Origin of the sequence: Nocardioides sp. JQ2195, from assembly GCF_012272695.1 — a bacterium.
Taxonomy (GTDB): Bacteria; Actinomycetota; Actinomycetes; order Propionibacteriales; family Nocardioidaceae; genus Nocardioides.
In genome coordinates this window covers 3,533,590-3,588,488 of sequence record NZ_CP050902.1, presented here as the reverse complement: position 1 = coordinate 3,588,488, position 54,899 = coordinate 3,533,590, and the positions used below count along the sequence as shown (strand labels likewise).

Here is a 54,899-nt window from a genome sequence, read left to right as displayed (position 1 = left end):
TGAGTGGGCGCACGGGCCGACCCGGCCGCGTGCGTCGAGGCGGATCGCCCCACGTCAGGCCCGAGTCAGGAGAGTGACTCCGAGCGCCGCTTGAGCGCCTCGGCGTGACGCCGGAACCCGTCGGCGACGCGGCCCGGGCCGGCGTACTTCGCCATCGGTCCGGAGAACTCCTCGACCGTGTCGTACGTCGTGGGGCCGTCGGGTCGCTGGGTGAGTCGCTGGAAGCGAGTGCCCCTGATCAGGCCGAGCCTGGCGGGCCAGCCCTCGAAGACGTAGGCGAGCGTTGCGCGCGCCACTCCGTCCGCGTCGGTCGCGGGCGGCTCGACCACGCTGATGCGTTCGGGGGAGCGGGTGCCCTTGCCGTCGGCCCAGCGCACGTGCAGCACGATCGGCTCGCCGACGCGGGGCTCGGTGCACTCGGCTCGTACGACGAACGGGTTCCACTCGGCGTACGACGCGGTGTCGAGCATGGTCGCCCAGACCGCGTCGAGCGGGGCGTCGATCTCGACGGAGGCAGAGGGGGGTCGCATCGTGGTGCTCCTCGTGGGTTCCTGGTCAGCCGACGGCCAGATCCTCGCACTCACGAAGATCTCGGCGTGCGCCTCTGCGCCGGACGCGACGTCTCAGCGGTAGTTGGTGAACTGCACCGCGAAGTCGTAGTCCTGCGACTTCACCAGCTGCTGCACCGCCTGCAGGTCGTCACGCTTCTTCGACGACACCCGGAGCTCGTCGCCCTGGATCTGCGCCTTCACGCCCTTGGGGCCCTCGTCGCGGATCAGCTTGGAGATCTTCTTGGCGTTCTCCGAGGAGATGCCCTCCTTGAGGGTGATCGAGATCTTCGAGACCTGGCCCGACTGGCGGACCTCGCCGGTGTCGAGGATCTTCAGCGACTGGTTCCGCTTGACGAGCTTGCCCTGGAAGACGTCGAGCACGGCACTGGCGCGGTCGTCGGCGGAGGCGGTGATCTCGATCGCCTCGTCGCCCTGCCACTCGATGGTGGCACCGGTGCCCTTGAAGTCGAAGCGGGTGGCGACCTCCCGGGCGGTCTGCCCGAGGGCGTTGTCGACCTCCTGGCGGTCGATCTTGCTGACGATGTCGAACGACGAGTCGGCCATGACTTCTCCTCTGCTTGCCCACGGCCTCGGTGGCCGGTGGCGTTTTTCGTCTGGGCTGGGGCTGCGCTATTCTTTCGTCTGCTGTCGCCCGGGCCAAGTCCGGGACAGCATGGCAGATTGCCCGAGCGGCCAATGGGAGCGGACTGTAAATCCGTCGCGAAAGCTTCGAAGGTTCGAATCCTTCATCTGCCACAGCAGGACCGGCACGGCGTGTGTTCAGCGGAGACGCTGCAACACACGCCGTTCCTCGTTCCGGGTGCGGCGCGGCGGCGCGACTGATCCGCGGGCCGGTGGGCGGCGCGGCTGGCCGTGGAGGACGATGAGGCCATGACGGCGTCCCGAGAGCAGCTTCACGACATCGGTCGTCGCCGCGCCTGGGTGATCTGGATCGTCGCCGTGGCCGTCTACATGCTGGCGGTCTTCCACCGCAGCTCGTTGGGCGTGGCCGGGCTGATCGCTGCCGACCGCTTCGACGTGAGCGGCACCGAGCTCGCGTTCTTCACGGTGCTGCAGCTGGTGGTCTACGCCGGCATGCAGATCCCCGTGGGCGTGCTGCTCGACCGCTTCGGGGCCCGGGCCCTCCTGGTCAGCGGATTGGTCACGATGACGCTGGCCCAGCTGGGCTTCGCGTTCAGCACGTCGTTCGGGGCGGCGGTCCTGGCCAGGGCAGCGCTGGGCGCCGGCGACGCGATGGTCTTCGTCAGCGTGCTGCGCCTGGTGACCGCGTGGTTCCTGGTCCGGCAGGGGCCGATGATGGCCCAGCTGACCGGACAGGTCGGCCAGCTCGGGGCGATCATCGCCGCCGCTCCGCTCTCCCTGGCACTGCACGCCCTCGGGTGGACGAAGACCTTCGCACTGGCCTCGTCGCTCGGGGTGCTGCTGCTGGTCGGCGTCCTGCTGGTCGTCAAGGACTCGCCGTACGAACGGGTGGCGCCGGTGCGCATCAAGCTGCGAGCGCTCTCGCGCTCCGTGCAGCTGGTGTGGGGCAACCCGGGCACCCGCCTGGGCATGTGGTCGCACTTCACCTCGCAGTTCTCGCTGACGGTCTTCGCCCTGTTGTGGGGGTTCCCGTTCCTGGTGAAGGGGCAGGGCCTGTCGCCGGAGGCGGCCGGCACCCTGCTGACCGTGATGACCGGCTGGATCCTGGTCAGCGGCATCGTGCTCGGCAAGCTGGTGACCCGGTTCCCGTTCCACCGCTCGTGGATCGTGCTCTCGATCGTCGCCGCGATGGCCGTGCTGTGGACGGTCGTGCTCCTCTGGGGAGGGCCGGCGCCGCTGCCGTTGCTGGTGGTGCTGGTCTGCGTCACCGGATCCGGTGGCCCCGCCTCGATGGTCGGCTTCGACCTGGCCCGGAGCTTCACTCCGGAGGAGTCGCTCGGCCGGGCCAACGGGCTGGTCAACATCGGCGGGTTCTTGGCGTCCCTGCTGACGATGGCGCTGATCGGGGTGATCCTGGACTGGCGGGAGCCCCGGGGGGCTGCGTCCTACGACCTGGCCGACTTCCGCGTTGCCCTGTGCGCGCAGTACGTCTTCTGGGGGATCGGGGCGATCCAGATCCTGCGCTACCGGCGCAAGGCGATCGCCCACCTGCACCGGGTCCATCCTGGCGCCGTGGAGTCGATGCGGCGGGGCGAGCCCTTCGTGCATCCCGGGTTCGCCGACAGCGAAGGCGTCTGACCGCCCCTCGGCCCGGGGCCGAGCGGCGAGGCTCTCGACGAGGGCGGCAGGTTGCTCAGAGATCTTGCGCGTTGAGCGCCGAGTCCTTGCGCGAGACCAGGTCGAACAGCTCGGCCGGGTCCAGTGCCTCGAGCTGCTCCGCGAGGTCGATCGGGTGGCCCACCACCTCGGGTGCGCTGGCCACGGGGACCACGCTGTGCACGATCGCGTCGTCATAGACGTGCAGGACGGTGAACGCCTGCTGCCCGTCGACGCCCGAGGTCAGCCGCGCTTCGGCGGCGATGTCCTCGGTGTAGCAGGTGGAGGACGCCACCGAGACCGGGATGCCGGCGAAGGTCGACCACGAGGAGCAGTGGAAGTGCCCGCCGATGATCGCCCGGACGTCGGTGCCACGCACCACCTCGGCCAGGCCGGCCTGGTCCTGGAGCTCGATGAGAGCGGCCGCCTCCAGCATCGGCACCGGGATCGGTGGGTGGTGGAGGGCGAGCAGGGTGCCGTGCTCGGCGGGGGTGGCCAGCACGTCGGCCAGCCAGTCGAGCTGCTCCGCGGAGATCTCTCCGTGGTGGAAGCCGGGGACGCTGGTGTCGAGCGAGACGATCCGCAGGCCGTTCACGTCGTGCACCTCGTCCTGCGGTGTGTCGCTGGGTGGCGCGTCGCGCAACCCCACGGCGTACGCCGCCCGGTCGTCGTGGTTGCCCATCACCCACACCACCTGGGCTCCGCACTGCCGGGCAACGGGCTCGACCAGGCCGCGCAGGAGGGCGTAGGCCTCGGGCTCGCCGAGGTCGGCCAGGTCGCCGGTGAACACGAGCGCATCAGGCGCCGGGTCGAGCGCGGGCAACCGGGCCAGCGCAGCGCGCATGCGTGCCGCCGTGTCGACCCGGCCGAAGAGGTCACGGCCGGCGAGCATCTGCGGGTCGCTCAGGTGGGCGATCACGTGGCTGGGAGCAGGGTGTTGGCCGAGGGGCTTCACGCCTCGGACCCTACGCCCCTCTGCGCACCCGATACGGTGGCTGAGGGAGGAACCAATGACCGATTCCACGAGCGGTGTCGACGCCAACACCCGAGCCATCGAGGACGGCGTCGTCACCGACTTCAGTGACCGGATGAGCTACGGCGGCTACCTCGACCTGGCCACCCTGCTCTCCGCCCAACGCCCGATCAGCGACCCCGAGCACCACGACGAGCTGCTCTTCATCGTCCAGCACCAGACCACCGAGCTGTGGCTCAAGCTGGTGCTCCACGAGCTCGAGCACGCCTGCGCCCTGCTCCGCGTCGACGACCTGGCGCCGGCGCTGAAGTGCGTGGCCCGGGTCAAGCACATCCAGAAGACGTTGACCGAGCAGTGGTCGGTGCTGGCCACGCTCACACCGAGCGAGTACGCCGAGTTCCGCGGCTCGCTGGGCAGCTCCAGTGGTTTCCAGTCCTGGCAGTACCGCGCGGTCGAGTTCGCGCTCGGCAACAAGAACGCCGCGATGCTGAAGGTCTTCGAGGCGGACCCGCCCGCACTGGAGATCGTCCGGCGGGCCCTGCACGCCCCGTCGCTCTACGACGAGTTCCTGCGCTACCTCGCCCGGCACGACTACCCGGTGCCGATCGAGATCCTCGATCGCGACGTCACCAAGGCCTGGACCTTCCGCGAGGACCTCGTGCCGGTCTTCCAGGGGATCTACGCCGACGCAGGCAACAACTGGGCGGCCTACGAGACGTGCGAGGAGCTGGTCGACCTCGAGGACAACTTCCAGCACTGGCGCTTCCGCCACCTCAAGACCGTCGAGCGCATCATCGGGATGAAGACCGGCACCGGCGGGTCCAGTGGTGCCCCGTTCCTGAAGAAGGCACTCGAGCTGACCTTCTTCCCCGAGCTGTACGCCGTCCGCACGACGCTGGGCGCCTAGCCCCGGAGCCGGCACAGGCCAGTTCGGGGACCTCAATCGAGGCAGAACTCGTTGCCCTCGACGTCCTGCATCACCAGGCAGGACTCGTTCTCCTCGTCGGCCGGCATCAGTCGCACCCGCGTGGCGCCGAGGGGGAGGAGTCGCGCGCACTCGGCCTCGAGCGCGGCCAGGCGTTCCTCGCCGGCCAGCCCGGCGACCGCTCGCACGTCCACGTGCACCCGGTTCTTGACCACCTTGCTCTCGGGCACGCGCTGGAAGTACATCCGCGGACCTGCGCCCGTGGGGTCCTGGGCAGCGGCCCACGAGTCGTCGTCGTCCTCGTCCACGGGTGGCTGCACGTAGCCCAGGACCTCGCACCAGAACTCGGCGACCTTCCTCGGCTCTGCACAGTCGAAGGTGATCTGGACCTGCTTGATCGACGTCATGACTCCAACGTAGGGGGCTTCCCAGCGCCCTGCGACCTGTTACTCGCTGGCGGGGACGATCCGTCCGCTGACCTCGCCGAGGGCGATCCGGCCACCGCCGGTGCCGGGGGCGGTGTAGCGGATCACGACCTCGTCGCCGTCCTCGAGGGCGACCCGTTCCTCGTCGCCGACCCGGAACGGCTCGCGCCAACCCCAGCTCAGCTCGAGGAACGAACCACGCTGCTCGGCGACCTCGCCGGACACGGTGCCCGAGGCCCAGAGGTCGCCGGTGCGGACGGTGGCGCCGTTGACGGTCATGTGCGCCAGCATCTGCGCCGGCGACCAGTACATCGTGCGATAGGGCGGGCGGCTGACCACGTGCCCGTTGAGGAGCACCTCGATCTCGATGTCGAGACCGGCGGGCCCGTCGACCTGCAGGTAGGGCAGGGGCTCCGGGTCCTGGCCGGGCAGGTCGGTCCAGGCTGCGTCCAGCGCGGCTAGGGGCGTCACCCAGGTGGAGATCGAGGTGGCGAACGACTTGCCGAGGAACGGGCCGAGGGGAACGTACTCCCAGGCCTGGATGTCGCGGGCGGACCAGTCGTTGAGGCCCATCACGCCGAAGGTGTGCTCGGCGAAGTCATCGATCGAGACGCGGCCACCGAGCTCCGTCCCGGTGCCGACCACGAAGCCCAGCTCGGCCTCGATGTCGAGCCGCGTGCAGGGACCGAAGGTGGGGGCGTCGTCGGTCGGGGCCTTGCGCTGGCCCATCGGCCGGATGATGTCGGTGCCGCTGGGCACGACGGTCCCCGAGCGACCGTGGTAGCCGACCGGCAGGTGCTTCCAGTTGGGCAGCAGGGCCGCCTGGTCGGGACGGAAGATCTTCCCGACGTTGGAGGCGTGGTGCTCGGAGGCGTAGAAGTCGACGTAGTCACCGACCTCGATCGGCATCCGCATCTCCACCTCGGCCAACGGGATCAGGTGGGGCTCGACGTCGGCCCGCTCTCCCTCGTCGGTGAGCAGGGACACGATCCACTGGCGCACGCCGGCGTTGCGCTCGCGCCCCAGCGCCATCAACGGGTTGAGGCTCTGCTGCTCGAAGACGTGCGCCACCTCGAGCAGGTCGGTGGCCGCAGCCGGGGCCAGGTCGAGGACGAAGTCACCGATCCGCACTCCGACGCGCGGCTCCTCGTCGGCGGTCGCGAAGACGCCGTACGGCAGGTTGTCGACGTCGTACGCCGACCCGGCGGCGCCGGTGACCCAGGTGGTGGGTGCGGTCATCAGGACTCCTTCGTGAGCAGGCCGAGGGCGTGCAGGTCGTCGAGTGGCTCGGTCACGCTGCAGGACCCGAAGCCGGTGAACCAGCGCCGGGTGCGGGCCATCGTGTCGTGGCCGAGCTCGCGGAAGCGTGCGACCAGGGTGGCCGGGTCGGTCTCCGCCAGCACCGCCACGGGGTCGTCGCCGTCGAGGGAGGCGCGCGTGGCCAGCAGGACGTTCAGGAAGCCGTGATGCGTGAACCCGGTCCCGGGGTCGGTGTGCCGCACTGCGTCGTGCAGGCCGGCGGTGCACTTGAACGGGCACTCCCTGTCGAGGGCAGCGGTGATCCACTCACCGAGCGCCTCGACGGACGGGAAGAGGTCGGCCTCGACGCCACCGGTGCGGAACTTCAGGCCCAGGTCGGCAGCGGCGATCTCGTCGGCGGCGGCCAACCAGCCCGCGCTCGGTCGTTCTTGGGGGAGCTCCACGAAGACCGCCACGTCGTCGTCGACCAACCCGAGGTCGAGGGCCTGGTCGATCCCGGCGATCACCCGGCGGGCGTTGGCAACGAGGTCGGCCGGGTCGCGCAGCGCGACCTCGATGCCGGTCAACCTCAGGCCGTCGAGGCGGTCGACCGTGCTGGCGGCCGGGGCGATGCCGCCCGCGCCGGCTCCGATCACCACGCTGACCGGGAGGTCGGCACCGGCGCCCACGAGGGTGCGCAGGTCGGGGAGCCGGTGGTCGCTGACCACGAACGAGGCCACCAGGTCGGCGTACTCCTCCGAGCGCCGGGAGAGGAAGGCCGGGACCGCCTCCTCCAGGGGACTGTTGCCCGGCGGGAAGATCGCGGCATCGTCGAGCAGGCCGGTGAAGGCGGGGGACAGGCGGGGGCTTGCCGTGGAGTCGGACACGGTGGGAGAGTAGCGCAGGAACGACTGAGCGGACAGGGGCGTTCGCTGAACGAACACAGACGAAGGGGTCTCGCGATGGCGCACTACCGACTGGCGGGCGACGTGCCGCCCAAGCGCCACACCCAGCACCGTGACGCCGACGGCAACCTCTTCCACGAGGAGCTGATGGGGGAGGAGGGGTTCTCCTCCGACTCGTCGTTGCTCTACCACCGCGGCGTGCCCTCGGCGATCGTCGACTCCCAGGTGTGGGAGCTGCCCGACCAGGCACGCACCCCCAATCACCCGCTGAAGCCGCGCCACCTCAGGCTGCACGACCTCGGCTTCGACGCACAGGCCGACGCCGTCACCGGCCGCCGCCTCGTGCTGGGCAACAACGACGTGCGGATCTCCTACGTCGTCACGGCCATCGCCTCCCCGCTCCACCGCAACGCGATCGGTGACGAGTGCGTCTATGTCGAGAGCGGTGCGGGCCTCCTCGAGACCGTCTTCGGGACGTTGTCCTACCGGGCCGGCGACTACGTGGTCATCCCGCGGGCCACGACGCACCGGTGGTTGCCGACCGAGCGGTCGCAGCTCTACTGCATCGAGGCGAACAGCCACATCGCGCCACCGAAGCGCTACCTGTCCAAGTACGGCCAGCTGCTCGAGCACGCGCCCTACTGCGAGCGCGACCTGCACGGGCCGGTGTGGGATCCCGAGATGGCCACGGGCGAGCTGGCCACCGACGTCGAGGTGCTGGTCAAGCACCGGGTCGGTGGGGGCATCGGCGGCACCAGGATGACCTACGCCACGCACCCGTTCGACGTGGTCGGCTGGGACGGCTGTCTCTACCCCTACACGTTCAACATCGACGACTACATGCCGATCACCGGCAAGATCCACCAGCCGCCACCGGTGCACCAGGTCTTCGAGGGCCACAACTTCGTGGTCTGCAACTTCCTCCCGCGCAAGGTCGACTACCACCCGCTCTCGGTCCCGGTGCCCTACTACCACTCGAACGTCGACTCCGACGAGGTGATGTTCTACGTCGGCGGCGACTACGAGGCGCGCAAGGGCTCGGGCATCGGGCTGGGCTCGATCTCGCTCCACCCGGGCGGCTACGCCCACGGTCCGCAACCCAGTGCCATCGAGGCGTCCCTGGGGGCGGAGTTCTTCGAGGAGTCGGCAGTCATGGTCGACACGTTCGCGCCGCTCGACCTGGGAGAGGCCGGCCTCGCCGGTGAGGACCCGGCCTACGCCTGGACCTGGGCCGGCCGCTCCACCGGCGGGGACGACGGTGGGCCGGCGGTCTTCAGCAACAGCTAGGTCGGCACGCTCGGGACGATGTGGGCCGGCGGCCAGGCGTCTGCCATGGCCGGGTAGTCGGTGTAGCCCTCGTGGCCACCGCCGTAGAACGTCTCCGGCACCGGCGGGTTCAGCTCGAGGCCGTGCTCGAGCCGCGCCGGCAGGTCGGGGTTGGCGATGAACGAGCGGCCGAATGCCGCCGCGTCGATGAACCCGGCGTCGAGCAGTCGCTCGGCCTTGGCCGCGTCGTAGTTGCCGGCGCCCACGATCACGCCCGGGAAGGCGTCGCGCAGCTTGGTGCGGAACTCGTCGTCGAGGCTCGGACCGCCGGCCCAGTCGGGCTCGGAGAGGTGCAGGAACGCGGTCCCGCGCTCGGCCAGTGCGCGGGCGACGTGCAGCCCGGACTCGCCGTCGTCGTCGGAGTCGAGTCCGTTGAAGCTCCCCACCGGGGACAGGCGTACGCCGACCCGGTCGGCGCCGATCTCGCCGGCGATCGCGTCGACCACCCCGAGCAGCAACCGGGCCCGGTTCGCCAGCGACCCGCCGTACTCGTCGGTGCGGTGGTTGCTGGTCTCGGCGAGGAACTGGTGCAGCAGGTAGCCGTGCGCCGCGTGCACCTCGACCAGGTCGAAGCCGGCCTCGCGCGCGTTCCGGGCGGAGCGGCGGTAGTCGTCGACCAGCCGGGGGAGCTCGTCGGTGGTGAGGGCGCGGGGCGTCGGGCAGTTCGCCCGGACGACGTTGCCGTCGGGATCCTTGAGAGAGGTGCGACTGCGGAACTCGACGGCACTGGCCGACACCGGCAACGCCCCGTCGTGGAGCGACTCGTGGTTGACCCGACCCGTGTGCCACAGCTGTGCGGCCATCCGTCCCCCGGCGGCATGGACGGCGTCCGTGATCGAGCGCCATCCCGCCACCTGCTCCTGGCTGTGGATGCCCGGGGTGTCGGCGTAGCCCTTGCCCTCGGCGGAGATCTGGGTGCCCTCGCTGATCACCAGCCCTGCGGTGGCGCGCTGCACGTAGTAGTCGCGCATCAGGTCGTTCGGCACGTCGCCGGGGGCGGTGGCCCGCATCCGGGTGAGCGGTGCCATGAAGACACGGTTGGGCAGCTCCAGGGAGCCGATGGCCAGGGGAGAGAAGAGGTCGGACATGTTGGGCACAACGGTGCGGTCGTCCCGCCTGTTCCCACCTGGGCAGCGACTAGCGGCGCTCCTTCAGCCGAGCGTTGGGCATCGCGGGCGCCGGGATGGGCGGAAGGGACTCGTTGGCCACGACGCCGAAGCGACCGTCGGCGACCCGCTGCCCGTCGTCCACGACCGCTCCGTCGGCGGTGATCTGTGCCTGCCACTCCTCGCGGTACTTCACGATCTCCTCATGGGTGCGCCCGACGAAGTTCCACCACATCACGATGGCCTCCCCGAACGGTGGGCCGCCGAGCAGGAGCAGGCGTGAGTCCTCGAGTGCGTGGAGCTCGAGGCAGGAGCGTCCGGGGGCGGCGTACGCGAGGTCGGCCGACTGCACTCCGCGCCCGTCGAGGGTGACCGAGCCGGTGTCGAGCAGGAGTCCGTGCTCGAAGGTCGGGTCGACGTCGATCCGCACCGTCGTGCCGGCCCCGACCAGGACCTCCGCCCCGAGCAGCGGGGTGTGGGTGGTGACCGGCGAGGTCGATCCGAGCAGCGAGCCGAGGAACACCCGGGCCTCCCAGCCGTCGCCTTCCACCGGCTCCGGGGCGTGGTGCTCGAACGCCGCAGGTGCATCGCGCGTGGCCTCGGGGAGCGCCACCCACAGCTGGGCGCCGTGGAGCACCGTGGTCTGGGGTGTCGAGACCTCCGAGTGGCTGATCCCGTGGCCGCCGGTCATCAGGTTGACCTCACCCGGGCGCACCATCGCCTCGGTGCCGACGCTGTCGCGGTGCCGGATCTCGCCGGTGAAGAGCCAGCTCACCGTCTGCAGGCCGGTGTGCGGGTGCGGTGCGACCGACATGCCGCCGGAGTCGGCCACGTCGTCCGGCCCGTAGTGGTCGACGAAGCACCAGGCGCCGATCAGTGAGCGGTGCCGCTGCGGCAGGGTGCGCCGCACCAGCATCGCGCGGGGACCGCCCAGCGGAACCTCGCGCGGCGGCAGGATCTCGATGCCGTCGTCGGTGTTGCCGGTCGTGCATCGCAGCTCGGGCGGGTCCTTCTCCAGGTTGCTCATGATCCCCAGTGTGACGCTTCTCCGGGCAGGACGATGATTGGGAGGTGTGGCATCTCATTGTGCGCAGAACAAGTCTTGGATTTGTCTCAATGAGTCGTTCTACCCTGATCGAGTAGGTGACGGCATCCCGGAGGTAGCTCATGAAGATCACGCAGGTGGAGGCGATCCCGTTCGCCATCCCCTATCGCAAGCCCTTGGTCTTCGCGAGCGGTGAGGTGCACACCGCCTCGCACATCCTCGTGCGGGTGCACACCGACGACGGGCTGGTCGGGACGGCGGAGGCCCCGCCGCGTCCGTTCACCTACGGCGAGACCCAGGCGTCCATCAAGGATGTGGTCGATTCGATCTTCGCGCCGGCCATCACCGGGGAGTCGCCGTACGACCGCGAGCTGATCCACGGCCGGATGGCGCGCACCGTGGCCAACCCGACCGCCAAGGGCGCGGTCGACATGGCTCTGTGGGACATCATCGGCCAGGCCACGGGGGTGTCCGTCACGCAGCTGCTCGGCGGCTTCACCGACCGGATGCGGGTCTCCCACATGCTCGGCTTCGACGAGCCGCAGAAGATGGCCGACGAGGCGGAGCGGATGCTGGAGACCTACGGCATCTCGACGTTCAAGGTGAAGGTCGGGCGAACCCCGATCGAGCTCGACATCGCCGTCTGTCGAGCGATCCGGGAACGCCTCGGCGACCGCATCGAGCTCTACATCGACGGCAACCGCGGCTGGACCGCTTCCGAGTCGGCCCGCGCCCTGCGCCAGATGGACGACCTCGACCTGTCGATGGCCGAGGAGCTGAACCCCGCCGACGACGTGCTCGGCCGACGCTGGCTCGTCGAGCAGTCCCGCATCCCCTTCGTGGCCGACGAGTCCGTCTCTTCGCCGGCCGAGGTGACGCGAGAGATCCTCGGTGGTTCCGCGACCATGGTCAGCATCAAGACCGCCCGCACCGGGTTCACCATGTCGCAGCGGGTGCACCACCTGGTCGAGTCGCTCGGGGTCGAGGTCGTGATGGGCAACCAGATCGACAGCCAGGTCGGATCGCTGTGCACGCTCGCCTTCGGGGCGGCCTACGAGTCCACCGCGCGCCGCGCCGGGGAGCTCTCCAACTTCCTGGACATGAGTGACGACCTGCTGGCCACGCCGCTGGAGATCAGCAACGGCGAGATCCTCGTGCGGCAGGGCCCCGGCCTCGGCATCGAGATCGACGAGGACAAGCTCACCCGCTACCGCCAGGACCGCTGACCGGCCTCGAGAGACACCCTCGGCCTCCCTCGACGGTCGAGCCCCTGTTTCTCGGTGATCGAGTGGCGAGCGCCAGCGAGCGGATCCCGTCGGTGGTCGAGTGGCGAGCGCCAGCGAGCGTATCGAGACCTGCTCCGCTCAGCAGTGGACGCGGTCCTACGCAGGTGTCTGGACGTGGAAGTCGTCGGGCTCCAGGACCTTCGAGACGGCCAGGCCGATCACGATCCCCCAGAAGGCCCCGCCCACGTTGAACAGGGTGAGGTCGGTGATCGTGACCAGGAACGTCACCAGGGCACCCAGCGTGAAGCGATGGGCGAAGGACGCGACGAAGGCGCCCTGCAGTGCGCGCAGCATCGCGAGCCCTCCGAGCGTGGCGATGTAGGCCGGCGGCGCTGCCAGCATCAACCGCACGAAGAGCGGTGCGAACAGTCCCACGGCCAGTGCGAGCGTGCCGCAGGTGATCGCCGCGGCGTAGTGCCGACTGCGCTGGCCCGAGGCCACCAGGAGCGAGTTCGTGGGCCCGGTCAGGCATGAGGAGATGCCTCCGACGGCGGCGCTGAGCAGTGATCCGATGCCGCAGCAGATGGTGGCGAACGTGACCGGTGGCCTGTGCCCGGCCGCGGTCAGGACCGCGACGCCCTGTCCGTTCTGCACCACGAGCACCGTGATCGCCAGCGGCACCACGAGCTCGAGCAGTGCCGAGGTGCTGAAGACAGGTGCCTGCAGCGTCGGGGTCGAGAGGATCGGTCCGGTGCCGGGTGTGAAACCAGCGGTGACGGCGACGGCCACCGCGCCGATCACCAGGGCGCCCAGGACCGGCGGCATCCAACGTCCCAGGGCCCCGGGACGGCTGAGCACGAGGAAGGCCAGCACCATGGGAGCGGCAATGACTGCGTCGGAGCGGACGGCGCCGACCAGGTCGGTGCCGAAGCTCAGGAACACCCCGGCCACCATGGCCATCACCAACGGCAGGGGGATCAACGACATCACGCGAGCCACCCAGCCACTCATGCCGAGCACGAGAATGAGCACCCCGGTGACCACGAACGCGCCGAGGACCTCGGGCCAGGCCAGGTGGTCGAGCGACTTGCCGACCACCACGGTGCCCGGGATCGTCCAGAAGAAGGAGAGCGGCTGGCGGAAGGACCAGCTGGCCAGGATCGTGATGATGCCGTTGAGGAAGAAGACCGCGAAGATCCACGAGCTGATCTCCTCACGCGACAGGCCACCGGCCGTGCCGACGGCGAGGATCACCGCGACCGGTCCGGTCGCCGCGAACACCAGGGCGATCAGTCCGTTCGCGAGCTCGGTGGTGCCGAGATCGCGACGGAGGTCGTGCAGGTGCGGTCGCTGCGGGCGAGCCGTGGTCAGCTCGGTCATGGGCTGCCCTCCGACGTCGGGACGTGCCGGGCAGCGAGCTCGGTGCGCGAACGGATGCCGAGCTTCGCGTAGATGCGGGTGAGGTGGTACTGGACGGTCTTGACCGAGATGTAGAGCTGCTCACTGGCCTCGCGGTTGCTCAGTCCCGACGCGACGAGGTCGGCGACGGCCGTCTCCTGGGGCGTGAGGTCGGTCAGGCTCGTGGTGCGACGCGTGTGCAGCCCGGCGGCGTTGAGCTCGCGGTCGCAGCGTTCGACGTACGTCGTCGCGCGCAGGGTCGCGTAGCCGTCGCGGGCGGACCTCATGACGCCGTCGGCCTCGCGACGTCGGCCGGCCCGCCGCAGCGACTGGCCGTAGCTGAAGTTCACCCTGGCCCGCTCGAAGGGCAGGGGCAGGTCGGAGAGCAGTTCGAGGGCGGACTCGAAGGCAGCGACGCCGGCGTCGAGATCACCCGAGCCGCAGTGGATCCGACCGAGCACGGCTTCCAGGGCGGCTTGCTCGGAGCGGTGGCCACGCTCGCGCGCCACCGCGTGGTGCGCGTCGATCAGGGCACGCGCCTCGCTCACCCGATCGGTCATCACCAGGGCGTTGGCGTGCAGCGCCGGCCACGGCCAGAACCCCGGCTCGATGCGGTTCCCCAGTCGCGCCGCCACCGGGGAGAGGGCCTGGACGACGCCTTCGTAGTTGGCGGCGCCCTCGGCGAAGTGGGCCCGGGCCAGCGCCGCCGGGATCTGCATCATCGGGTAGTCCTGCGCCGCGGCAGCGCCCTTGCGCAGGTGCTCGCGTGCGGCGGCCTGGTCCCCGCGCAGCACGTTGACCTGCACCCCGGTCCAGTGGACCAGCGGCCGCAGGAGGTGGTGCTCCGACTCCGCGACCTCACGGGAGGCCCGGGCCACGACCGCCAGCGCCTCGTCCCAGTCGCCGAGGCGGAACAGGCTCCGGGCCAACCAGGCCTGGGCCCACAGCGAGACCCGGGTGGAGCCCATCCGGAACCGGGTCGGGACGGCGCCCTCGAAGTCGTGGCGAGCCGAGACCGGCTCGTCGCGGGCCAGGTCGATCCAGCCCCGCCCCATCCGGATCCGCTGCGCCTGCGGACCGGTCGGGACCCGGTGGCCCAGCTCGTCGTACGAGGCGAGCGCCTCGTCCCACCGTCCGCACGCGGCGAGACCGATGCCCCGCATCGCCGCGGACTCGAGGGCTGCGGTGGCATCGGGGCTGCCGGTCCCGGACACGCGGTCGCTCCACTCGACCATGGCGTCGGGCTGCCACATGGCCAGGTGGTGCAGCACCCGGCGTACGCCGATCAGCGAGCGGACCTCCGGGCGGGCGGTGTCCCAGCTCTGCCAGGCCCGGTCGAGCAGCAGCTCGGCCTCGGCCGGACGCCCGCGCAGGATCGAGAGGTAGGCGAGGGTCGCGTCGATGCGAGCCGATCGCGGGGCGACCTCGAGCTCCTCGACGAAGAGATTGGCCTCGGGCAGCTCACCGGCCCCGATCAGTGCGTCGACACCCTCGACCAGCAGGGCCATCGCCCGGGCCCGGTCCGGTTCCATCCGGCTGGCCCGGACCAGTGCGTGGGCCGCGTGCCTCCACGCACCCTCGGCGGACTGGCGCTCGGCGAACTCCCGCAGCTCGACGAGCAGCGCCGCGTTGGGTTCGCGGTCGGCCAGCACCCGGTGGTGGAGCAGCCGGAACTCGTCCTCGACCACCTCGACCGCCCGGGCGTGCAGCTCGTGGCTGCGCCGCATCCCGACCAGCTCGAGCACGGCCGATCGGGTCATCGGGTCGACCCAGTGCAGGACCTTGCTGCCCAGGCGGAGGTCGCGGTGCAGCAGCCGGGCCTCCTCCGCGCTGTCGAGTGCCGAGACGGAGTCCTCGTCGACGTCCGCGAGCCGGATCGCCTCGTCCTCGGCGGCGTCGTCACCGAGGACGGCGGCGGCTGCGAGCAGGCGTTGCGCCACGGGGGAGCAGCTCTCCAACGCGAGGCGCACCTCGGCGACCCGTCGCCTGGTGGCGGGCAGGGTGCGCTGCCAGTCGGTCCACGGCGTCTCCGGGGCCTCGGCCAGCAGCTCGATGACGACGCCGGCGTTGCCCGCGGCATGGTCGCGCAGGGCCCGGGCCTCACGGTCGGTCAGCGCCACCCCGTGCTGTTGCCCGAGCTGCCGGACGTCGGAGGTCGACAGCTCCGAGATGCGCAGGCGTCGCAGGTCCGGCAGGTCGACCCGGATCGGGTTCCGGGCGGTCATGACGACCCGGATCGTCGTGGGCGCCCGCCGAGCGGCGGAGTGCAGTGCCTTCAGGCTCGCGGCGTCGGCGAGGTCGGCGCCGTCGACGACGATGAAGAGGCGACCGTCTCCCGCCGTACGGCGACGCAGCTCGGGCAGCAGCGCGCGCGCCACGACCACGGGGTCATCGGCCGGGTCGGGAGCGACGTCGAGCTGCTCGAGCACCGCATAGGGGTGGGCCGACTCCCACTCCGACGCCCCGGCCCGCAGGACGGTGACGGCACTCTGCACGGCCAGGAACTCCTCGACCAGCGCGGTCTTGCCGCTGCCCGGTGGCCCCTCGACCACGACGATCGAGGGGCGGCCGGACGTGGTGGCGGCGAGCTGGCGCAGCGACTCGAGCTCGGCCGACCGGCCGACGAAGACGTGCCCCGAGAAGTGAGTGGTCATCCAGCTACGCTAGCGAGCCCGGTCAGCCGAGGTCCCCGCCAGCGACGGGGAGCGTCGTGCCGGTGATGTAGGCCGCTTCGTCGGAGGCGAGGAAGGTGATCGCCGCGGCCTGCTCGTCGAGGGTTCCGTAGCGCCCCATCAACGACGACCCGAGGGTCTGGTCGATGTGGGCCTGGAACCAGGCCTGCTCCTGCTCGGTCTCCGCGGCCGGAGTGCCGCGGGAGATGCGGCGCGGGGGCGCCTCGGTGCCCCCGGGCGCGGTCGCGACGACGCGGATCCCGGCATCGGCATACTCCAGGGCCAGCGACGCGGTGATCGCGTTGATGCCGCCCTTGGCCGCCGAGTAGGGGATCCGGTGGATGCCCCGGGTGGCCGCCGAGGAGACGTTCACGATCACGCCGCGGCCCCGCTCGACCATCGACGGCAGCGCCGCCCGACAGCTGAACAGCGTGGTCAGCAGGGACCTGTCGAGCTCCGCGCGGATCTCGGCGTCGGTGAACTCGGTGAACGGCTTGAAGTTGATCGCGCCGCCGACGTTGTTGATCAGCACGTCGATGCGCCCGAATCGGGCGATCGCTGCCTCGACGACCGAGGATGCGCCGTCCCACGTCTCCAGGTCGGCGATCACGGCGTGGGCCGGGCGAGCGGCGCTGCCCAGCTCCTCGGCGAGCTCGTTCACGATCTCGGCACGGTCGACCAGCACGACCGATCCGCCCTCGGCGCTGATCCGGCGGGCGGTCTGCTCGCCGATTCCCTGGGCCGCACCGGTGACCACGACGACCTTGTGGTCGAAGCGACCCGGGGTGATGAACTTCGGCAGTGCCCGCTGGCGTGCCTCGTCCATGGCCCGGCGGGTGGTCTGCTTCGACCGCTCGGCGTGGTCGGCGATCAGCGTGCGGGCGGCCACCCGGTCGCCGGCCTCGATCGCGTCGACGATGTCGAGGTGGTCCTGCGTGCAGCTCGGGTGGCACCAGGTGGCGCGACGCAGCACGTCCTCCATGTGCCCCTTCACGCCCAGTGCCTGGTAGGCCTGCAACAGGTGCTCGTTGCCGGTCAGGGTGAAGAGGTAGTCGTGGAAGGCAGCGTTGGTCTCGGTGTACGCCGCCGCGTCGACGAAGCGGTCACCGTCGACGTAGGGAACCGTGGCCTCGGCCAGCAGCCGGTAGCCGGTGACCTGGCGCGAGGAGAGCCGGCCGATCACCAGCTCCAGGGCACCGAGCTCGAGCGCGGCGCGTGCCTCGAAGATCGCGTCGGACTCGTGCACCGAGGGGTGCTCCTCGCCGATCTCGTAGGCACCGGGAGCGGTCTCCTCCGCTTCCTGTGCAGCAGCCTCGGGTGCCGCGACGGGCTCGTGGAGCGGCTCGGTGTCGCGGCTGCCGAACATCTCCTGCCCCGCGATCCCGCGGGCACCGGAGACCAGCAGCTCCTGGTCATCGCCGGCGACGAACGGGGTGACGGGTCCTTCGGCGCCGGCCCTGGCAACCTGCTGGCCGGCGATGCTGCGGGCAGCAGCGGCGTCCTCGTCCGGCGTACGCCCTGGGGCAGCGGCGTGCAGCGGTGCCACGTCGCGGGCCGGGAAGATCTCCTGTCCGGCGATGCGGTTGGACGCGACCGCGGGGGCCACCTCGGCGGACTCGACGGGTTCGGCGGCGGTGCCGGTGGTTGAGGAGGGCGCGCTGGCGCCCGGCCTTCGAGACGGCTCGTCGCTCGCCTCCTCGGGAACCGTCTCGGAACCACCGGAGACCTGGTTTCGAGACGGTGGCTGCGCAACCTCCTCGACCACCGGGGTCTCCTTGGGAGGCGTGCCCGAGAGGGCGAACTTCTCGTAGTAGAACCCGGTGGGCTCCACCCCCTCGTCACTGAAGTGCGTGCGCACCGCCTCCACCATCGGCGGCGGGCCGCAGACGTAGACCGCGAGGTCGCCGCCGTGGAGGTGCTCGTCGCGGATCAGGCTCATCACGAAGCCCTTGTTCGCGGCCGTGCTCTCCGGGTCGGAGACGCAGTGGTCCCAGGTGAGGTTGGGCAGCGCACCGGCCAGCTCGCCCAGGGTCTCGAGCTCGACCAGGTCGGTGTCGTTGCTGACCCCGTAGACCAGGTGCACGGCTCGCTCGCTCCCGGTGTCACGAAGCGTGCGCAGGATCGCCAGGATCGGCGCCAGCCCGGTGCCACCGGCCAGCAGCAGCAGCGGACGGTCGGACTCGCGCAGGAAGAAGCTGCCGTTGGGGCCGGTGAAGGTCATCTCGTCACCGACGGCGGCGTTGTTGGCCAGGTGCTCCGACATCAACCCACCCGGGGTGAGCTTGACCAGGAAGGAGAGCCCGGACTCGTCCGGCGAGTTGCTGAAGGAGTAGGACCGGGTCTCGTCCGTGCCCGGGACGGCGAGGTTGACGTACTGTCCCGGGAGGAATGCCAGCTTGTCGCGGTCCGGGATCTCCAGGGTGAAGGAGACGGTGCTGTCGGAGAGGCGCTCGAGGCGCGACATCTTCGCGGTGTAGGTCGCCGCGCTGGTCTTCGCGACCGCCGAGGTGCTGGCGATCTGGAGCACGAGGTCGGACTTCGCCTTCATGCTGCAGGGCAGCACGTATCCCTTCTCGGCCTCGTCCTCGGTGAGGGCGTCCTCGATGTAGGTGCCCCCGTCGTACTCACCCGACTCGCAGAACGCCTTGCACGTCCCACAGGCGCCGTCCCGGCAGTCCAAGGGGATGTTGATGCGGTGGCGGTAGGACGCATCGGCGACGGTCTGGCCCTCGGCGACGGTGATGAAGCGGGTGACGCCGTCCTCGAACGACAGCGCCACCTGATGGGTGGGCTTGGTGGCAGCCTGCTGGCTCATGGGAGTCCTTCCGGGTGCGTCTCAGAAGTGGTACACGTCGACGACGTGGTGGATGTAGTCGTTCTTGAGCACCACGGTCTTGCGGCGGATCAACGGCTGCTCGCCGGAGAAGTCGATCGTGTAGAAGGACGTCCCGTAGTAGGGGTCGATCGTCTTGTAGCGGAAGTACATCGTGTGCCAGTTGAACCGGATGTCGACGATGTCGCCGCGACGCTCGATGACCTCGACGTTGCTGATGTTGTGGCTGGTGCGCGGCTCGGGGATGGACGTCGCGCTGGAGCGCTCGGTGCGGATCCGGAAGATGCGGTCCTCCAGGCCACCCTTGTTGGCGTAGTAGATGAGCGAGATGTCGGTCTGGGGGTCCTCGGTGAGGTTGTCGTTGTCGTCCCAGGCAGGCATCCAGTACTCGCAGTCGTCCGCGTAGCACTCGAGCCACTTCTCGAACTCGCGGTCGTCGAGGTGGCGCGCTTCGCGGTAGAGGAACTGCTCGATGGCATTCTGCGTGATGAGCTTGGTGCCCTCGGTGTCGGTGGTGGTCATTGCGGTTCTCCTCACGCCTGGTTCGAACGGGTGGCTGCTGCGGCTTCTTCGGCATCCACGGCGGCGACCATCACGTCGCGCCAGTAGCCGTGCTGGACGGGGTAGAGACCCTCGTCCTCGTTCTTGAGGCCGGCCGAGATGACGCCGGGCATGTCGAGTGCCTCGGCCACCTCGTCGGGCCCGGTCAGCCAGTGCTCGGCCCCGCGGCTCATGTCGTTCCACGGTGCCTTGGTGGCCTGGAAGGTGAGCTGGCAGGAGCGGAACTCCTCCAGGTCGTCGGGGGTGGCCATGCCGGAGGCGTTGAAGAAGTCCTCGTACTGGCGGATCCGCCAGGCACGCGACTCCTTGCTCTCGCCCTTGGGGGCGATGCAGTAGATCGTCACCTCGGTCTGGTCGGTCGAGATGGGACGGAAGTGCCGGATCTGGGTGGAGAACTGGTCCATCAGGTAGACGTTCGGGTAGAGGCACAGGTTGCGCGAGCCCTTGACCATGAACTCGCCCTTGGCGTCGCCGTACTTCTCCTTGAGCAGGTCCATCTGGTCCCACAGCGGGCGGTCCTGCGGGTTGCCGGCCCAGGTCCACAGGCACAGGTGGCCGTTGGGGTAGGACCAGTAGCCGCCACCGGACTTGCCCCAGCTGCCGGCGTCCAGCGTCTTGGTGGCGTTGGCGGACTCGCCGGTGTCACGACGTGAGGTGGTGGCGGCGTAGTTCCAGTGGGTGGCGGTGACGTGGTAGCCGTCGGCGCCGTTCTCGGCCTGCACCTTCCAGTTGCCGTCGTAGGTGTAGGTCGAGGAGCCGCGCAGCACCTCGAGGCCCTCGGGGGACTGGTCGACCAGCATGTCGATGACCTTGGTGGTGTCGCCCAGGTGCTCGGCGAGCGTGGTGACGTCGTCGTTGAGGCTGCCGAACAGGAACCCGCGGTAGCTCTCGAAGCGGGGCACCTTGGTCATGTTGTGCGAGCCGTTCGTGTTGAACGTCTCGGGGTAGCCGGCGCCGTCGGGGTCCTTGACCTTGAGCAGGCTGCCGTCGTTGCGGAAGGTCCACCCGTGGAAGGGGCAGGTCAGCGTGGTGCGGTTGTCGGTCTTCTTGCGACAGATCATCGCGCCGCGGTGCGCACAGGCGTTGATCAGCAGGTGCAGATCGCCGTCCTTGTCGCGGGTGATCACGACCGGCTGCCGACCCATGTACGTCGTGAAGTAGTCGCCGGCGTTGGGCACCTGGCTCTCGTGCGCGAGGTAGATCCAGTTGCCCTCGAAGATGTGCTTCATCTCGAGCTCGAAGATCTCCTCGTCGGTGAAGATCTTGCGGTTGGCCCGGTAGATGCCGGCCTCGCGGTCGTCGACGACCGCGTTGGAGAGGGTGTCGCGTACGTGCGCCAAGGTGTCGCTCATGGGTTCCTCCAGATCAGCGGGTGATCCATCGACACTGGCACGGGCGTGGCCCCGCTCACACCAGCCAAGTGCCTAGGTCTGACCTAGGGTGGTATTGAGACTTCGGAGGTCTTTGTTGCCGAGGAACGAGTCATTGTGTTGTCCCAATCACGGGCTTAGCCTGAGAGCACGTTGTGATGCCCGTCATGTCGGCGGACTGCATGCGCACACACAGGAATTGAGGGAAGAGCAATGAGCAACACTGCGACCGAAACTGCCTCCGCAGCCGCCTCCGGCGCGTCGGCGACCGAGCGCTTCAAGACCGACAAGCTGGTCGGCGTCGAGAACACGCCCAAGGAGCGGGTCGACCTCCTTGCACGCGAGGTGCTGGACGCAGTCCACGAGACGGTGCGCAAGCACAAGGTCACCTACGACGAGTACAACGCCCTGAAGGCGTGGCTGATCAACGTCGGCCAGGACGGCGAGTGGCCGCTGTTCCTCGACGTGTGGGTCGAGCACGTCGTGGAAGAGGTCGCCAACGAGGACCGCGAGGGTTCCAAGGGCACCATCGAGGGTCCGTACTACGTGCCCGGAGCGCCGGCCCTCCCGGCCGAGGCCACGATGCCCATGCGTGACGGCGAGAAGGGCACGCCGCTGCTCTTCCAGGGCCAGGTGACCGACCTCTCCGGAGCCCCGGTCCCGAACGCCACGATCGAGCTGTGGCACGCGGACGAGGACGGGTTCTACTCGCAGTTCGCGCCCAACATCCCGGAGTGGAACCTGCGCGGCACCATCACCGCCGACGACGAGGGTCGCTACTGGATCAACACCATGCAGCCCGCGCCCTACCAGATCCCGACCGACGGCTCCTGCGGCAAGCTGATCTCCGCGGCCGGCTGGCACCCGTGGCGCCCCGCTCACCTGCACCTCAAGGTCTCGGCCCCGGGCAAGCAGCTGATCACCACCCAGCTCTACTTCCCCGGTGACGCCCACAACGACGACGACGTCGCGTCGGCCGTCAAGCCCGAGCTGCTGCTCGACATCCAGCCCGCCGAGTCCGGCAACGGCAACCAGACCACCTACGACTTCGTGCTGGACCCCGCCTGACATGGCGCTCTTCCACGCACACATGGTGGTCCGGATCCCGCACGACCTCGATACCGACGTCCGCGCCGACATCGTGGCCCGGGAGAAGGCGTACTCGCAGGATCTCCAGGAGGCGGGCAAGTGGCCGCACATCTGGCGCATCGCCGGGGAGTACTCCAACATCTCGATCCTCGACGTGGCCGACGCCGACGAGCTGCACGCCATGCTCTCCGGGTTGCCGCTGTTCCCCTACATGGACATCAAGGTGACCGCCCTGGCCACCCACCCGTCCGACATCAAGGCGTGACCTGACCCCAGACGCCGAGTCGGCACGAGTTGACCTGAAATCACGCCGAGTCGGCACGTGTTGACGAGAACTTCGTCAACACGTGCCGACTCGGCGTTCGTCTGCGTGAACACGTGCCGACTCGGCGTGGGGTCAGGGGAGCAGGAGTGCTGAGTCCCCGAACTCGTGCCACAGGTACCCCGCGGACCAGGCCTCGTCGTACGCCGTCTGCGTGAGCTCGGCGCCGGCCACCGACTCGACCAGCAACAGGTGCGAGGCCCGGGGGTCGTGCCAGCCGGTGACCAGCCCGTCCACGACCCGGGCCGGGGCCTGCGGCGAGATGACCCGGTCGGTCCATCCGGATGCAGCAACCACGCGACCGCCGGTGTCGACGGCCGACTCGAGGGCACGTGTGACCGTGGTGCCGACGGCGACGACCCGGCCGCCGCGCCGACGCGTCGCGTTGACCAGGTCGGCGGTGCTCTCGGACACCTCGAACCATTCCGTGGCCGGGGACTCGCCGAGCTCCTGTGAGGACAGACCGGTGTGCAGGGTGACGGTCGCGACCAGCACGCCCCGCGCCACGAGGCGGGTGAGGACCCGTTCGCTGAAGGGACGTCCGGCCGACGGCATCTCCGCGCTGCCCGGGCGTGAGCCGAAGATCGTCTGGTAGTCCGCCAGCGGATAGCGGTGGTGGAGATGGCCGTAGGCGACCGGGCGGCCGTTCGCGACCAGCTCGGCGTCGAGGTCATCGGTCGGCCGCGCCCTCCAGAGCCGATTGCCGAGCCCCGTGGGTGACGAATCGTCGCCGGCATGCGCCGAGACCAGCTCCAGCTCGGCGGAACCGCAGCGCAGGACGTCGCCGACCCGAGCTCCCAGGATCACCTCGGCGGCATCCGGCGCCGAGCGCAGCTCGACCAGGCGGGTGCCGTCGTCGAGGACACTGCCCACGTGCAGCACGACCGGGCCGAGGCGATCGCTGACGGTGTCGATCTCGCCCGGGACGGTCGCGGAGTCGTTCACCACCAGCAGGTCACCGGGCGCGAGGTGCTCCGGCAGTTCGTGGAACGCGACATGGGTGACACCGTCCGGACGGGCGACCAGCAGCCGGACCTCGTCGCGTCGCAGGCCACGTGCCTCCGCAGGCGCGGGGGCAGTCGTGGGCGTCGGGAAGCGGGTGAGTGGCTGGTCCCTGAGCGCGGTCATCGAGCGGCACCTTCCACCAGGAGGGACGCGTCGATGTCGGCCGCGCGATAGCGACCGCTCGCCAGGCCGCTGGGGATCAGGGCCAGCAGGTGCGGGACCACCGACTCCGGCGAGGGCCGGTCGGAGATGTCCTCCCCGGGGAACGCCGCCTGGTGCATCCGGGTCCGCATGTCACCCGGGTCGACGGCATAGCCGCGGAGCTGGTTCTCGGCCGCGAGGGTGAGCGTCGCGTGGTCGAGCGCGGCCTTGGAGGCGCCGTAGGCACCCCACCCGGGGTAGTGCTCGACGGCGGCGTCCGAGGAGAGCGAGAGCAGCACGCCGTTGTCCCGGCTCAGCAGGGGCAGCAGGAGCGAGGTCAGCGCGATCGGTGCGACGAGGTTCACCTCGAGAACGTCGTGCAGCTGCTCGGGTCGTACGTCGGCCAGGGGTGGCAGGGGAGTGGGTCCCAGGTCGCTGGCGTTGTGGACGAGCAGGTCGAGGCGGCCGTGTTCTCGAACGGTCTGGGCCAGGGCTGAACGGTGGTCGGCGGAGCGGAGGTCCCCCGGCCGCACCGTGATGCCGACCCGGCCGGAGTGTGCCTCCTCCAGCTCGGCGGCATTCCGGGCCGTGGTGATCACGCGCCAGCCGGTGGCCGCGAGCACGTGGACAAGGCTCCGGCCGAGACCGGTCGACCCCCCGGTGACGAGGGCCACCGGTGTCGTGGGCCGGTCGGACGGGTGCCGGTCGGAAGGGTGCTGGTCGGACGGCTGCTGGATGTGGGGTTTGGTGGTCATGGCCACAGTCTTCAAGTTCAAGTCAACTTGAAGTCAAGGGCCCTCGTGGAAGGAGTGCGTGGCCCGCTCCACGAGGACGTCGGCCCGGACGGGGAGTCGACGTCTCAGGTCAGCGGGGCGTCCGTCGCGGCCCGGACCTGCTCCTGGGTGACACCGGGCGCCAGCTCGACCACCTTGAACGACGCGGTGGCCACGTCGAAGACGCCGAGGTTGGTGATCACGCGTTGCACCACGGCACGCCCGGTGAGCGGGAGCGTGCAGGAGGTCATCAGCTTGGCGCCCCCGTCGCGCGTGGTGTGGTCCATCAGCACGATCACCTTCTTCGCGCCGTGGACCAGGTCCATGGCGCCGCCCATGCCCTTGACCATCTTGCCGGGCACCATCCAGTTGGCCAGGTCGCCCGTCACGGAGACCTGCATGCCACCGAGCACGGCGACGTCGAGATGCGCGCCACGGATCATCGCGAAGCTGGTGGGCGAGTCGAAGAACGATGCCCCGGCCCTGGTCGTGACGGTCTCCTTGCCGGCATTGATCAGGTCGGGGTCGAGGTCCTCCTCGAAGGGGTACGGCCCGACACCGAGGATGCCGTTCTCGGCGTGCAGCACCACCGACGAGTCGGCGGGCAGGTGGCCCGGGATCAGGGTGGGCATGCCGATGCCGAGGTTGACGTACTGTCCGTCAGAGAGCTCGCCGGCCGCCCGCGCGGCCATCTCGTCGTGGTTCCAGCCCGTGCTCACAGAGGTCTCGGTCATCTCACTTGCCTTCCGGTCGCGGCGTGGTGGTGGGCTTCTCGATCCGCTTGCGGGAAGCCTGTTCCGGCGTCAGCCCGACCACGCGGTCGACGAAGACACCCGGGACGTGGACGTCATCGGGATCGATCTCACCCGGCTCGACGACGCGTTCGGCCTCGACGATCGTGAGGCGTCCGCACATGGCCACGGCCGGGTTGAAGTTCTGTGCCGACTTGTTGAAGCGCAGGTTTCCGTGCCGGTCCGCGACGGCCGCCCGGACCAGGGCGACGTCGGCCTCGATGGACTCCTCGAGCACCATCTCGCGACCGTGGAAGGTGCGGGTCTCCTTGGGAGGTGAGGCGACCGCGATGGAGCCGTCGGGGTGGTAGCGCCACGGCAGCCCGCCCTCGGCGACCGCAGTGCCGACGCCGGTGGGCGTGAAGAAGGCCCCGATGCCGGCGCCGCCGGCACGCATGCGCTCCGCGAGGGTGCCCTGCGGGGTGAGCTCGACCTCGAGCTCGCCGGCGAGGTACTGACGGGCGAACTCCTTGTTCTCGCCGACGTAGGACGCGATCACGCGGTTGATCCGACGGGACTCGAGGAGCAGTCCGAGGCCGGCACCGTCGACGCCGCAGTTGTTCGAGACGACGCCCAGCTCGTCCGCGCCCTGCTCGAGGAGCGCCTCGATGAGGAACCACGGGATGCCGGCCAGGCCGAACCCGCCGACGGCGACCTGGCTGCCGGACCTGATGTCGGCGACGGCTTCGGCGGCCGAGCCGACCACCTTGTCGAGGGGAACGCTCATGCTGGGACTCCTTGCAGGTGCTCGATGATCGCGGGGGTCACGGTGGCCGGTTGCTCGTCGTTGGCGAGGTGGGCCGAGTCCGGCACGACCAGCAGCCGCCCGTCCTGGACCGCGTCGGCGATGCCCTCGAGGTGTGGGGGAGGCGTGGACGGGTCGTCCGCACCGGCGATCGCCAGCGTGGGTGCGGTGATGGTGGCGAGCTCGTCGCGCAGGTCCATCGTCGCGATCGCCTCGCAGCATGCGGCGTACCCCTCGGACGGCGTGCTGGCGACGACATTGCGTGCCTCGCGGACCCGCTCGTCCTCGGAGGCCAGGAAGCCGGGGGAGTACCACCGGTCGACGACGGCCTCCGCGACCGCGCCGGTGCCCTCGGCCCGCACCAGTGCGGCGCGGTCGTGCCAGTTCGACGCGGGGCCCAGGTAGGGGGAGGTGCACAGCACGACGAGGCCGGCGATGCGCTCCGGGTTGCGGGCGCCCAGGCGCATGCCGGTCATGCCGCCGAGGGAGAGCCCGACGAAGTGCACCTTGTCGAGACCGAGGTCGTCGAGCAGGCCGATCACGTCGTCGCAGAGGTCGTCGAGGTGGGCGCCGCCCTCGACCGCGGGAGACTTCCCGTGGCCGCGGGTGTCGTAGCGCACGACGGTGAAGTGCTTCGAGAGCTCGTCGACGTTGCGGTCCCACATGTGCAACGTGGAGCCGAGGGAGTTGGAGAGCACGACCGTGGGTGCGCCCTCCGGGCCGACGATGATCTCGTGGTGCAGCGTGGTTGCGTGGTTCTCAGTCATCGGACCGCCTCAAAGATCGCGGCGAGGCCTTGGCCCCCGCCTATGCACATGGTCTCCAGGCCGTACGTCGCCTCGCGGCGGCGCATCTCGCGCGCCATGGTGGCGAGGATCCGGCCGCCGGTCGCCCCGACCGGGTGTCCCAGCGAGATGCCGGAGCCGTTGACGTTGAGTCGCTCGTCGTCGGCCTTGATCCCCATCTCGACCAAGCAGCCGAGCACCTGGGCGGCGAAGGCCTCGTTGAGCTCGATCAGGTCGAGGTCGCCCAGCCGGAGGCCGGCGCGCTCGAGGGCCGCCGCCGTCGAGGGGACCGGGCCGATACCCATCACCTCGGGGCCGACGCCGGCGACCGCCCAGGAGCGGAGGGTCAGGAAGGCGTCGAGCCCGCGGCGTTCGGCCTCCTCGCGGGTGGTGACGATGCACATGGCAGCGCCGTCGTTCTGGCCGCTGGCGTTGCCGGCGGTGACGGTGGCCCCGGCATCGACCGCGCCGCGGATCGGGCGCAGCCCGGCCAGCTTCTCGAGGCTGGTGTCGGGGCGCGGGTGCTCGTCGACGTCGACGATGGTGTCGGGCCGGCCGCGCTTGCCGGGGACGGTCACGGGGACGATCTCGTCCGCGAAGCGGCCGGCGTCCTGGGCGGCCTTCCAGTTCTGCTGGGACCGGAACGCCAGCTCGTCCTGGGCCTCGCGGGTGATGCCGTGGTCGCGACGGACGTTCTCGGCGGTCTCGATCATGCCGCCGGGCACCGGGTGCAGCTTGCCGCCGGCCGTGACCCGTCCACGGGCCAGGCGGCTCATCATCTCGACCCCGTCGCCCTTGATGCCCTGGCGCAGTCCGAGCGCGTAGTGCTCGGCCCGGGACATCGACTCGGCGCCGCCGGCCACGACGACCTTGGCCGCGCCGGTGGTGACCTGGGCGGCGGCGAAGAGCACCGCCTGCAGACCAGAGCCGCAGCGCCGGTCGATCTGCAGCCCGGGGACCCCGGTGCCGAGGCCGGCATCGAGCGCGGCGATGCGGCCCAGCGCGGGGGCCTCACCGTTGGGGTAGCACTGGCCGAGGATGACGTCGTCGACGTCACCCTCGCCGAGTCCGGTGCGTCGGACGAGCTCGGTCAGGACCGTGGTGGCGAGCTCGGTGACCTCCACGTCCGAGAAGGCGCCACCGAAGGCGCCCACGGGCGTGCGTACCGGCTCGCAGATGACGATGTCGCTTGCGTTGTTCGCGGCGTTGGCTGGGGGCATGTCTCCAATCTAGGAAGTTGACGCCGAGACTTCCATAGGTTGAAGATATCCATTCCACGATCACTCATATGGTGGGGATATGGAACTACGTCATCTGCGCTACTTCCTGGCAGTCGCGGAGGAGCTGCACTTCGGCCGGGCTGCCGAGCGCCTGCACATGGCCCAGCCACCGTTGTCGCAGCAGATCCGCCAGCTGGAGGCGGAGCTGGGCGTTGCCCTGTTCACCCGTACGACGCGTCAGGTCGCGCTCACCCCTGCTGGTGCTCGCTACCTCGAGCGGACCCGCGCCGTGCTCGCCGCCGTCGACCAGGCGGGGGTCGAGGCCGGTCGGGTGGCCGCCGGGGAGGTGGGCCGGGTCTCGATCGGCTTCATCGGCTCGGCGACGTACTCCCTGCTCCCGAAGCTGGCCCGCCACCTGCGCGCGACCCTGCCCGACGTCGAGTGCGAGGTGAAGGGCGAGATGCTGACGCCCGAGCAGGTCCACGCGCTGCGTGACGGGACGATCGACGTTGCGCTGATGCGGACGCCGGTGCCGCACCAGGACCTGGTGGTGGAGGTGGTGCGACGCGAGCCGCTCGTCGTGGCGCTCTCCTCGCAGCACCCGCTGGCCGAGGCCGAGGTGGTCAGCGTGGGCGACCTGCGTGACGAGCCGTTCGTCACCTACCCGTCCGAGCACCGGTCCGTCCTGCACGACACGGTGCTCGCCGCCTGCCAGCGAGCGGGGTTCAGCCCGCACACGGCCGTGCAGGCCGCCGAGACCTCGACCCTGGTGGTCTTCGTGGCGGCCGGGCTCGGTGTGGCGATGGTGCCGGAGTCGGTTGGTGCGTTGCAGCTGGCCGGCGTGACGTTCCGGCCGCTGGCGGAGAAGACGTCGGTCGAGCTCGCCATCGGCTGGCATCCCGAGCGCCGCACGCCGGCGGTCGACCGGGTGCTCGAGCAGCTGCGGATCTCGCTGGCCGACCCCGACGCCTGAGCAGCCGGCTCAGGTGAACGTGTTGCGTGCGCTGAGTGCCAGCACGCGCGGCCGGTCGCCGAGGACGGCCAAGTCGTGGCCGATGTCGAGCGCGACCTCGCGCAGGAGGGGCAGGACCTCCTCCTGCACCTCCTCCGGCGTGCTCCGGGCGCGAGACGTCGAGTAGGCGATCGCCGCGATCACGGACCCCTTGGCGTCCCGGACCGGCACGGCGGCGGAGAGGAAGCCCTCCTCCAGCTCCCCGTCGACGATGGCGAACCCTTCGGTGCGCACCTGGTGGAGCGTGTCCCGGAAGACGATCGGGTCCGTGATCGTGCGGCTGGTGAGCGCCGGCAGGCCGCCCTCGTTGATGACGCGGTCGACCACGTCGCTGCCGGCCCACGCGGTGAGCACGCGACCCATGGACGTGGCGTGGGCCGGCAGCCGGGTGCCGATGTCGACGTTGAGGCTGAGCACTCGACGGGCGTGCACGCGCGCGACGTAGATGACGTCGACCCCGTCGAGCTGGGCGAGGGAGGCGGACTCGCCGGTGCGCTCGGCCACGCGGAGCAGGTGCGGCTGGGTGACCTCGATGATGCTGTTGGTGGCGGCGAAGTGCTGCCCGATCGTCAGCACGCGCGGGGAGAGTCGCCAGCGTTGTCCCTCCGCCCGGACATAGCCGAGGTTCTGCAGCGTGAGCAGGATGCGGCGTACGGCGGGGCGCGACAGCCCGGTGCGCTCGGCCACCTCGGACGCCGTGGGGGAGGGCGACTCCTCGTCGAAGGTGAGCAGCACGGCGAAGCCGCGCTCGATGCTCTGGATGTGGTCACGGTCGCTGCCGGCGATGGGCGGCTGACTCATCTGCGGAACCTCCGAATTCCTGTCGAACGGGTATCAAAACAGGTGATTCCACCCGTTGACGCCGTCTGTGAGCTGCACCACTGTGGTGATGAACGCAAAGCGTGCAGACCGTACGCAAAGCGTACACCGGAGGTGGACGAGATGGATACCCGACAGCTGCGGGACGCGTTCGGTCGGTTCGCGACCGGCGTCACCGTGGTGACCTGCCGCAACGAGGAGGAGGAGCCGCACGGTGCCACGGTCAACGCCTTCACCGCCGTGTCGCTCGATCCGCCACTGGCCCAGGTGACCCTGGGACGCAACTCGAAGGCCTGCCAGTTCCTGGACGGTCGACCGTTCGCGATCAACATCCTGGCTGCGGACCAGGTCGACGTCGCCTGGCACTTCGCCGGCCGCCCTGCCGATCAGGCGCCTGCCTGGGTGGACGGGCCGACGGCGCCGGTCCTCGAAGGAACCGCCACGACGATCTCGTGCCGGGCCTGGCGCACCTACGACGGCGGTGACCACCTCATCGTCATCGGCGAGGTCGAGGCCATCGAGACCACCGATCGGGACCCGCTGCTGTTCCACGGCGGCCAGTTCCGCTACCTCAGCGCCGAGCACGATGCCGCTCCCGGCATCCACTGGGGCGGCTCGATCGACTGCCCCACCAGCGGCTGGTTCGACGCCGACAGCTTCCGCCCCCTGGTCGAGTCCACCCACGCCTGACCCGCCGCGACCGACAACCCCCACCAGACCCCGCACAAGGAGAAGCAGATGACCACCACGACGGACACCACCGACACGACCGAGACGTTCGAGGCTCCGGAGGCTCCCACTGCCACCCAGCCGATGAACGGCCAGGACTACATCGACTCGCTCAAGGACGACCGCGAGATCTGGATCTACGGCGAGCGGGTCAAGGACGTGACCGAGCACCCGGCCTTCCGCAACCCGATCCGGATGACCGCCCGGCTCTACGACTCACTGCACGACGAGCAGCTCAAGAAGGACGTCTGGGTGCCGACCGACACCGGCAACGGCGGCTGGACCCACCCCTTCTTCAAGACCCCGAAGACCTCCGAGGACCTGCAGGCCGACCGCAAGGCGATCGAGACCTGGGCCCGCAAGACCTGGGGCTGGATGGGTCGTTCCCCCGACTACAAGGGCAGCTTCCTCGGCACGCTGGGCGGGAACACGGAGTTCTACTCGCCCTACCAGGAGAACGCGAAGCGTTGGTACAAGGAGAGCCAGGAGAAGGTCCTCTACTGGAACCACGCGATCATCAACCCGCCGGTCGACCGCAACCTGCCGCCGGACGAGGTGGGCGACGTGTTCATGAAGGTCGAGAAGGAGACCGACGCCGGCGTCATCGTCTCCGGTGCGAAGGTCGTGGCCACCGGCTCGGCGATCACCAACTACAACTTCATCGCGCACTACGGCCTCCCGATCCGCAAGAAGGAGTACGCGCTGGTCTGCACCGTCCCGATGGACGCGCCCGGTGTGAAGCTCATCTGCCGACCGTCGTACGGCATGCAGGCCGACACCCTGGGCAGCCCCTTCGACTACCCCCTGTCGAGCCGGATGGACGAGAACGACACCATCTTCGTCTTCGACAAGGTGCTGGTGCCCTGGGAGAACATCTTCGTCTACGGCGACGTCGACAAGATCAACGGCTTCGCCATGCAGACCGGCTTCTTCCACCGCTTCACCTTCCACGGCTGCATCCGACTGGCCACCAAGCTGGAGTTCATCGCCGGACTGCTGCTCAAGGCACTCGAGGCCACCGGCACCAAGGACTTCCGCGGCGTGCAGACCCGCGTCGGTGAGGTCATCGGCTACCGCAACACCTTCCGTGCGCTGGCCGACGCGATGGCTGCCAACCCTGACCAGGGCCCCGGTGGCATGGCCCTGCCCAAGCTCGACTACGGCATGGTCTACCGCCAGCTGATGATCGAGATGTACCCCCGGGTCAAGGAGATCATCCAGCAGGACGTCGCCTCGGGCCTGATCTACCTCAACTCCAACGCGGTGGACTTCAAGACTCCCGAGGTCCGGCCCTACCTCGACAAGTACGTCCGCGGCTCCAACGGCTACGACGCCGTCGACCGCACCAAGGTGATGAAGGCCCTGTGGGACTCCGTCGGCACCGAGTTCGGCGGTCGCCACGAGCTCTACGAGCGCAACTACTCCGGCAACCACGAGAACGTGAAGGCCGAGATCCTCTTCGCCGCCGAGGCCCAGGGCGAGAGCGCGAGGATGACCGACTTCGCCGACTCGTTCCTCGGCGAGTACGACCTCGACGGCTGGACGGTCCCCGACCTGGTCAACCCCACCGACGTCAGCAAGATCATCAACCGGTGACTCGGCGCCACCAGTCAAGACAGGAGCACAGGAGATGACTGCAGTTCAGGACTCACCCACTGCCAGGGGTGCCGGCGCCAACGCCAGCGCGAACTTCAAGGCCGCATCGACGGCCTCGGCTGCCGACCTGGCCGACACCCCGCCGGAGCGGGTCGCCGCGATCGTCACCGCCGTCCTCAAGGGCGTGCACGAGGCGATCAAGGAGTACGACGTCAACTACGCAGAGTTCAATGCTGCGAAGGCCTGGCTCATGGAGGTCGGCGAAGGTGGCGAGTGGCCGTTGTTCATGGACGTGTTCGTCGAGCACGCCGTGGAGGAGCAGGTCGCCAGCTCGCAGAAGGGCACCAAGGGATCCATCCTCGGGCCCTACTACCAGCCCGACCAGGTCAAGCTGGGCGCGACGTGCAAGCTGCCGCGGCGAGACGACGAGGTCGGCACCCCGCTGGTCCTCGAGGGCCAGGTCCGTGACATCGACGGCACCCCGTTGGCCGGCTCCGAGGTGGACATCTGGCACGCGGACTCCGACGGCTACTACTCAGGCTTCGCCCCGCACGTGCCGGACGGCAACCTCCGCGGCGTCGTGGTGACCGACGAGGAGGGCCGGTTCGCCATCGACACGATCCAGCCCGCGCCCTACATGATCCCGCACGACGGGCCGACCGGGCAGCTGATCGAGGCCTCCGGGTGGCACCCGTGGCGTCCCGCGCACCTGCACATCCAGGTGCGCGCCGAGGGGCACCGCACCGTCACCACGCAGCTCTACTTCGCCGGTGGCGAGTACCTCGACTCCGACGTCGCCGAGGCGACCAAGCCCGAGCTGGTCCTCGACCCGCAGGACGACGGCACCGGCGTGCGCCGCTCGACCTACGACTTCGAGCTCGAGCGCGGCTGACCCCAGCATCCGCGGGGCCGTGCGCCCACCCCACTGACCACGGCCCCGCGGACTCCAACCCCCCAGGAAGGTGAGCACCATGCAGACGCAGACGTGGCACGACTGGCCCACCCGGCCCGAGACCGACCCCCACGGCTCGGTGGTGACGATGGGTGTCTTCGACGGCTTCCACCGCGGTCACCAGGCGCTCGTCAGGCGTGCCGTCGAGACCGGGGCGCGGCTGCGCCTGCCCGCCATCCTGGTCACCTTCGACCCGCATCCCCTGCTGGTGACCTGCCCCGAGCGAGCGCCGCGCGCACTGCTCAGCGTCGACGACCGGGTCCAGCTGGCTCTCGCCCAGGGCGTCGACGGTGTCGTGGTCCTGCCCTTCACCCGGGCCACCGCGGCCACTCCCGCCGAGTCCTTCGTCGCCGACGGGTTGGTCGCGCGGCTGGGGATCCGCACGTTGGTGGTCGGCAGCAACTTCCGGTGCGGCCGCGGCGGTGCCGGCGACGTCGACTACCTGCGCGCCGCCGGCGCCTGGCACGGCTTCAGCGTCGACGCCCTCGACCTGGTGCGGGTGGGCGAGCACACCTGTTCCTCCACGGAAGTACGTCGACTGCTCGCCGCCGGCGACGTGGAAACCGCCGGTCGGCTGCTCGGTCGTCACGACTCCCGTCTCCTGAGTGCCACCGCCTGAGTCATGCTGGGTTCCGTGAACACGCGCCGTGCCTTCTCCACCGACGACCCCGACGTCAATCCCTACCGGCTGCTGACTGCCCTGGTCGTGCCGCGGCCGATCGCCTGGGTCTCGAGCCTCGGGGCGGACGGTGTGGCCAACCTGGCGCCGCACTCGTTCTTCACCGTGGCCAGCAACCGGCCGCCGGTCGTCCAGTTCACCTCGGTCGGCGCCAAGGACACGTTGCGCAACGTGCGGGCCACGGGGGAGTTCGTGGTCAACCTGGCCAGCGAGCCGCAGATGGATGCGGTCAACCAGTCCAGCGCTCCCTACGGTGCCGACGTCGACGAGGCCGCCGCGCTGGGCATCGCGATGGAGCCCAGCGACCGAGTGGCACCGCCCAGGGTCGCGGGTGCGCCGGCCGCGATCGAGTGCGTCCTCCACTCCACCGTCGAGGTGGGCTCCTGCACGCTCGTGCTGGGCAGGGTGGTGTCGTTCTCGATCAGCGAGGACGCCCTGGTCGACGGCGTGCCCACGATGGCCGCGTTGCGTCCGCTCTCGCGCCTCGGGGGCTCCGAGTGGGGGTTGCCACCCGAGGTCGTCTCCCTGGAACGTCCCCTCGAGCCGCCGTCGGGGTGAGCCACGTCTCGCGCGTAGGGTGACCGCCGTGCTGAACGGGATGTTGTGGCTCCTCGGGTGCCAGCTGGTCGGTGAGGTCCTGGCCGAAGGCCTGCATCTTCCGCTGCCGGGGCCGGTGATCGGGATGGTGCTGCTGTTCATCGTGCTCCAGGTCCGGCGCCCGTACGCGGACTCCGGGCTGCTGCAGACCTCGGACAGGCTGCTGCGCCACCTGCAGCTGCTGTTCGTCCCACCCGGTGTCGGCATCGTGGTCTACCTGGGTGCCGTCCGCGACGAGGCCCTCCCCATCGCCGGTGCGCTGGTGATCTCCTGGCTGGCGGGTCTGGCCACGGTCGCGGGACTCGTCGTGCTCCTCAGCCGACGCAGCTCCGAGCCGGGGACGACGTCGTGAGCGAGCTCCTCGACCACGTGCGCAGCACGCCGCTGCTGGGCGTCTTCGTGACGGTCGCGGCCTACAAGGTCGGCCTCGAGGTGAAGCGGATCAGCCGCAACCACCCGCTCGCGCAGCCGGTGCTCGTGGCGATCATCGTCGTCGGCCTGGTCATGTGGGCTCTCGACGTCTCCTACGACCAGTACCTGGCCGGAGGATCGATCATCGCGTTCCTGCTCGGCCCCGCCACGGTGGCCCTGGCCGTGCCGCTGCACCATCAGGCCCACCACCTCAAGGAGCTGGCGCTGCCGATGCTGGTGGCCATCCCGGTGGGGGCCCTGGTCTCCATCGGGGGTGGTGTCCTGCTGGCGCGGGCCCTGGGTGGCGGTCGCGAGCTGGAGCTGACCATCGCCGCCAAGTCCGCCACCACGCCGATCGCCATCTCCGTGACCGAGCACGTGGGCGGGAACGCCTCCCTGGTCGCCGTCTTCACCGTGGTCGCCGGGATGATGGGCGCCGTGCTCGGACCGACCCTGCTCAACCTGCTCCGGGTGCGCGATCCACGGGCGCGCGGCCTGGCGATCGGTTCGGTCTCGCACGGCATCGGCACCTCCAGGGCGTTGCACGAGGACCCGGTCGAGGGAGCCTTCTCCGGGCTCTCGATGGGACTCACCGCCTTGGCCACCAGCATCCTGGTGCCCGTCGTCATCCACCTGCTGGGATGAGCGCCCTCCGCACGAACCGGACCCGGCGGTAACTTGTGGTCATGACACGCGTGCACTCCTTCAGCGACGACGCCCTCGGTGACCTCGACACGGTCGGACTGGTCGAGGAGATCCAGGCAGGGCGGGTCTCGGTGCCCGAGGTGGTCGAGGCGGCGATCGGCCGGATCGGGCAGGTCGAGCCGGAGCTGAACGGCCTGGCGTACGCCGCCTTCGACCGGGCGCGAGTGGAGGCTCGGGACCCGCGCGGCGGGTTCTTCTGCGGCGTGCCGACCCTGGTCAAGGACAACTGCGACGTCGCCGGGATGCCCACCATGCACGGGGCCGATGCGTTCCTCGGCACCGAGAAGAAGGCCGACGGCGACTTCGCGAAGATGTACCTGGCCACCGGGATGATCCCGCTCGGCAAGTCGCAGCTCTCGGAGTGGGGCTTCAGTGCCTCCGCGGAGCACCCACGCCTCGGCCCGGTCCGCAACCCGTGGGACCCGGCGTACACCGCCGGGGCGTCGTCGGCGGGAGCCGCGGCCCTGGTGGCGGCCGGCGCCCTGCCCATCGCCCACGCGAACGACGGCGGGGGCTCCATCCGGATACCGGCGGCGGTCAACGGCCTGGTCGGGCTCAAGCCCACGCGCAACCGGATCGCCCAGGACAAGATGATGCGCGACATGCCGGTCCGGATCGTCGCCGACGGCGTGGTCACCCGGTCCGTGCGGGACACCGCCGCGTTCCTCCGCGAGTCGGAGAAGGTCTTCCGCAACCTCAAGCTCGCCCCGGTCGGCGACATCACCCGTCCGGGGCGCAAGCGCCTGAGGATCGCGGTCACCACCGACTCCGTCGGACGGAGTGCGGACCCCGAGACCACCGAGCTCACCCACAAGACCGCCGCCCTGCTCGAGGAGCTCGGTCACCGCGTCGAGATGATCGAGCCACCGGTGCCTGACCGCTTCGCCGACGACTTCCTGCTCTACTGGGCGTTGCTGAGCGGCTTCATCGTGCGCACCGGACGGCTGACCCACGGCAGGACCTGGGACCCGTCCAGGCTCGACAACCTGACCCGCGGGCTGGCCCGGCACAGCGCGCGCAACCTGCACCGGTTGCCGTTGGCCACCGCTCGGCTGGCGGCCTCGAAGCACATCTCGGCCCGGTTCTTCCGCCAGTACGACGTCACCCTCACCCCGACCGTGGCGCACGGGACGCCGCAGGTCGGCCACCTCGACCCCACCAACGACTACGACCAGATCATCGAGCGGTTGCTGGACTGGGTGGCCTTCACCCCGCTGCAGAACGCCACGGGTGACCCGGCGATCTCCCTGCCCCTGGCCACCACCGCCCGGGGCCTCCCGCAGGGGATGATGCTCGGTGCCGGAGCGGGCCAGGAAGCGACCCTGCTCGAGCTCGCCTTCGAGCTGGAGGAAGCCCGTCCCTTCGCTCGGATCCAGGGCTCGAATTCGCTGTGATGCAGGCCTCTGCCACTCGATTTCATGTTCTCCGGGACGTCTGTGTATTCTTCACTGTCGTTGCGCCCCTTTAGCTCAGTCGGCAGAGCGTCTCCATGGTAAGGAGAAGGTCTACGGTTCGATTCCGTAAAGGGGCTCTGGGTTGGGAGCCCGCCAGTCGCGAGACTGGTGGGTACCCCCGTCCCGAGGCGGGGTAGCTCAGCTGGTTAGAGCGCACGACTCATAATCGTGAGGTCGCGGGATCGAGTCCCGCCCCCGCTACCACCGATCGACGCACCAACCATCAAGAAGGACTAATCGTGGCCAGCAAGAGCTCTGACGTTCGCCCGAAGATCACGCTTGCGTGCGTCGACTGCAAAGAACGCAACTACATCACCAAGAAGAACCGTCGCAACGACCCCGATCGTCTCGACCTGAAGAAGTTCTGCCCGCGTTGCCGCACCCACACGGTGCACCGCGAGACCCGCTGAGCTCCACCTGCAACGTCCGTCGAGGACGGCCCCCGAGTCATCGGGAGCCGTCCTCGACGCCATTTGCGGGGTGCGGTGGCGACATGCCATAGGTTGGCCCCATGCCGATCGACCAGTCCTTGGTGGGCCGTGAGTTCCCGCCGTCCAGCCCCCACGAGGTGACCGCGGGCAAGCTCCGCGAGTTCGCCGCAGCCACAGGTGCGACGTACGACGCCGAGGTGGCGCCGCCGACGTTCCCGATCACCGTCGCGTTCGCCGCGATGAACGACTTCCTGGCCGACGTGGAGGTCGACCTGTTCCGCATCGTCCACGGGGAGCAGCGCTTCGCCTACCAGCGTCCGGTGCGGGTGGGTGACGTCCTCACGGCCACGCTCACGGTGGAGACGCTGCGCCAGATCGGTGGCAACGACATCATCGGCACGACCAGCGTGGTCACCGACGCCGACGGAGCCCTGGTCTGCACGACCAAGGCCACGCTGATCCACCGCGGGGAGGAATCATGAGCGACTACCCGACCCGGGAGTTCCGGGTGACGCGCGCCGACCTGATCCGCTACGCCGGTGCCAGCGGTGACTTCAACCCGATCCACTGGAGCGACCGGGTGGCCACTGCGGTCGGGCTGCCGGGCGTGATCGCCCACGGCATGTTCACCATGGCGCTGGCCGCGCGCGCCGTCGAGGAGTGGGCCGGCGGGCCGGGCCGGGTCGTCGAGTTCGGCTGCAAGTTCACCAAGCCCGTGGTGGTGCCCGACGACGACGAGGGCGTGGTGATCACCGTGGCGGGCAAGGCCACCGGTGAGTCCGACGGGCTGACCTCGATCGCGCTCACCGTCACCTGTGGTGACGAGAAGGTGCTCGGTGCGCCGAAGGCGGTCGTTCGTGGCTGAACGCCTGGCGGACCTGACCACCCTGCGGCTGGGCGGTCCGGCCGGGGCCTTCGTGGAGGCCACCACCGAGGACGAGCTGGTCGCGGCTGTCCGCGACGCCGACGCCCGCGGTGAGTCCGTGCTGCTGGTCAGCGGCGGGAGCAACCTGGTGGTCGCCGACGACGGGTTCCACGGCACCGTGGTCAAGGTGGCCACCACCGGCATCTCGGCCGACCACGAGTCCTGCGACGACCCGGCCTGCGGTGGCGTGCTGGTCACCGTCGCCGCCGGTGAGAACTGGGACGACTTCGTCGTCCACGCCGTCGAGAACCGCTGGGTCGGGGTCGAGGCGCTCTCCGGCATCCCCGGGGCGGTCGGCTCCACCCCGATCCAGAATGTCGGCGCCTATGGCCAGGAGGTCGCCGAGACCATCGCGTCCGTCCGGGTCTGGGACCGCAAGCTGCACGGCGTACGCACCTTCGCCAACGCCGACTGCTCGTTCGGCTACCGGCACAGCCGCTTCAAGGCCGACCCGGGCCGGCACGTGGTGCTCGAGGTGACCTTCCAGCTGCGCTGTGGCGACCTGGGTGCCCCGATCAAGTACGCCGAGCTGGCCCGCACCCTGGGCGTCGAGCCGGGGGAGCGCGCGCCCCTTGCCGACGTACGCCGAACGGTGCTGGGGCTGCGTGCCGGAAAGGGCATGGTGCTCGACCCGCAGGACCACGACACGTGGAGCGCGGGCTCCTTCTTCACCAACCCGTTCCTGCCCCCCGAGCAGGCGGCGGCCCTGCCGGAGGCGGCGCCACGGTGGCCGCAGCCCGACGGACGGGTCAAGACCAGTGCGGCCTGGCTGATCGAGCACGCCGGCTTCGCCAAGGGCCACGGCAACGACCGGGTCAGCCTCTCCACCAAGCACACGTTGGCGCTCACCAACCGGGGCGGGGCGAGCACCTCCGACCTGTTGGCCCTGGCGATGGAGGTGCGCGACGGGGTCGAGCTGGCCTTCGGGGTCAGACTGGTCAACGAGCCGGTGCTCGTCGGGTGTTCCTTGTGAGGGCTCAGGCGGCGTAGTCGATGGAGGGTCCGCGGTAGAGCTCGATGGTGAGCCGACGTCGTCTCGCTGCGATCTGTTCACTGAATTGGGCTGCGACCGGACTGAGGTGGGCGGGTGGTCGAGCGGGCTCGGGCAGGGGCGGTGCGGTCGAGGTGTAGTGATGCCCGGTGGGGGTGGTGGTGGTGACCCGGTGTCGTTGATCGGGTGGGTGTTGGCCGGTGGCTGACCAGCCGGGTGCTTGTTTGGCGTAGTTGCAGGCTTCGCAGAGGCCTTGGAGGTTTTCTTCGGTGGTCTGGCCGCCGTTGATGACGCCGTGGGCGTGGTCGATGTGGCGGATGGGGGCGTCGCACCAGAGGTTGCGGCAGGTGTTGCCGTCGCGCAGTCGAAGGAGCCTGGCGAGGCCGTGGGGGACGGTGCGGGCCTTGGCGTCCATCTTGACGAGGCCGCCGTGGGTTCCGGCGTAGATCTTGCGGAGCCAGGTGGTGATGCCTGCGTCGAGGCTGTTGGCGATCAGGTGGCGGGCGAGGTCGGCGGGGATGGTGCCGTGCCCGGCCAGGTGGGCGGCGTTGTTGTCGGTGCCGAGCAAACTCGTGTCGGAGACGACGAGGTTCACTGCGACGGGTACGTCGGAGGCGGCAGCCTGGCCGGTGAGGCGCTGGACGAAGGTGTCGGCCATGATCTGGCCACGGGAGCGCTCGTCGCCGGAGTTGATGAGTGTGTCGGCGGCCTTGGTGAGGGCCGCGATGACGGCAACGCCTTGGCCTACGGGTAGGAGGCCGGTGACGTAGGCCATGGTGTCGGGCGCGGGGCGGATCGAGACGCGGCGGTCCTTTTCGGCCTTGGCTCGGGCCCGGGCGACGGAGGCGGGGTCGAGTTCGCCGGCGCGTGTGCGGGCTCGGTTGCCGATCTGTTTGTCGCTCATCTTCATCAGCGCTTCGGGATCGGCGGCGATCTCTTCGTCGATCTGTTGGCGGGCGTCGAGTTCGACGCAGGCCGTTTCCTTGACGAGCAGCGTGACGCCGTACTCGCTGATGGCGCCGGTCCGGAAGGCGGCGTGGGCGTGGGGCATCTCCTTGCGGAGGACGGTGGCCAGGGAGAGGTGCTTCTTGGCACGGGCCGGGGTCTCCATGCGGGCGAGGCCGAGTTGGGTGTCGATGCCGCGACCCTGTCTGCGCTTGCCGATGCCTTGGGCTTCGGCCTTCGCGCGCATGGAGGTGTCGAAGTCGACAGCAAGGTCTGCCTGGACGGAACCGATGATGCGCTTGAGCTTCTCGAGCTCGGCGATCAGGTCGATGCGCTCAGAATCTTCGTCTGTGGCCCTGATGCTGGCGATCAGGGCCACAGTCCATGCGGCCACTGTCGACGCATCCACGGGCACCACAGCGCCCGGAGCGGCCTGCTCCGGGTTCGAGGTCATGGATGAATCGAACATGTGTTCGATTCTAGCCTTGCCCAATGGGTGATGCAATGCCCGAGATGAATCTGTGGAAAGAGATTTCGACTGGTGCGGTGCTGTGGTCGCCGATCCGTGCGGGCTCGGTGGAGGGAGGATGGCTCGCATGACCTCCGAGCCGACCCCGACCGAAACCGCCCGCCTTGTCCTACGTCCTGTCGTGGCGGACGACGGCCCCGTGCTGGCGGGTCTGTACTCCGACCCGCACGTGGCGCGGTTCATCGGCGGGGACAGCCTTGACCAAGCTGCCGCGCAGGGGCAGGCCGAGCGATTTGCATCGGTGTGGAGCGCCCGCGGCTACGGCCAGAGCGTCCTGCAGGACCAGCATTCGGCTCGCCGAGCGTTTGGGGTTCCGACTGGATCGTCATGACGAAACCCCGTGGAATCGTGTGGTGGTCTATCGCCGCGAGTGCTGATCGATCTTGCCCATGGCACCGCCCGCGGCCCGAGGGTCGCAGGTCACGGCGCGTAGAGCACGATCGCGAGCGCCCCGACCCCGATCAGCACGATCAGGGTCAGCAGGATGGTCGTCACCATGCCTATGATCCGGCCGGCGTTGGCCAGCTCGCGGCCGCTCCACCGGCCCGGTTCGGCGTCGATCTCGCGCACCGTGTTGCGACCGACCACCCACGCGAAGGGTGCGGCCAGGATCGGCAGGTAGCAGGTGAAGCCGCCGACCAGCGAGAAGATGCCCAGGCCCATCGCGGTCATCGCCGACGGGTGCTGCGCCGGCGGCACGTGCATCGGCGGGTAACCGGTCGGCGGGTACTCCGGCCGGGCGCCGTAGGGCGGCTGACCGGCGTAGGGCGGCTGGCCGGCGTACGGCGGCTGCGGTTGGTTGCCGGCGTCGGCCGGGCGGCCCCAACCGGGGTCGGTCGGGTGCCCCCAGGCCCGGGTGGGATCTTCGGGCGACGGGTCGGACGGGGTGCTCATGTCTCCATCGTGTCAGGCGACTGGCGCTCCCAGACATCGATGTCGGCACGGGCCCGGTCGAGGATGTCGGAGGGGGCCCGGGATGCGCGGAACGACATGCGGGCGAGCTCGGCGAGCTGCCCGTCGGTGAGTTCGTGAGCGGCTCGCATGGTGGCGTACTGACCCTCCAGCTGTGAGCCGAAGAGCAACGGGTCGTCGGCGCCGAGGGCGATGGTCGCGCCGGCTTCCATCAGCTGCGGCAGGGGCACCGAGGTCAGGTCCGAGTAGACGCCGAGCGCGACGTTCGACACGGGGCACATCTCCAGCGCCACGCCCTGCTCGACGACGCGCTCCAGCAGCGCCGGGTCCTCACCAACGCGGACCCCGTGTCCGAGCCGGTCGGCGTGGAGCGAGTCGAGGCAGCGGCGGATGTTGTCGGGGCCCAGGAGCTCGCCGCCGTGGGGGACCGCGATCAGGCCCGCGCGCTCGGCGATCGCGAAGGCGCGGGCGAAGTCGTCGGTGTTGCCCCGACGCTCGTCGTTGGACAGCCCGAAGCCGGTCACCCCGCGACCCGCGTACTGCGCCGCGAGACGGGCCAGGATCCGGGCGTCGAGCGGATGACGGGTGCGGTTGGCCGCGATGACCAGCGAGATGCCCAGCCCGGTGCGCCGGCTCGCGTCGGCCACGCAGTCGAGGACGAGGTCGGTGAACGCGGTGATGCCCCCGAACTTCGCGGCGTACCCGCTGGGGTCGACCTGGATCTCCAGCCAGCGCCCGCCGTCGCGGACGTCGTCCTCCGCGGCCTCCAGCACCAGTCGGTGTACGTCGTCCTCGGTGCGCAGCACCGAGCGGGCCACGTCGTAGAGCCGTTGGAAGCGGAACCAGCCCTTCTCGTCGGCGGCCGAGAGCTGCGGCGGCCAGTCCGACACGAGTGACTCGGGCAGCACGATGCCGTCGCGATCGGCCAGCTCGAGCAGCGTGGAGTGCCGCATGGAGCCGGTGAAGTGCAGGTGCAGGTGCGCCTTCGGGAGGGTGGACAGAGCTCTCCGCATGGCGGTCACTGTGTCAGATCCGTGGCGGTGCCGTGGTGAACCTCCCGGCCGGGATCACCACTTCCCGGCCGGGACTCCGGCCGGGAAGTCCCCTCTCACCGGGTGCCCGTTGAGAGGAACGGCCGCAGGAGGGGCGTGGGCTCAGCTCAACGACTCGGCGGCGGCGAGCAGGACACAGGTGGCGACGGCCTCCATCGCCTCGGTGACCGCATCCAGCTCGGGATACGTCGGGGCCAGACGGATGTTGCGGTCGCGGGGGTCATCGCCCTTCGGGAAGGAGGACCCGGCCGGCGTCAGCGCGATGCCCGCTTCCTTGGCCAGGGTGACCACCCGTGCCGCGGTGCCGTCGAGCACGTCGAGGCTGACGAAGTAGCCGCCGGTCGGGCGGGTCCACGTGGCCACGTCGAGGCCACCGAGGCGCTCGCTGAGCACCTTCTCCACGGCGGCGAACTTCGGGGCGATGATCTCTCGGTGACGGGCCATGTGGTCGCGCACACCCTGTGCGGAGCCGAAGAACTGGGCGTGGCGCAGCTGGTTCAGCTTGTCGGGGCCGATGGCGCCCTTGCCGAGGTGGGTGGTGTACCAGGCCACGGTCTCCACGGAGCCGGCCAGGAACGCGACGCCGGCTCCGGCGTAGGTGATCTTGGAGGTCGAGGCGAACATGATCGGCCGGTGCGGGTGGCCCGAGGCCGCCGCGAGCGTGAGGATGTCGGCGCTCTTGGCCTCCTCCTCGGTGAGGTGGTGGAACGCGTAGGCGTTGTCCCAGAAGATCTTGAAGTCGGCGGCCGCCGTCGGCATCGCGGCCAGGCGGGCAGCGACGTCCTGGGTGACGACGGAGCCGGTGGGGTTGGCATAGGTGGGCACCAGCCACATGCCCTTGATGCTCGCGTCGTCCAGCACCAGTGCCTCGACGGCGTCCATGTCGGGGCCGTTGTCGTTCATGGGGACGGTGACGGGCTCGATGCCGAACCAGTCGAGCAGGGTGAAGTGGCGGTCGTAGCCGGGCACGGGGCAGATGAAGCGGACCTTCTCGCCGGGCTCCCGCGGGCCCCACGGTCGCTCGCTGTCGACGCCACCCTTCAGCCACAGGTCGGTGAGCACCTCACGCATCATCACCAGGCTCGAGTTGCCGCCGGCGACGACCTGCTCGGGCTCCACCCAGAGGAGCTCGGCGAACATCTGGCGCAGCTCGGCGATGCCGGCGAGCCCGCCGTAGTTCCGGGTGTCCACGCCGGTCGAGTCCTTGACGCCGGTCGGCAACGACAGCAGGGCGTCGGAGAGGTCCAGCTGCGCCGTGGCCGGCTTCCCGCGCGTGAGGTCGAGGGCCAGGCTTCGCGACTTCAGGTCGGCGTACGCCGACTGCTGGTCCTCCAGGAAGGTGGCCAGCTGCTCGGGGGAACGCTCGGACAGAGGCTGGACGGGCTCATTGGACTCGGTCATGGCACCATGGTTTCACGTCTGGTTTGGACGTCGCGTGAGTGTTCCACGTAGACTCCACGTCTGGTCGATCGCGACATGCTGGGTCATGCCCTCTGAGGGGGCTTGGTACGGCGGTTCGAGACACCGAAGGGCACTAGCTCAACTGGCAGAGCATCGGTCTCCAAAACCGAAGGTTGGGGGTTCAAGTCCCTCGTGCCCTGCAAAGGGAAACGACAAGCACAGCAACGAAAGGTGATGACGTGGCGAACGGCGACGCGATGCGTGGTTCGAGCGATGCGCGCGAACGCACGGGTGCGGTCAAGTTCGTGCGCCAGGCCATTGCCGAGCTGCGCAAGGTGGTCTGGCCGACCCAGGAGCAGTTGATCACCTACTTCATCGTGGTGATGGTCTTCGTGGTCTTCATGATGACCTTGGTCTCGCTGCTCGACCTCGGGTTCGGAAAGCTCGTCTTCGAGATCTTCGCGAACAACACCAAGCAGTAGGCGGTTCGCGGTCCGCCCGGACCGGAGCGTGATCGCCGCAGCAGCCACATCGAACTACGAAATGACGGAGCAACACGTGTCGGAGCAGCACGACGAAGCGGCAGTCGACCAGACTGCCGACCAGGTCGACGTCCAGGACGACGCCGGAGCGACGCAGGCTGAAGCGGGTCTGGCTGAAGAAGGTCTGGCCGACGAGGGTCTGGCCGACGAGGACGTCGCCGCCGAGGAGCCCGTGGCCGACGAGGCGGGCGCCGAGGCCGACGAGAGCGCCGACGCCGCCGCAGAGGACGACGCTGCTGCCGAGGACCCGCTGGAGGAGTTCCGTCGCGCGCTGTGGGCCAAGCCCGGCGACTGGTACGTCGTCCACACCTACTCCGGCATGGAGAACCGGGTGAAGGCGAACCTCGAGAACCGCATCATCTCCCTCAACATGGAGGACTACATCCACGAGATCGTGGTCCCCATCGAAGAGGTCGCCGAGATCAAGAACGGCCAGCGCAAGCTGGTCAAGCGCACCGTCCTGCCGGGCTACGTGCTGGTCCGGATGGACCTGACCGACGAGTCCTGGTCGACCGTGCGCCACACGCCCTCGGTCACCGGGTTCGTGGGTCACAGCCACCAGCCGGTCCCGCTGTCCATGGGCGAGGTCGAGAGCATGCTGGCCCCTGCCGTGGTCGCTGCGGCCGAGGCCGAGGCCGCTGCCGCCGAGACGTCCGGAGGCGGCCAGCCCGCCGCCGGTGGTGCCGCTCCGCGCAAGCCGGTCGAGGTTGCCGACTTCGGTGTCAGCGACTCCGTGATGGTCGTGGACGGGCCGTTCGCCACGCTGCACGCCACGATCACCGAGATCAACGCTGACACGCAGCGGGTCAAGGCGCTCGTCGAGATCTTCGGTCGCGAGACCCCGGTCGAGCTGAGCTTCTCCCAGATTCAGCGAGTGTGAGAGGCGAGCTCGCTCGCAGCTCACAATCGAGCTGGGTCGAGCGAGCACGCGGCTGAGGAACGAAGTCGCGACTGCGGGTCGAGGCACCGGTGACAGCCGCAGGGCAGGAGCTGAGGCTTCGGCCCGGTCCCGACACACCGGCTCGTCCCTCGCCGGCACTCGACCAACGGGTACATCAATTTCACATCCTCAGGGCATCCGGCGCACAATGGTCCGGTTGCCCGGGCAACAGCACGTGGCAGAGGCGTACGTCGTACTCCTCGTCAGGACCACAAAACAGAAAGAGAAGAAGAATGCCCCCCAAGAAGAAGATTGCTGCACTGGTCAAGGTGCAGCTGCAGGCTGGCTCTGCGACTCCGGCTCCGCCGGTGGGTACCGCCCTGGGTCCCCACGGTGTGAACATCATGGACTTCTGCAAGGCCTACAACGCGCAGACCGAGTCGATGCGCGGCAACGTCGTTCCCGTCGAGATCACGATCTACGAGGACCGCACGTTCACCTTCATCACCAAGACCCCTCCGGCCGCTGAGCTGATCAAGAAGGCTGCCGGCGTCAAGAAGGGATCGGGTGCCCCGCACAAGGAGAAGGTCGGCAAGCTGACCAAGGACCAGGTGCGCGAGATCGCCCAGACCAAGCTCCCCGACCTGAACGCCAACGACGTCGACGCCGCGATGAAGATCGTCGAGGGCACGGCCCGGTCGATGGGCGTCGAGACCGCCTGAGGTCTCTTCCCCCAGGAAGCTCCCCTTCAGCAACTCGTGGCAGGGCCGCGCTGGCCCGGACCACACACTCTTTCGAAGAAACGAGAATCACATGCAGCGCAGCAAGACCTACCGCGCGGCCGCCGAGTCGTTCGACATCGACGCACTCCACGCCCCGCTGGCCGCCATCAAGATCGCCAAGGGCGGCAGCAAGAAGAAGTTCGACGAGACCGTCGACGTCGTCATGCGTCTCGGTGTCGACCCCCGCAAGGCCGACCAGATGGTGCGCGGCACCGTCAACCTGCCCCACGGCACCGGCAAGACCGCCAAGGTCCTCGTGTTCGCCAACGGCGACAAGGCCGAGGCCGCCCGTGAGGCCGGCGCCGACATCGTCGGTGGCGACGAGCTCATCGAGAAGGTCAACGGCGGCTGGACCGACTTCGACGCCGTGGTCGCCACCCCCGACATGATGGGCAAGGTCGGTCGTCTCGGTCGCGTGCTCGGCCCCCGCGGCCTGATGCCGAACCCGAAGACCGGCACCGTCACGCCCGACGTGGCCAAGGCCGTCACCGACATCAAGGGCGGCAAGATCGAGTTCCGCGTGGACCGTCACGCCAACCTGCACTTCATCATCGGCAAGGCCTCCTTCGACGAGGTCCAGCTCGCCGAGAACTACGCCGCTGCCCTCGAAGAGGTGCTTCGTCTCAAGCCGGCCAGCTCCAAGGGCCGCTACATCAAGAAGGTCACCCTCTCCACGACCATGGGCCCCGGCGTCCAGGTCGACCCCAACCGCACGAAGAACGTCGCGGTCGAGGGTGACGTCCAGGCCTGACCCACGCCACACCTCAGCGTGTGCCAGCCGGAAGCCGGTCCCCTCGGGGGCCGGCTTCTGTCATGTGGTGAGGCGTGGCCCACACTCTCGTCGGCCGGAGTTTCCGGTGGGGACGGCTGGGTACGGTCGGCCGTGCACACCCACCACGACGAGGAGACTCCATGTCCATCAAGCTTCCCCGCGCCGCGATCGCTGCGGCTCTCGCCTCCACCCTCCTGCTTGCCGGGTGCAATGGCGACGGTGACTCCAACGACAGCGGCGACGGTGAGAGCACCAGCCAGTCCCAGGGCGCGGAGTCCGATGGCGGTGACGACAGCGCCACCACCGACGGCGCCACCGACGGGGGGAGCGACGACGGTGACGCCGAGCTGACCGAGCTGGACAGCGACAGCTTCTACGAGACGGTGATGACCGCCCAGAAGGACGCCGGCAGCTTCAAGGGCGTCACCACCACCACGACGGGCCAGGCCACGATGACCCTGGACCTCGAGAGCGAGTACACCGACAACGGGGTGGCGGCCAAGGCGACCACGCGTCCCGACGCCCCCCAGCAGATCTCCACCATCGTGGTGGACGGCGTGATGTACATGCAGGCCGACGGGATCGGCGTCCCCGAGGGCAAGTGGCTGAAGTTCGACCCCAGCGACCCGAAGAATGCCGGGAACCCCCTGTCCCAGCTCATGGACATGTCCGACCCGGAGACCTTCTTCGGCGCCATGGACGACCCCAAGCACTTCGAGCTCATCGGCCAGGAGGACGTCGACGGGGTCGCCGCCAACCACTACAACATCACCATCAGCTCGGAGACGTACGCCGAGAACCTCGACCTTCCCGCGGAGGTGGTCAGCATGCTGCCGCCCGAGCTCACGTTCGACATGTGGATCGACGCGGAGAACCGTCCGGTCAAGGTCACCCAGGAGTACGAGATCCGGGGCCAGACGAGCCAGGTCGAGCAGACCTACTCCGACTACGGTGTCGACGTGGACATCGAGGCGCCTGCTGACGCGGACACCGTGACGCGATGAGTCCGGCGGGTGCTTGACTGAGCGCCATGTCTCGTCAGCTCTCCCGCTCCTCGGCTGCCCAGGCGGCCCTCGCTGCCGTCCTCGTCGTCGCCGTGGTGCTGCTCCTCGTCGTGAGCGGCCGTGACGACACCGAGGGCTCCGCGGGTCGGGCTGAGGGGGTCTCCGCGCAGGCGGAGGCCCCCCGGGAGCTCGCCGGTGGCTTCACCACGATCCCCGAGGACCGGTTCTTCGCCACCATCGCGAGCGCACAGGAACGATCCGGTGGCTGGCACCAGGCCGTGGCCCTCGTGGAGGACGACCAGGCGGTCGCGGTGCTGAGCCAGGACGTCTGGATGGATGGTGACCAGCGAGTCACGCGCGGCACCCTGCCGGGGGCGAACGGGCAGCTCACCGTGGTCCACACCGGCGGGGCCCTCTACCTGCGCGGCAACGATCGTCAGGAGAAGCCGTGGTGGAAGGTTCCCGACAGGCCGGCGTTCCAGGCGCTGCGTGATCTCGCCGACCAGGAGCCCTTCCTCGAGTCGTTCAGCAACCCTCGGGCGTTCGAGGTCGTGGGGGTCGAGGAGATCGACACCACCGCTCCGGACGGGCGCGACACCACGATCAGCGCGGTGCACTACACGATCGAGTTCGCGACACCGGCCGACGACGGGCAGGCCGGCACGTCGACCGAGACCACCACGATGAACTTCTGGCTCGACGACCAGGATCGTCCTGTCCAGGCCGTGACCACCTCCTCGCTCGACGGCGTCGAGACCGAGGCCACCCTGCTCTACTCCCGCTACGGCCGGGTGGCACCCATCGAGGCTCCGCCGGCCGACCAGGTGACCACGAAGGTCCCGGCCGACTACCGGGCCGGCGGGTGAGCCCCCGCACGATTTGGTGTCCGACCGTGACTCCGCCTAGAGTTCACCACTGAAACCAGAGACCGCCGGTGGTCAGCGCCCAACACTGTTGGAACGCCGACCGAAGGTTCCGCGAAGAGCGGGATGGCCTGCGCAGGTGACAGAGCAAGGATCCTCGTCGATCCGATACGCCCTGGCACTCTGCCGGGGCGTTCGTGATTTTCACGGTGTTGTGGTGGTCTCTCTGACGTAGTTCGGAAGGAGACCCATGGCGCGGCCAGACAAGGCAGCAGCTGTTGCGGAGGTCGTTGACTCGTTCAACACTGCCTCCGGTGCTGTACTGACCGATTACCGCGGTCTCACCGTGGCGCAGCTGCAGGAATTGCGGCGTGCCCTCGGCGAGAACGCCAACTACGCCGTGGTCAAGAACACGCTGGCCAAGATCGCCGCCGCTGAGGTGGGCATCGAAGGCTTCGACGACCTGCTGACCGGTCCGACCGCGATCGCCTTCATCGAAGGCGACGTCGTCGAGGCGGCCAAGGGTCTGCGTGACTTTGCCAAGGCAAACCCCGCCCTGATCATCAAGGGCGGCGTACTCGACGGCGACTTCCTCGACGCGAAGGCGGTCGCCAAGCTGGCCGACCTCGAGTCGCGCGAGGTCCTCCTGGGCAAGATGGCCGGCGCAATGCTCGCCTCGCTGTCCCAGGCCGTCTACCTGCTCAACGCCCCCATCTCGCAGGCTGCCCGGCTCGCCGGCGCCCTCGAGACCAAGGCGCAGCAGGACCCCTCGATCCTCGCAGGTGGTGCCGGTGCTCCCGCCCCGGCAGACAGCACTGCTGAGGAGGCCCCGGCCGCAACCGACGAAGCCCCGGCTTCCGAGGACGCCGAGGCTCCGGCTGCCGATGAGGCTGCCGAGTCCACCGAAGCCTGAACCCAGGCCGACGTACACCACCTGAAACCCGGCCCGCCCAGCAAACCGCTGGTGGGGCCAGTACCGAAAGGAAGCGCCCATCATGGCGAAGCTCAGCACTGACGAGCTGCTCGAAGCGTTCAAGGAAATGACCCTCATCGAGCTCTCCGAGTTCGTGAAGCAGTTCGAGGAGACCTTCGGCGTCACCGCCGCTGCCCCCGTTGCCGCTGCTGCCGCCCCCGCGGCCGGTGGCGCTGCCGGTGGCGAAGAGGCCGCCACCCAGGACGAGTTCGACGTCGTCCTCGAGGCCGCTGGTGACAAGAAGATCAACGTCATCAAGGAGGTGCGCGCCCTGACCTCCCTCGGTCTGAAGGAGGCCAAGGACCTCGTCGAGTCGGCCCCCAAGGCGATCCTCGAGGGTGTCGACAAGGACGCCGCCGACAAGGCGAAGGAAGCCCTCGAGGGCGCCGGCGCCACCGTCACGGTCAAGTGATTCCCGCACGCCACGGCGTGCTCTGAATCCTCGCGCTCGCGCGAACGACGGGCGGGCATCCCCACGCAAGGTGGGGGTGCCCGCCCGTTCGTCGTTCCCCAGCATTCCCGCAGCATTCCCGGGAGGATTCCCCGGGCGGTGCCCGCGACGTCCCCGGAGGATCCGTGCGGCTGACGTCCTCGTGTCGCCCCGGACGACGGCCACGGACTGACACAACGGGTGACTTATGACCGGCAAAGGCCGTAACTTAACCCGCAGCAGTCGCGTTGTTACTGCGAAGTCGGCGTGGGCAAGGGAGTTCGCGTTCGGTGCAACGAGCGCGAAACCAGTCAGGCGTCACGAGGGAGAAGAGGCACCATGGGCGTGGACATCAAGGTCGAAGGGCTGACCAAGACCTTCGGCAAGCAACTGATCTGGGGTGATGTCACCCTGACCATCCCCGCCGGCGAGGTGTCCGTGATGCTGGGCCCCTCCGGCACCGGCAAGTCGGTCTTCCTGAAGACCCTGATCGGCCTGCTGAAGCCCGACGAGGGCTCGGTCATCATCGAGGGCACGGACATCGCCTCCTGCTCCGAGAAGGACCTCTACGAGATCCGCAAGCTCTTCGGCGTGCTGTTCCAGGACGGTGCGATGTTCGGCTCGATGAACCTCTACGACAACGTGGCGTTCCCCCTGCGCGAGCACACCAAGAAGAACGAGACCGAGATCCGCAACATCGTCATGGAGAAGATGGACCTGGTCGGTCTGCTCGGTGCCGAGGACAAGCTGCCCGGTGAGATCTCCGGTGGTATGCGCAAGCGTGCCGGCCTGGCCCGCGCCCTCGTGCTCGACCCCGAGATCCTGCTGATCGACGAGCCCGACTCCGGCCTGGACCCGGTGCGGACCTCCTTCATCAACCAGCTCTTCATCGACCTGAACGCCCAGATCGATGCCACGTTCCTGATCGTCACCCACGACATCAACAGCACCCGGACGGTGCCGGACAACATCGGCCTGCTCTACCACAAGCACCTCGCCATGTTCGGTCCCCGCGAGATGCTGCTCAGCTCCGAGGAGCCGGTGGTCCGGCAGTTCCTGAACGCACAGACCGTGGGCCCGATCGGCATGTCCGAGGAGAAGGACGCCGACGAGCTCGAGGCCGAGCGCGACATCGAGATGCCGCCGCTGCCGCCCATCCCGCTCCAGCTCGAGCCCTCCAACGGCATCCCGCGCCGTGGCCAGCGTCCCGGTGGCGAGTGGTGCCGCCAGAACGGCGTCACTCCGCCTCCCGGTTCGTTCGAGTCGACCAACGCCGGCCTGGCGCCGGGATCCTGACGAAGCCACCAGATGTCCTCTCTCACCTCCTCCCGGGTCCTCGCGCCACTCGGCACCGCAGGCAAGCTGTTCGCCTTCGGTCTCGATGTGGGTCGTGCGCTCTTCAAGCGACCCTTCCAGCTGCGGGAGTTCCTGCAGCAGGCCTGGTTCATCGCGTCGGTGACGATCGTCCCGACCGCGTTGGTGGCGATTCCCTTCGGTGCGGTGATCGCACTCCAGGTGGGAGGGCTGATCAAGCAGTTCGGTGCCCAGTCGTTCACGGGCTCGGCCTCCGTGCTCGCGGTGGTCCAGCAGGCCGGCCCGATCGCGACGGCCCTGCTGATCGCAGGAGCCGGTGGCTCGGCCATCGCGGCCGACCTCGGCGCCCGTCAGATCCGTGAAGAGCTCGACGCGATGATGGTGCTCGGCATCGACCCGATCCAGCGCCTCGTCGTCCCCCGGGTGCTGGCCTGCATGCTCGTCGCGGTCTTCCTCAACGGCATGGTGACCGTGGTCGGCATCGCCGGTGGCTACGTCTTCAACGTCGTGCTCCAGGACGGCACCCCCGGCGCCTACCTGGCCAGCTTCACCGCCCTAGCCCAGCTGCCCGACCTCTGGGTCGGCTTCCTCAAGGCCCTGGTGTTCGGACTCATCGCCGCGGTCGTGGCCTGCTACAAGGGCATCTCGGCCGGCGGCGGCCCGAAGGGCGTCGGCGATGCGGTCAACGAGTCCGTGGTCATCACGTTCCTGCTGCTGTTCGTCGTGAACTTCGTGATGAGCACGATCTACATCCAGATCATCCCGCCGAAGGGGGGTTGATCATGGCCAACCTCAAGTCCGTCTACACGAAGCCGCTGCAGTCCCTCGACACCATGGGGGGCCAGATGGCCTTCTACCTCGGTGTGCTGCGTGCCGTGCCCCGCTCGGTCACGCGCTACCCCCGGGAGATCCTGCGGATCCTCGCGGAGGTCACCCTCGGCTCCGGTGCCCTCGCGGTCATCGGTGGCACCGTCGGCGTGATCGTCGGGATGACGTTCTTCACCGGGGCCCAGGTGGGCCTCTCCGGCTACGCCGCCCTCAACCAGCTGGGCACGGCGGCCTTCTCGGGCTTCGTCTCGGCCTACTTCAACACGCGTGAGATCGCGCCACTCGTGGCGGGCATCGCACTGGCGGCCACGGTCGGCTGCGGCTTCACGGCCCAGCTGGGCGCGATGCGCATCTCGGAGGAGGTCGACGCCCTCGAGGTGATGGCCATCCCGTCGATGCCGTTCCTGGTGGCCACCCGGGTGGTGGGCGGCCTGATCGCGATCATCCCGCTCTACGTCGTGGGCCTGCTGTCGTCCTACTTCGCCAGCCGGCTCATCGTGACCCAGTTCTACGGCCAGAGCTCGGGCACCTACGACCACTACTTCAACACCTTCCTCCCACCGGGCGACGTCCTGTGGTCCTTCGGCAAGGTGCTCGTCTTCGCCGTCGTCGTGATCCTCATCCACTGCTACCACGGCTACAACGCGAGCGGTGGACCGGCCGGCGTGGGTGTTGCCGTGGGCAAGGCGGTGCGCACGTCCATCGTGGCTGTCAACGTGATCGACCTGTTCCTGTCGATGGCGATCTGGGGGACCACCACGACCGTGAGGCTGGCGGGTTGACGATGAGTCGAGTTCTCGGAAACACCAAGCTGATCGGCCTGCTGTTCCTCGCGTTGATGGCGGGGAGCCTGTGGTTGACGATGGCGATCTTCACCAAGAAGTTCGCCGACTACGACGAGGTCGCGCTCCAGTCCTCCAGCGTGGGGCTCCAGCTGCCGATGCGCGCGGACGTGAAGATCCGCGGCGTCCTGGTGGGGGAGGTGCTCGACATGGAAGCATCCGGTGAGGGCGCCGAGCTCACCCTCGGCCTCTACCCCGACCAGGTCGGCAACATCCCGGCCAACGTCACGGCGCGCATCGAGCCCAAGACCCTCTTCGGGGAGAAGTACGTCGCCCTGCAGGTGCCCGACCAGCCGTCCTCGGACCACATCCGGGCCGGGGCGACGATCACCCAGACCAAGCTTGCGGCCGAGGTGGAGCAGACGCTCAACGACCTCTACCCGCTGCTGCGGACGGTCGAGCCGGCCGACCTCAACAAGACCCTGACCGCGCTGGCCACGGCCCTCGAGGGCCGCGGGGAGAAGATCGGGGAGAGCATAGAGATCCTCGACAGCTACCTCAAGCGGATCAACCCGCTGCTGCCCGACCTGATCGAGGACCTGCGGCTGACCGCGCGCACCTCCGACCTGTATGCCTCGGTGCTCCCCGAGATCGCCCACACGCTGCGCAACACGGTCAAGACCGGCAACACCCTGCTCTCCAGGGAGGACAAGCTCAACAAGCTGTTCGACGACGTCTCGAAGTTCTCCGACGTCACCGGCGAGTTCCTCGACGCCAACGAGCAGAACCTCATCCGGGTCGGCGAGCTCGGCGCGACCCAGCTGCGGATGATCGCCAAGTACGCACCCGAGTTCCCGTGCCTGACGGCCGGCATCGTCAAGGCCGGTGACCTCCAGGCCCAGGCCTTCCGCGGGTTCACCCTGCACATCAACCTCGAGGTGCTGCCGAACAGCCCCCGGGAGTACGGCCCCCAGGACTCTCCTGTGCTCCAGCAGAAGAGTGGTGCCTACTGCGGCACCCTGCCCAGCCCGCCCTTCTCCCAGCAGAACCCGTTCACCGACGTGCCCAACTTCAACGACGGGGTGGAGACCGACACCGGCAAGGGCACGCGACGGGTCGCACCCGGGTCGATGGCACTCGCCGCCACGCCCGGCAGCCGGCGCGAGGCACAGATGGTGCGCGGCCTGATCTCCGGGTCGACGGGCTCGGAGCCGACCGACCTCGACGTCATGCTCCTTGGCTCCCTGGTGCGCGGCACGGAGGTGACCCTGCGGTGAGCCTCCTCGACAAGCGCACCGCCAGCGCCACCTGGAAGCTGGTGGTCTTCATGGTGGTCACCGCCATCGCCACCGGCATGCTGGTCGTGCTGATCGGCAACCTCACCTTCGCCTCGAGCCGCGACTTCAAGGCCGAGTTCACCAACGTGGCCGGGGTGGTCGAGGGTGACGACATTCGCATGGCCGGCGTGAAGGTCGGCACCGTCAAGGACATCGAGATCAAGGAACGCACCCGCGCGGTGGTGACCTTCTCGGTGGCCGACGAGGCCGACGTCACCGACACCACCCACGCCACGATCCGCTACCGCAACCTGGTCGGCCAGCGCTACATCGCCCTGGCCCAGGAGGGACAGAGCGGCACCAACCTCGACGAGGGTGACACCATCCCGCTCTCGCGGACCAAGCCCGCGCTCGACCTCACCGTGCTGTTCAACGGCTTCAAGCCGCTCTTCCAGGCGCTCTCGCCGCAGGACATCAACCAGCTCTCCTACGAGATCATCCAGGTGTTCCAGGGCGAAGGCGGCACCGTCGAGGGCCTCCTCGGCCACACCGCATCGATCACCCAGACCCTGGCTGACCGCGACCAGGTGATCGGTGACCTGATCGACAACCTCAACGAGGTGCTGG

Annotated in this window: 56 protein-coding genes and 4 tRNA genes (1 of these 60 running past the window's edge); 36 read left to right on the top strand and 24 right to left on the bottom strand. The window is 69.3% G+C overall.

Annotation, left to right across the window (positions count from 1 at the left end; genetic code table 11):
* Positions 1-65 precede the first annotated feature (65 nt).
* Both ncot_RS17050 and ncot_RS17045 read right to left on the bottom strand, forming a co-directional pair.
* Positions 66-530: an SRPBCC domain-containing protein gene (locus ncot_RS17050; RefSeq protein WP_168618678.1), complete on the bottom strand. Its 465-nt coding sequence runs from the start codon at positions 528-530 to the stop codon at positions 66-68.
* A 93-nt stretch (positions 531-623) separates the two neighbouring features.
* Positions 624-1,115: a YajQ family cyclic di-GMP-binding protein gene (locus ncot_RS17045; protein ID WP_168618677.1), complete on the bottom strand. Its 492-nt coding sequence runs from the start codon at positions 1,113-1,115 to the stop codon at positions 624-626.
* Positions 1,116-1,226: 111 nt separating this feature from the next.
* Between ncot_RS17045 and ncot_RS17040 the strand changes: the two genes are divergently transcribed.
* Together ncot_RS17040 and ncot_RS17035 are read left to right on the top strand one after the other, a co-directional pair.
* Positions 1,227-1,307: transfer RNA gene (locus ncot_RS17040), tRNA-Tyr, on the top strand.
* 135 nt (positions 1,308-1,442) lie between these two features.
* Complete coding sequence (locus ncot_RS17035; protein ID WP_168618676.1) at positions 1,443-2,792, top strand: MFS transporter; 1,350 nt, start codon at positions 1,443-1,445, stop codon at positions 2,790-2,792.
* A 55-nt stretch (positions 2,793-2,847) separates the two neighbouring features.
* Here the strand turns inward: ncot_RS17035 and ncot_RS17030 are convergent, their stop codons facing one another.
* Positions 2,848-3,765, bottom strand: a complete 918-nt coding sequence (locus tag ncot_RS17030) for a metallophosphoesterase (protein WP_240937949.1) — start codon at positions 3,763-3,765, stop codon at positions 2,848-2,850.
* Positions 3,766-3,820: 55 nt separating this feature from the next.
* Here ncot_RS17030 and kynA point away from each other — a divergent pair, with 55 nt between their 5' ends.
* Positions 3,821-4,690, top strand: a complete 870-nt coding sequence (gene kynA / locus ncot_RS17025; protein WP_168618674.1) for a tryptophan 2,3-dioxygenase — start codon at positions 3,821-3,823, stop codon at positions 4,688-4,690.
* 32 nt (positions 4,691-4,722) lie between these two features.
* On the opposite strand, the gene ncot_RS17020 is transcribed toward kynA, so the two are convergent.
* From ncot_RS17020 to ncot_RS17010, 3 genes are read right to left on the bottom strand one after another with little or no spacing between them, the layout of a single operon-like run.
* Complete coding sequence (locus ncot_RS17020; protein WP_168618673.1) at positions 4,723-5,115, bottom strand: VOC family protein; 393 nt, start codon at positions 5,113-5,115, stop codon at positions 4,723-4,725.
* A 39-nt stretch (positions 5,116-5,154) separates the two neighbouring features.
* Positions 5,155-6,372 (bottom strand): fumarylacetoacetase, encoded by a 1,218-nt coding sequence (gene fahA, locus ncot_RS17015; RefSeq protein ID WP_168618672.1) that lies wholly within the window; start codon positions 6,370-6,372, stop codon positions 5,155-5,157.
* Positions 6,372-7,259: a hypothetical protein gene (locus ncot_RS17010; RefSeq protein ID WP_240937948.1), complete on the bottom strand. Its 888-nt coding sequence runs from the start codon at positions 7,257-7,259 to the stop codon at positions 6,372-6,374. The genes fahA and ncot_RS17010 overlap by 1 nt, the downstream gene beginning before the upstream one ends.
* A gap of 75 nt (positions 7,260-7,334) precedes the next feature.
* Here ncot_RS17010 and ncot_RS17005 point away from each other — a divergent pair, with 75 nt between their 5' ends.
* The gene (locus ncot_RS17005) at positions 7,335-8,564 is read left to right on the top strand and encodes a homogentisate 1,2-dioxygenase domain-containing protein (RefSeq protein ID WP_168618671.1); all 1,230 of its coding nucleotides are present in this window, start codon (positions 7,335-7,337) and stop codon (positions 8,562-8,564) included.
* Here the strand turns inward: ncot_RS17005 and nemA are convergent.
* Positions 8,561-9,691, bottom strand: coding sequence for an N-ethylmaleimide reductase (gene nemA / locus ncot_RS17000; protein WP_168618670.1), 1,131 nt, complete (start codon positions 9,689-9,691; stop codon positions 8,561-8,563). The genes ncot_RS17005 and nemA overlap by 4 nt on opposite strands.
* Before the next feature lie 49 nt (positions 9,692-9,740).
* Complete coding sequence (locus tag ncot_RS16995; RefSeq protein ID WP_168618669.1) at positions 9,741-10,736, bottom strand: pirin family protein; 996 nt, start codon at positions 10,734-10,736, stop codon at positions 9,741-9,743.
* Positions 10,737-10,876: 140 nt separating this feature from the next.
* Between ncot_RS16995 and ncot_RS16990 the strand changes: the two genes are divergently transcribed.
* Positions 10,877-11,980 carry an enolase C-terminal domain-like protein gene (locus ncot_RS16990; protein ID WP_168618668.1) on the top strand — a complete coding sequence of 368 codons (1,104 nt, stop codon included), beginning with the start codon at positions 10,877-10,879 and terminating at the stop codon, positions 11,978-11,980.
* A gap of 156 nt (positions 11,981-12,136) precedes the next feature.
* On the opposite strand, the gene ncot_RS16985 is transcribed toward ncot_RS16990, so the two are convergent.
* From ncot_RS16985 to benA, 5 genes are read right to left on the bottom strand one after another with little or no spacing between them, the layout of a single operon-like run.
* Entirely contained in the window at positions 12,137-13,360 is a 1,224-nt protein-coding gene (locus ncot_RS16985) for a benzoate/H(+) symporter BenE family transporter (RefSeq protein ID WP_168618667.1), read from the bottom strand.
* Positions 13,357-16,032: a LuxR family transcriptional regulator gene (locus ncot_RS16980; RefSeq protein ID WP_168618666.1), complete on the bottom strand. Its 2,676-nt coding sequence runs from the start codon at positions 16,030-16,032 to the stop codon at positions 13,357-13,359. The genes ncot_RS16985 and ncot_RS16980 overlap by 4 nt, the downstream gene beginning before the upstream one ends.
* A 22-nt stretch (positions 16,033-16,054) precedes the next feature.
* Positions 16,055-18,865 carry a benzoate 1,2-dioxygenase electron transfer component BenC gene (gene benC, locus ncot_RS16975; protein WP_168618665.1) on the bottom strand — a complete coding sequence of 937 codons (2,811 nt, stop codon included), beginning with the start codon at positions 18,863-18,865 and terminating at the stop codon, positions 16,055-16,057.
* A 21-nt stretch (positions 18,866-18,886) separates the two neighbouring features.
* Positions 18,887-19,405 (bottom strand): benzoate 1,2-dioxygenase small subunit, encoded by a 519-nt coding sequence (benB, locus tag ncot_RS16970; protein WP_168618664.1) that lies wholly within the window; start codon positions 19,403-19,405, stop codon positions 18,887-18,889.
* A gap of 11 nt (positions 19,406-19,416) precedes the next feature.
* The gene (benA, locus tag ncot_RS16965) at positions 19,417-20,796 is read right to left on the bottom strand and encodes a benzoate 1,2-dioxygenase large subunit (protein WP_168618663.1); all 1,380 of its coding nucleotides are present in this window, start codon (positions 20,794-20,796) and stop codon (positions 19,417-19,419) included.
* A gap of 231 nt (positions 20,797-21,027) precedes the next feature.
* Between benA and catA the strand changes: the two genes are divergently transcribed.
* Complete coding sequence (gene catA / locus ncot_RS16960) at positions 21,028-21,882, top strand: catechol 1,2-dioxygenase (protein ID WP_168618662.1); 855 nt, start codon at positions 21,028-21,030, stop codon at positions 21,880-21,882.
* A 1-nt stretch (position 21,883) separates the two neighbouring features.
* Positions 21,884-22,168, top strand: coding sequence for a muconolactone Delta-isomerase (gene catC / locus ncot_RS16955; protein ID WP_168618661.1), 285 nt, complete (start codon positions 21,884-21,886; stop codon positions 22,166-22,168).
* A 132-nt stretch (positions 22,169-22,300) separates the two neighbouring features.
* On the opposite strand, the gene ncot_RS16950 is transcribed toward catC, so the two are convergent.
* The 6 genes from ncot_RS16950 to ncot_RS16925 form a co-directional block, all read right to left on the bottom strand.
* On the bottom strand, positions 22,301-23,353 hold the full coding sequence (locus ncot_RS16950; protein ID WP_168618660.1) for an S-adenosylmethionine:tRNA ribosyltransferase-isomerase: 1,053 nt from the start codon (positions 23,351-23,353) through the stop codon (positions 22,301-22,303).
* Positions 23,350-24,126 (bottom strand): SDR family oxidoreductase, encoded by a 777-nt coding sequence (locus ncot_RS16945; protein WP_168618659.1) that lies wholly within the window; start codon positions 24,124-24,126, stop codon positions 23,350-23,352. The genes ncot_RS16950 and ncot_RS16945 overlap by 4 nt, the downstream gene beginning before the upstream one ends.
* A 104-nt stretch (positions 24,127-24,230) precedes the next feature.
* A complete protein-coding gene (locus tag ncot_RS16940) occupies positions 24,231-24,878 on the bottom strand; it encodes a 3-oxoacid CoA-transferase subunit B (protein WP_168618658.1) in 648 nt (215 codons plus the stop codon).
* 1 nt (position 24,879) lies between these two features.
* Complete coding sequence (locus ncot_RS16935; RefSeq protein ID WP_168618657.1) at positions 24,880-25,662, bottom strand: CoA transferase subunit A; 783 nt, start codon at positions 25,660-25,662, stop codon at positions 24,880-24,882.
* Positions 25,659-26,447, bottom strand: coding sequence for a 3-oxoadipate enol-lactonase (pcaD, locus tag ncot_RS16930; RefSeq protein ID WP_168618656.1), 789 nt, complete (start codon positions 26,445-26,447; stop codon positions 25,659-25,661). Before pcaD ends, ncot_RS16935 begins: the two co-directional genes overlap by 4 nt.
* On the bottom strand, positions 26,444-27,685 hold the full coding sequence (locus ncot_RS16925) for an acetyl-CoA C-acetyltransferase (protein WP_168618655.1): 1,242 nt from the start codon (positions 27,683-27,685) through the stop codon (positions 26,444-26,446). The genes pcaD and ncot_RS16925 overlap by 4 nt, the downstream gene beginning before the upstream one ends.
* Before the next feature lie 79 nt (positions 27,686-27,764).
* Between ncot_RS16925 and ncot_RS16920 the strand changes: the two genes are divergently transcribed.
* A complete protein-coding gene (locus ncot_RS16920) occupies positions 27,765-28,658 on the top strand; it encodes a LysR substrate-binding domain-containing protein (protein WP_168618654.1) in 894 nt (297 codons plus the stop codon).
* A gap of 9 nt (positions 28,659-28,667) precedes the next feature.
* On the opposite strand, the gene ncot_RS16915 is transcribed toward ncot_RS16920, so the two are convergent.
* Positions 28,668-29,498 (bottom strand): IclR family transcriptional regulator C-terminal domain-containing protein, encoded by an 831-nt coding sequence (locus ncot_RS16915; RefSeq protein WP_206065028.1) that lies wholly within the window; start codon positions 29,496-29,498, stop codon positions 28,668-28,670.
* A 141-nt stretch (positions 29,499-29,639) separates the two neighbouring features.
* Between ncot_RS16915 and ncot_RS16910 the strand changes: the two genes are divergently transcribed.
* The 14 genes from ncot_RS16910 to ncot_RS16845 all read left to right on the top strand — a co-directional run bounded on the left by ncot_RS16910 (position 29,640) and on the right by ncot_RS16845 (position 38,968).
* Positions 29,640-30,206 carry a flavin reductase family protein gene (locus tag ncot_RS16910; protein WP_168618653.1) on the top strand — a complete coding sequence of 189 codons (567 nt, stop codon included), beginning with the start codon at positions 29,640-29,642 and terminating at the stop codon, positions 30,204-30,206.
* A 48-nt stretch (positions 30,207-30,254) separates the two neighbouring features.
* Positions 30,255-31,841: a 4-hydroxyphenylacetate 3-hydroxylase N-terminal domain-containing protein gene (locus tag ncot_RS16905; RefSeq protein ID WP_168618652.1), complete on the top strand. Its 1,587-nt coding sequence runs from the start codon at positions 30,255-30,257 to the stop codon at positions 31,839-31,841.
* A 34-nt stretch (positions 31,842-31,875) separates the two neighbouring features.
* Positions 31,876-32,733: a dioxygenase gene (locus tag ncot_RS16900; RefSeq protein ID WP_168618651.1), complete on the top strand. Its 858-nt coding sequence runs from the start codon at positions 31,876-31,878 to the stop codon at positions 32,731-32,733.
* A 79-nt stretch (positions 32,734-32,812) separates the two neighbouring features.
* Positions 32,813-33,412 carry a hypothetical protein gene (locus tag ncot_RS16895; protein ID WP_168618650.1) on the top strand — a complete coding sequence of 200 codons (600 nt, stop codon included), beginning with the start codon at positions 32,813-32,815 and terminating at the stop codon, positions 33,410-33,412.
* Between the two features lie 15 nt (positions 33,413-33,427).
* Positions 33,428-34,030, top strand: a complete 603-nt coding sequence (locus tag ncot_RS16890; protein ID WP_240937947.1) for a flavin reductase family protein — start codon at positions 33,428-33,430, stop codon at positions 34,028-34,030.
* Between the two features lie 28 nt (positions 34,031-34,058).
* On the top strand, positions 34,059-34,421 hold the full coding sequence (locus ncot_RS16885; protein WP_168618648.1) for a CidA/LrgA family protein: 363 nt from the start codon (positions 34,059-34,061) through the stop codon (positions 34,419-34,421).
* Positions 34,418-35,125: an LrgB family protein gene (locus tag ncot_RS16880; protein WP_206065027.1), complete on the top strand. Its 708-nt coding sequence runs from the start codon at positions 34,418-34,420 to the stop codon at positions 35,123-35,125. The genes ncot_RS16885 and ncot_RS16880 overlap by 4 nt, the downstream gene beginning before the upstream one ends.
* Positions 35,126-35,166: 41 nt before the next feature.
* Positions 35,167-36,579: an amidase gene (locus ncot_RS16875; RefSeq protein WP_168618647.1), complete on the top strand. Its 1,413-nt coding sequence runs from the start codon at positions 35,167-35,169 to the stop codon at positions 36,577-36,579.
* A 64-nt stretch (positions 36,580-36,643) separates the two neighbouring features.
* Positions 36,644-36,716: transfer RNA gene (locus tag ncot_RS16870), tRNA-Thr, on the top strand.
* Positions 36,717-36,766: 50 nt separating this feature from the next.
* A tRNA-Met gene (locus ncot_RS16865) sits at positions 36,767-36,843 on the top strand.
* Between the two features lie 35 nt (positions 36,844-36,878).
* Entirely contained in the window at positions 36,879-37,049 is a 171-nt protein-coding gene (gene rpmG / locus ncot_RS16860; protein ID WP_057324404.1) for a 50S ribosomal protein L33, read from the top strand.
* 101 nt (positions 37,050-37,150) lie between these two features.
* Positions 37,151-37,552 (top strand): MaoC family dehydratase N-terminal domain-containing protein, encoded by a 402-nt coding sequence (locus ncot_RS16855; RefSeq protein WP_168618646.1) that lies wholly within the window; start codon positions 37,151-37,153, stop codon positions 37,550-37,552.
* A complete protein-coding gene (locus ncot_RS16850) occupies positions 37,549-37,935 on the top strand; it encodes a MaoC/PaaZ C-terminal domain-containing protein (protein ID WP_168618645.1) in 387 nt (128 codons plus the stop codon). The genes ncot_RS16855 and ncot_RS16850 overlap by 4 nt, the downstream gene beginning before the upstream one ends.
* Positions 37,886-38,968, top strand: coding sequence for a UDP-N-acetylmuramate dehydrogenase (locus tag ncot_RS16845; RefSeq protein ID WP_168618644.1), 1,083 nt, complete (start codon positions 37,886-37,888; stop codon positions 38,966-38,968). Before ncot_RS16850 ends, ncot_RS16845 begins: the two co-directional genes overlap by 50 nt.
* 4 nt (positions 38,969-38,972) lie before the next feature.
* On the opposite strand, the gene ncot_RS16840 is transcribed toward ncot_RS16845, so the two are convergent.
* The 4 genes from ncot_RS16840 to ncot_RS16825 all read right to left on the bottom strand — a co-directional run bounded on the left by ncot_RS16840 (position 38,973) and on the right by ncot_RS16825 (position 43,825).
* A complete protein-coding gene (locus tag ncot_RS16840) occupies positions 38,973-40,400 on the bottom strand; it encodes an HNH endonuclease signature motif containing protein (protein WP_168618643.1) in 1,428 nt (475 codons plus the stop codon).
* A 480-nt stretch (positions 40,401-40,880) separates the two neighbouring features.
* The gene (locus ncot_RS16835; RefSeq protein ID WP_168618642.1) at positions 40,881-41,354 is read right to left on the bottom strand and encodes a hypothetical protein; all 474 of its coding nucleotides are present in this window, start codon (positions 41,352-41,354) and stop codon (positions 40,881-40,883) included.
* On the bottom strand, positions 41,351-42,385 hold the full coding sequence (locus ncot_RS16830; protein ID WP_168618641.1) for an adenosine deaminase: 1,035 nt from the start codon (positions 42,383-42,385) through the stop codon (positions 41,351-41,353). Before ncot_RS16830 ends, ncot_RS16835 begins: the two co-directional genes overlap by 4 nt.
* 141 nt (positions 42,386-42,526) lie before the next feature.
* Positions 42,527-43,825 carry an aminotransferase class I/II-fold pyridoxal phosphate-dependent enzyme gene (locus ncot_RS16825; RefSeq protein WP_168618640.1) on the bottom strand — a complete coding sequence of 433 codons (1,299 nt, stop codon included), beginning with the start codon at positions 43,823-43,825 and terminating at the stop codon, positions 42,527-42,529.
* 127 nt (positions 43,826-43,952) lie between these two features.
* Between ncot_RS16825 and ncot_RS16820 the strand changes: the two genes are divergently transcribed.
* From ncot_RS16820 to ncot_RS16755, 14 genes are all read left to right on the top strand, one after another.
* A tRNA-Trp gene (locus ncot_RS16820) sits at positions 43,953-44,025 on the top strand.
* A gap of 39 nt (positions 44,026-44,064) precedes the next feature.
* On the top strand, positions 44,065-44,307 hold the full coding sequence (secE, locus tag ncot_RS16815) for a preprotein translocase subunit SecE (RefSeq protein WP_346766624.1): 243 nt from the start codon (positions 44,065-44,067) through the stop codon (positions 44,305-44,307).
* A 61-nt stretch (positions 44,308-44,368) separates the two neighbouring features.
* Positions 44,369-45,247 (top strand): transcription termination/antitermination protein NusG, encoded by an 879-nt coding sequence (gene nusG, locus ncot_RS16810; RefSeq protein ID WP_168618639.1) that lies wholly within the window; start codon positions 44,369-44,371, stop codon positions 45,245-45,247.
* A gap of 293 nt (positions 45,248-45,540) precedes the next feature.
* Positions 45,541-45,969, top strand: a complete 429-nt coding sequence (gene rplK / locus ncot_RS16805) for a 50S ribosomal protein L11 (protein ID WP_168618638.1) — start codon at positions 45,541-45,543, stop codon at positions 45,967-45,969.
* Between the two features lie 91 nt (positions 45,970-46,060).
* Complete coding sequence (rplA, locus tag ncot_RS16800) at positions 46,061-46,780, top strand: 50S ribosomal protein L1 (protein WP_168618637.1); 720 nt, start codon at positions 46,061-46,063, stop codon at positions 46,778-46,780.
* A gap of 161 nt (positions 46,781-46,941) precedes the next feature.
* Positions 46,942-47,805 carry a hypothetical protein gene (locus ncot_RS16795; protein WP_168618636.1) on the top strand — a complete coding sequence of 288 codons (864 nt, stop codon included), beginning with the start codon at positions 46,942-46,944 and terminating at the stop codon, positions 47,803-47,805.
* 26 nt (positions 47,806-47,831) lie between these two features.
* The gene (locus ncot_RS16790; protein ID WP_168618635.1) at positions 47,832-48,671 is read left to right on the top strand and encodes a hypothetical protein; all 840 of its coding nucleotides are present in this window, start codon (positions 47,832-47,834) and stop codon (positions 48,669-48,671) included.
* A gap of 247 nt (positions 48,672-48,918) precedes the next feature.
* Positions 48,919-49,581, top strand: a complete 663-nt coding sequence (rplJ, locus tag ncot_RS16785; RefSeq protein WP_168618634.1) for a 50S ribosomal protein L10 — start codon at positions 48,919-48,921, stop codon at positions 49,579-49,581.
* Between the two features lie 82 nt (positions 49,582-49,663).
* Positions 49,664-50,053, top strand: coding sequence for a 50S ribosomal protein L7/L12 (gene rplL, locus ncot_RS16780; RefSeq protein ID WP_168618633.1), 390 nt, complete (start codon positions 49,664-49,666; stop codon positions 50,051-50,053).
* Between the two features lie 357 nt (positions 50,054-50,410).
* The gene (locus ncot_RS16775; protein WP_168618632.1) at positions 50,411-51,367 is read left to right on the top strand and encodes an ABC transporter ATP-binding protein; all 957 of its coding nucleotides are present in this window, start codon (positions 50,411-50,413) and stop codon (positions 51,365-51,367) included.
* A gap of 12 nt (positions 51,368-51,379) precedes the next feature.
* Positions 51,380-52,165, top strand: a complete 786-nt coding sequence (locus ncot_RS16770; protein WP_168618631.1) for an ABC transporter permease — start codon at positions 51,380-51,382, stop codon at positions 52,163-52,165.
* 2 nt (positions 52,166-52,167) lie between these two features.
* Positions 52,168-52,995, top strand: coding sequence for an ABC transporter permease (locus ncot_RS16765; protein WP_168618630.1), 828 nt, complete (start codon positions 52,168-52,170; stop codon positions 52,993-52,995).
* 2 nt (positions 52,996-52,997) lie between these two features.
* Complete coding sequence (locus tag ncot_RS16760) at positions 52,998-54,272, top strand: MCE family protein (protein ID WP_168618629.1); 1,275 nt, start codon at positions 52,998-53,000, stop codon at positions 54,270-54,272.
* Positions 54,269-54,899 carry the 5' portion of an MlaD family protein gene (locus tag ncot_RS16755; protein ID WP_168618628.1) on the top strand. Its footprint extends 404 nt past the window's final position, so only the first 631 of its 1,035 coding nucleotides appear in the window; the start codon lies at positions 54,269-54,271; the stop codon falls past the right edge of the window. The genes ncot_RS16760 and ncot_RS16755 overlap by 4 nt, the downstream gene beginning before the upstream one ends.

Excerpts from the sequence above, each read along its gene's own strand:
- ncot_RS16985 (WP_168618667.1), bottom strand. The coding sequence starts at position 13,360 with ATGACCGAGCTGACCACGGCTCGCCCGCAGCGACCGCACCTGCACGAC.
- ncot_RS16950 (WP_168618660.1), bottom strand. The coding sequence starts at position 23,353 with ATGACCGCGCTCAGGGACCAGCCACTCACCCGCTTCCCGACGCCCACG.
- ncot_RS17005 (WP_168618671.1), top strand. The coding sequence starts at position 7,335 with ATGGCGCACTACCGACTGGCGGGCGACGTGCCGCCCAAGCGCCACACC.
- ncot_RS16855 (WP_168618646.1), top strand. The coding sequence starts at position 37,151 with ATGCCGATCGACCAGTCCTTGGTGGGCCGTGAGTTCCCGCCGTCCAGC.
- ncot_RS16790 (WP_168618635.1), top strand. The coding sequence starts at position 47,832 with ATGTCTCGTCAGCTCTCCCGCTCCTCGGCTGCCCAGGCGGCCCTCGCT.
- catC (WP_168618661.1), top strand. The coding sequence starts at position 21,884 with ATGGCGCTCTTCCACGCACACATGGTGGTCCGGATCCCGCACGACCTC.
- nemA (WP_168618670.1), bottom strand. The coding sequence starts at position 9,691 with ATGTCCGACCTCTTCTCTCCCCTGGCCATCGGCTCCCTGGAGCTGCCC.
- ncot_RS16875 (WP_168618647.1), top strand. The coding sequence starts at position 35,167 with ATGACACGCGTGCACTCCTTCAGCGACGACGCCCTCGGTGACCTCGAC.
- ncot_RS16835 (WP_168618642.1), bottom strand. The coding sequence starts at position 41,354 with ATGAGCACCCCGTCCGACCCGTCGCCCGAAGATCCCACCCGGGCCTGG.
- ncot_RS16840 (WP_168618643.1), bottom strand. The coding sequence starts at position 40,400 with ATGTTCGATTCATCCATGACCTCGAACCCGGAGCAGGCCGCTCCGGGC.
- ncot_RS16935 (WP_168618657.1), bottom strand. The coding sequence starts at position 25,662 with ATGAGCGTTCCCCTCGACAAGGTGGTCGGCTCGGCCGCCGAAGCCGTC.
- benA (WP_168618663.1), bottom strand. The coding sequence starts at position 20,796 with ATGAGCGACACCTTGGCGCACGTACGCGACACCCTCTCCAACGCGGTC.
- ncot_RS17045 (WP_168618677.1), bottom strand. The coding sequence starts at position 1,115 with ATGGCCGACTCGTCGTTCGACATCGTCAGCAAGATCGACCGCCAGGAG.
- ncot_RS16895 (WP_168618650.1), top strand. The coding sequence starts at position 32,813 with ATGCAGACGCAGACGTGGCACGACTGGCCCACCCGGCCCGAGACCGAC.
- pcaD (WP_168618656.1), bottom strand. The coding sequence starts at position 26,447 with ATGACTGAGAACCACGCAACCACGCTGCACCACGAGATCATCGTCGGC.
- catA (WP_168618662.1), top strand. The coding sequence starts at position 21,028 with ATGAGCAACACTGCGACCGAAACTGCCTCCGCAGCCGCCTCCGGCGCG.
- ncot_RS17050 (WP_168618678.1), bottom strand. The coding sequence starts at position 530 with ATGCGACCCCCCTCTGCCTCCGTCGAGATCGACGCCCCGCTCGACGCG.
- ncot_RS16830 (WP_168618641.1), bottom strand. The coding sequence starts at position 42,385 with ATGCGGAGAGCTCTGTCCACCCTCCCGAAGGCGCACCTGCACCTGCAC.
- rplA (WP_168618637.1), top strand. The coding sequence starts at position 46,061 with ATGCAGCGCAGCAAGACCTACCGCGCGGCCGCCGAGTCGTTCGACATC.
- ncot_RS16995 (WP_168618669.1), bottom strand. The coding sequence starts at position 10,736 with ATGAGCAACCTGGAGAAGGACCCGCCCGAGCTGCGATGCACGACCGGC.
- ncot_RS16940 (WP_168618658.1), bottom strand. The coding sequence starts at position 24,878 with ATGACCGAGACCTCTGTGAGCACGGGCTGGAACCACGACGAGATGGCC.
- ncot_RS16760 (WP_168618629.1), top strand. The coding sequence starts at position 52,998 with ATGAGTCGAGTTCTCGGAAACACCAAGCTGATCGGCCTGCTGTTCCTC.
- ncot_RS16775 (WP_168618632.1), top strand. The coding sequence starts at position 50,411 with ATGGGCGTGGACATCAAGGTCGAAGGGCTGACCAAGACCTTCGGCAAG.
- rplJ (WP_168618634.1), top strand. The coding sequence starts at position 48,919 with ATGGCGCGGCCAGACAAGGCAGCAGCTGTTGCGGAGGTCGTTGACTCG.
- ncot_RS16795 (WP_168618636.1), top strand. The coding sequence starts at position 46,942 with ATGTCCATCAAGCTTCCCCGCGCCGCGATCGCTGCGGCTCTCGCCTCC.
- kynA (WP_168618674.1), top strand. The coding sequence starts at position 3,821 with ATGACCGATTCCACGAGCGGTGTCGACGCCAACACCCGAGCCATCGAG.
- ncot_RS16905 (WP_168618652.1), top strand. The coding sequence starts at position 30,255 with ATGACCACCACGACGGACACCACCGACACGACCGAGACGTTCGAGGCT.
- benB (WP_168618664.1), bottom strand. The coding sequence starts at position 19,405 with ATGACCACCACCGACACCGAGGGCACCAAGCTCATCACGCAGAATGCC.
- benC (WP_168618665.1), bottom strand. The coding sequence starts at position 18,865 with ATGAGCCAGCAGGCTGCCACCAAGCCCACCCATCAGGTGGCGCTGTCG.
- ncot_RS16980 (WP_168618666.1), bottom strand. The coding sequence starts at position 16,032 with ATGACCACTCACTTCTCGGGGCACGTCTTCGTCGGCCGGTCGGCCGAG.
- ncot_RS16910 (WP_168618653.1), top strand. The coding sequence starts at position 29,640 with ATGGATACCCGACAGCTGCGGGACGCGTTCGGTCGGTTCGCGACCGGC.
- ncot_RS16990 (WP_168618668.1), top strand. The coding sequence starts at position 10,877 with ATGAAGATCACGCAGGTGGAGGCGATCCCGTTCGCCATCCCCTATCGC.
- ncot_RS16925 (WP_168618655.1), bottom strand. The coding sequence starts at position 27,685 with ATGCCCCCAGCCAACGCCGCGAACAACGCAAGCGACATCGTCATCTGC.
- ncot_RS16825 (WP_168618640.1), bottom strand. The coding sequence starts at position 43,825 with ATGACCGAGTCCAATGAGCCCGTCCAGCCTCTGTCCGAGCGTTCCCCC.
- ncot_RS16920 (WP_168618654.1), top strand. The coding sequence starts at position 27,765 with ATGGAACTACGTCATCTGCGCTACTTCCTGGCAGTCGCGGAGGAGCTG.
- nusG (WP_168618639.1), top strand. The coding sequence starts at position 44,369 with ATGACGGAGCAACACGTGTCGGAGCAGCACGACGAAGCGGCAGTCGAC.
- ncot_RS16850 (WP_168618645.1), top strand. The coding sequence starts at position 37,549 with ATGAGCGACTACCCGACCCGGGAGTTCCGGGTGACGCGCGCCGACCTG.
- ncot_RS16900 (WP_168618651.1), top strand. The coding sequence starts at position 31,876 with ATGACTGCAGTTCAGGACTCACCCACTGCCAGGGGTGCCGGCGCCAAC.
- ncot_RS17020 (WP_168618673.1), bottom strand. The coding sequence starts at position 5,115 with ATGACGTCGATCAAGCAGGTCCAGATCACCTTCGACTGTGCAGAGCCG.
- ncot_RS16770 (WP_168618631.1), top strand. The coding sequence starts at position 51,380 with ATGTCCTCTCTCACCTCCTCCCGGGTCCTCGCGCCACTCGGCACCGCA.
- rplK (WP_168618638.1), top strand. The coding sequence starts at position 45,541 with ATGCCCCCCAAGAAGAAGATTGCTGCACTGGTCAAGGTGCAGCTGCAG.
- ncot_RS16915 (WP_206065028.1), bottom strand. The coding sequence starts at position 29,498 with ATGAGTCAGCCGCCCATCGCCGGCAGCGACCGTGACCACATCCAGAGC.
- ncot_RS16945 (WP_168618659.1), bottom strand. The coding sequence starts at position 24,126 with ATGACCACCAAACCCCACATCCAGCAGCCGTCCGACCAGCACCCTTCC.
- fahA (WP_168618672.1), bottom strand. The coding sequence starts at position 6,372 with ATGACCGCACCCACCACCTGGGTCACCGGCGCCGCCGGGTCGGCGTAC.
- rplL (WP_168618633.1), top strand. The coding sequence starts at position 49,664 with ATGGCGAAGCTCAGCACTGACGAGCTGCTCGAAGCGTTCAAGGAAATG.
- ncot_RS17035 (WP_168618676.1), top strand. The coding sequence starts at position 1,443 with ATGACGGCGTCCCGAGAGCAGCTTCACGACATCGGTCGTCGCCGCGCC.
- ncot_RS16765 (WP_168618630.1), top strand. The coding sequence starts at position 52,168 with ATGGCCAACCTCAAGTCCGTCTACACGAAGCCGCTGCAGTCCCTCGAC.